At 61.3% G+C, this 56,926-nt stretch carries 53 protein-coding genes and 2 tRNA genes (2 of these 55 running past the window's edge); 22 read left to right on the top strand and 33 right to left on the bottom strand.

Annotation, left to right across the window (positions count from 1 at the left end; genetic code table 11):
• The 7 genes from RPE78_RS09115 to RPE78_RS09085 all read left to right on the top strand — a co-directional run.
• Positions 1 to 959 carry the 3' portion of an MFS transporter gene (locus RPE78_RS09115; protein ID WP_406720362.1) on the top strand. 694 nt of this gene lie to the left of the window's left edge, so only the last 959 of its 1,653 coding nucleotides appear in the window; the start codon falls outside the window, past its left edge; its stop codon occupies positions 957 to 959.
• Positions 960 to 966: 7 nt separating this feature from the next.
• Positions 967 to 1,998 carry an HlyD family secretion protein gene (locus tag RPE78_RS09110; protein WP_339109191.1) on the top strand — a complete coding sequence of 344 codons (1,032 nt, stop codon included), beginning with the start codon at positions 967 to 969 and terminating at the stop codon, positions 1,996 to 1,998.
• 159 nt (positions 1,999 to 2,157) lie between these two features.
• Positions 2,158 to 3,804, top strand: coding sequence for a BCCT family transporter (locus tag RPE78_RS09105; RefSeq protein ID WP_339109190.1), 1,647 nt, complete (start codon positions 2,158 to 2,160; stop codon positions 3,802 to 3,804).
• Positions 3,805 to 4,011: 207 nt separating this feature from the next.
• Positions 4,012 to 5,262 (top strand): amidase family protein, encoded by a 1,251-nt coding sequence (locus tag RPE78_RS09100; protein WP_406720361.1) that lies wholly within the window; start codon positions 4,012 to 4,014, stop codon positions 5,260 to 5,262.
• Between the two features lie 114 nt (positions 5,263 to 5,376).
• Complete coding sequence (gene ahpC / locus RPE78_RS09095) at positions 5,377 to 5,940, top strand: alkyl hydroperoxide reductase subunit C (protein WP_339109188.1); 564 nt, start codon at positions 5,377 to 5,379, stop codon at positions 5,938 to 5,940.
• Positions 5,941 to 6,074: 134 nt separating this feature from the next.
• On the top strand, positions 6,075 to 7,664 hold the full coding sequence (ahpF, locus tag RPE78_RS09090) for an alkyl hydroperoxide reductase subunit F (RefSeq protein WP_406720360.1): 1,590 nt from the start codon (positions 6,075 to 6,077) through the stop codon (positions 7,662 to 7,664).
• Positions 7,665 to 7,776: 112 nt separating this feature from the next.
• Positions 7,777 to 8,700 (top strand): LysR substrate-binding domain-containing protein, encoded by a 924-nt coding sequence (locus RPE78_RS09085; RefSeq protein WP_406720359.1) that lies wholly within the window; start codon positions 7,777 to 7,779, stop codon positions 8,698 to 8,700.
• Between the two features lie 323 nt (positions 8,701 to 9,023).
• Here the strand turns inward: RPE78_RS09085 and RPE78_RS09080 are convergent.
• From RPE78_RS09080 to RPE78_RS09000, 17 genes are all read right to left on the bottom strand, one after another.
• Positions 9,024 to 9,099, bottom strand: a tRNA-Phe gene (locus RPE78_RS09080).
• Between the two features lie 142 nt (positions 9,100 to 9,241).
• Positions 9,242 to 9,421, bottom strand: a complete 180-nt coding sequence (locus RPE78_RS09075) for a DNA gyrase inhibitor YacG (RefSeq protein WP_339109185.1) — start codon at positions 9,419 to 9,421, stop codon at positions 9,242 to 9,244.
• Positions 9,418 to 10,461, bottom strand: a complete 1,044-nt coding sequence (locus RPE78_RS09070) for a ribonuclease E/G (RefSeq protein ID WP_406720358.1) — start codon at positions 10,459 to 10,461, stop codon at positions 9,418 to 9,420. Before RPE78_RS09070 ends, RPE78_RS09075 begins: the two co-directional genes overlap by 4 nt.
• Positions 10,458 to 11,033 (bottom strand): Maf family protein, encoded by a 576-nt coding sequence (locus RPE78_RS09065; protein WP_406720357.1) that lies wholly within the window; start codon positions 11,031 to 11,033, stop codon positions 10,458 to 10,460. The genes RPE78_RS09070 and RPE78_RS09065 overlap by 4 nt, the downstream gene beginning before the upstream one ends.
• Positions 11,034 to 11,037: 4 nt before the next feature.
• Complete coding sequence (infA, locus tag RPE78_RS09060) at positions 11,038 to 11,256, bottom strand: translation initiation factor IF-1 (protein WP_036636451.1); 219 nt, start codon at positions 11,254 to 11,256, stop codon at positions 11,038 to 11,040.
• An 87-nt stretch (positions 11,257 to 11,343) separates the two neighbouring features.
• Positions 11,344 to 12,255 carry a carbon-nitrogen hydrolase family protein gene (locus RPE78_RS09055; protein WP_406720356.1) on the bottom strand — a complete coding sequence of 304 codons (912 nt, stop codon included), beginning with the start codon at positions 12,253 to 12,255 and terminating at the stop codon, positions 11,344 to 11,346.
• Positions 12,252 to 12,833 carry a GNAT family N-acetyltransferase gene (locus RPE78_RS09050; RefSeq protein WP_406720355.1) on the bottom strand — a complete coding sequence of 194 codons (582 nt, stop codon included), beginning with the start codon at positions 12,831 to 12,833 and terminating at the stop codon, positions 12,252 to 12,254. Before RPE78_RS09050 ends, RPE78_RS09055 begins: the two co-directional genes overlap by 4 nt.
• Complete coding sequence (locus tag RPE78_RS09045) at positions 12,833 to 13,240, bottom strand: ketosteroid isomerase-related protein (RefSeq protein ID WP_406720354.1); 408 nt, start codon at positions 13,238 to 13,240, stop codon at positions 12,833 to 12,835. The genes RPE78_RS09050 and RPE78_RS09045 overlap by 1 nt, the downstream gene beginning before the upstream one ends.
• 21 nt (positions 13,241 to 13,261) lie before the next feature.
• Entirely contained in the window at positions 13,262 to 13,720 is a 459-nt protein-coding gene (locus RPE78_RS09040) for a low molecular weight phosphatase family protein (protein ID WP_339109179.1), read from the bottom strand.
• The gene (locus RPE78_RS09035; protein ID WP_339109178.1) at positions 13,720 to 14,199 is read right to left on the bottom strand and encodes a UPF0262 family protein; all 480 of its coding nucleotides are present in this window, start codon (positions 14,197 to 14,199) and stop codon (positions 13,720 to 13,722) included. The genes RPE78_RS09040 and RPE78_RS09035 overlap by 1 nt, the downstream gene beginning before the upstream one ends.
• 111 nt (positions 14,200 to 14,310) lie before the next feature.
• A complete protein-coding gene (gene hisD / locus RPE78_RS09030; RefSeq protein WP_406720353.1) occupies positions 14,311 to 15,612 on the bottom strand; it encodes a histidinol dehydrogenase in 1,302 nt (433 codons plus the stop codon).
• 56 nt (positions 15,613 to 15,668) lie between these two features.
• Positions 15,669 to 16,919, bottom strand: coding sequence for an organoarsenical effux MFS transporter ArsJ (gene arsJ, locus RPE78_RS09025; RefSeq protein ID WP_406720352.1), 1,251 nt, complete (start codon positions 16,917 to 16,919; stop codon positions 15,669 to 15,671).
• Positions 16,916 to 17,914 carry an ArsJ-associated glyceraldehyde-3-phosphate dehydrogenase gene (locus tag RPE78_RS09020; protein WP_406720351.1) on the bottom strand — a complete coding sequence of 333 codons (999 nt, stop codon included), beginning with the start codon at positions 17,912 to 17,914 and terminating at the stop codon, positions 16,916 to 16,918. The genes arsJ and RPE78_RS09020 overlap by 4 nt, the downstream gene beginning before the upstream one ends.
• Position 17,915: 1 nt before the next feature.
• A complete protein-coding gene (locus RPE78_RS09015; RefSeq protein WP_406720350.1) occupies positions 17,916 to 18,734 on the bottom strand; it encodes an ArsR family transcriptional regulator in 819 nt (272 codons plus the stop codon).
• A gap of 253 nt (positions 18,735 to 18,987) precedes the next feature.
• Positions 18,988 to 19,473: a DUF2948 family protein gene (locus RPE78_RS09010; RefSeq protein ID WP_406720349.1), complete on the bottom strand. Its 486-nt coding sequence runs from the start codon at positions 19,471 to 19,473 to the stop codon at positions 18,988 to 18,990.
• 127 nt (positions 19,474 to 19,600) lie between these two features.
• Positions 19,601 to 20,869 carry a UDP-N-acetylglucosamine 1-carboxyvinyltransferase gene (gene murA, locus RPE78_RS09005; protein WP_406720348.1) on the bottom strand — a complete coding sequence of 423 codons (1,269 nt, stop codon included), beginning with the start codon at positions 20,867 to 20,869 and terminating at the stop codon, positions 19,601 to 19,603.
• The gene (locus RPE78_RS09000) at positions 20,869 to 21,075 is read right to left on the bottom strand and encodes a hypothetical protein (protein ID WP_339109171.1); all 207 of its coding nucleotides are present in this window, start codon (positions 21,073 to 21,075) and stop codon (positions 20,869 to 20,871) included. The genes murA and RPE78_RS09000 overlap by 1 nt, the downstream gene beginning before the upstream one ends.
• A 134-nt stretch (positions 21,076 to 21,209) precedes the next feature.
• Between RPE78_RS09000 and RPE78_RS08995 the strand changes: the two genes are divergently transcribed.
• Positions 21,210 to 21,284, top strand: a tRNA-Thr gene (locus RPE78_RS08995).
• Positions 21,285 to 21,478: 194 nt separating this feature from the next.
• Here the strand turns inward: RPE78_RS08995 and RPE78_RS08990 are convergent.
• Positions 21,479 to 21,736: a hypothetical protein gene (locus RPE78_RS08990; protein WP_406720347.1), complete on the bottom strand. Its 258-nt coding sequence runs from the start codon at positions 21,734 to 21,736 to the stop codon at positions 21,479 to 21,481.
• 400 nt (positions 21,737 to 22,136) lie between these two features.
• Between RPE78_RS08990 and RPE78_RS08985 the strand changes: the two genes are divergently transcribed.
• The 7 genes from RPE78_RS08985 (at position 22,137) to RPE78_RS08955 (ending at position 32,120) form a co-directional block, all read left to right on the top strand.
• The gene (locus RPE78_RS08985; protein ID WP_406720346.1) at positions 22,137 to 23,504 is read left to right on the top strand and encodes a CmpA/NrtA family ABC transporter substrate-binding protein; all 1,368 of its coding nucleotides are present in this window, start codon (positions 22,137 to 22,139) and stop codon (positions 23,502 to 23,504) included.
• An 82-nt stretch (positions 23,505 to 23,586) separates the two neighbouring features.
• The gene (locus RPE78_RS08980; RefSeq protein WP_339109161.1) at positions 23,587 to 24,678 is read left to right on the top strand and encodes an ABC transporter permease; all 1,092 of its coding nucleotides are present in this window, start codon (positions 23,587 to 23,589) and stop codon (positions 24,676 to 24,678) included.
• 5 nt (positions 24,679 to 24,683) lie between these two features.
• On the top strand, positions 24,684 to 26,357 hold the full coding sequence (locus RPE78_RS08975) for an ABC transporter ATP-binding protein (RefSeq protein ID WP_406720345.1): 1,674 nt from the start codon (positions 24,684 to 24,686) through the stop codon (positions 26,355 to 26,357).
• A 5-nt stretch (positions 26,358 to 26,362) separates the two neighbouring features.
• Positions 26,363 to 27,601, top strand: coding sequence for an NAD(P)/FAD-dependent oxidoreductase (locus RPE78_RS08970; protein WP_406720344.1), 1,239 nt, complete (start codon positions 26,363 to 26,365; stop codon positions 27,599 to 27,601).
• A 25-nt stretch (positions 27,602 to 27,626) separates the two neighbouring features.
• Positions 27,627 to 30,272, top strand: a complete 2,646-nt coding sequence (locus RPE78_RS08965) for a molybdopterin-dependent oxidoreductase (protein WP_406720343.1) — start codon at positions 27,627 to 27,629, stop codon at positions 30,270 to 30,272.
• Between the two features lie 100 nt (positions 30,273 to 30,372).
• A complete protein-coding gene (locus tag RPE78_RS08960; RefSeq protein WP_339109157.1) occupies positions 30,373 to 30,957 on the top strand; it encodes an ANTAR domain-containing protein in 585 nt (194 codons plus the stop codon).
• Positions 30,954 to 32,120: an ABC transporter substrate-binding protein gene (locus RPE78_RS08955; protein WP_406720342.1), complete on the top strand. Its 1,167-nt coding sequence runs from the start codon at positions 30,954 to 30,956 to the stop codon at positions 32,118 to 32,120. The genes RPE78_RS08960 and RPE78_RS08955 overlap by 4 nt, the downstream gene beginning before the upstream one ends.
• Before the next feature lie 52 nt (positions 32,121 to 32,172).
• Here the strand turns inward: RPE78_RS08955 and cynS are convergent, their stop codons facing one another.
• From cynS to nirB, 5 genes are all read right to left on the bottom strand, one after another.
• Positions 32,173 to 32,637: a cyanase gene (gene cynS, locus RPE78_RS08950; protein ID WP_406720341.1), complete on the bottom strand. Its 465-nt coding sequence runs from the start codon at positions 32,635 to 32,637 to the stop codon at positions 32,173 to 32,175.
• A 22-nt stretch (positions 32,638 to 32,659) separates the two neighbouring features.
• Positions 32,660 to 34,330: a protein kinase domain-containing protein gene (locus RPE78_RS08945; protein WP_406720340.1), complete on the bottom strand. Its 1,671-nt coding sequence runs from the start codon at positions 34,328 to 34,330 to the stop codon at positions 32,660 to 32,662.
• Between the two features lie 65 nt (positions 34,331 to 34,395).
• Positions 34,396 to 35,247 (bottom strand): formate/nitrite transporter family protein, encoded by an 852-nt coding sequence (locus RPE78_RS08940; protein ID WP_406720339.1) that lies wholly within the window; start codon positions 35,245 to 35,247, stop codon positions 34,396 to 34,398.
• Positions 35,248 to 35,292: 45 nt separating this feature from the next.
• Positions 35,293 to 35,619, bottom strand: a complete 327-nt coding sequence (gene nirD, locus RPE78_RS08935; RefSeq protein WP_406720338.1) for a nitrite reductase small subunit NirD — start codon at positions 35,617 to 35,619, stop codon at positions 35,293 to 35,295.
• Positions 35,616 to 38,060: a nitrite reductase large subunit NirB gene (gene nirB, locus RPE78_RS08930; RefSeq protein ID WP_406720336.1), complete on the bottom strand. Its 2,445-nt coding sequence runs from the start codon at positions 38,058 to 38,060 to the stop codon at positions 35,616 to 35,618. Before nirB ends, nirD begins: the two co-directional genes overlap by 4 nt.
• A gap of 52 nt (positions 38,061 to 38,112) precedes the next feature.
• Between nirB and RPE78_RS08925 the strand changes: the two genes are divergently transcribed.
• Entirely contained in the window at positions 38,113 to 38,508 is a 396-nt protein-coding gene (locus RPE78_RS08925) for a hypothetical protein (protein WP_406720335.1), read from the top strand.
• Here RPE78_RS08925 and cobA read toward each other — a convergent pair.
• The 6 genes from cobA to cyoA all read right to left on the bottom strand — a co-directional run bounded on the left by cobA (position 38,445) and on the right by cyoA (position 44,453).
• The gene (gene cobA, locus RPE78_RS08920) at positions 38,445 to 39,332 is read right to left on the bottom strand and encodes a uroporphyrinogen-III C-methyltransferase (protein ID WP_406720334.1); all 888 of its coding nucleotides are present in this window, start codon (positions 39,330 to 39,332) and stop codon (positions 38,445 to 38,447) included. The genes RPE78_RS08925 and cobA overlap by 64 nt on opposite strands.
• Before the next feature lie 209 nt (positions 39,333 to 39,541).
• The gene (locus tag RPE78_RS08915; RefSeq protein WP_406720333.1) at positions 39,542 to 40,264 is read right to left on the bottom strand and encodes an SURF1 family protein; all 723 of its coding nucleotides are present in this window, start codon (positions 40,262 to 40,264) and stop codon (positions 39,542 to 39,544) included.
• An 86-nt stretch (positions 40,265 to 40,350) separates the two neighbouring features.
• Positions 40,351 to 40,725, bottom strand: a complete 375-nt coding sequence (gene cyoD / locus RPE78_RS08910; RefSeq protein WP_339109148.1) for a cytochrome o ubiquinol oxidase subunit IV — start codon at positions 40,723 to 40,725, stop codon at positions 40,351 to 40,353.
• Positions 40,725 to 41,348, bottom strand: coding sequence for a cytochrome o ubiquinol oxidase subunit III (gene cyoC / locus RPE78_RS08905; RefSeq protein ID WP_339109478.1), 624 nt, complete (start codon positions 41,346 to 41,348; stop codon positions 40,725 to 40,727). Before cyoC ends, cyoD begins: the two co-directional genes overlap by 1 nt.
• A 2-nt stretch (positions 41,349 to 41,350) precedes the next feature.
• A complete protein-coding gene (cyoB, locus tag RPE78_RS08900) occupies positions 41,351 to 43,348 on the bottom strand; it encodes a cytochrome o ubiquinol oxidase subunit I (protein ID WP_339109147.1) in 1,998 nt (665 codons plus the stop codon).
• Positions 43,338 to 44,453: a ubiquinol oxidase subunit II gene (cyoA, locus tag RPE78_RS08895; protein WP_339109477.1), complete on the bottom strand. Its 1,116-nt coding sequence runs from the start codon at positions 44,451 to 44,453 to the stop codon at positions 43,338 to 43,340. Before cyoA ends, cyoB begins: the two co-directional genes overlap by 11 nt.
• A 726-nt stretch (positions 44,454 to 45,179) precedes the next feature.
• Between cyoA and RPE78_RS08890 the strand changes: the two genes are divergently transcribed.
• From RPE78_RS08890 to RPE78_RS08870, 5 genes are all read left to right on the top strand, one after another.
• The gene (locus RPE78_RS08890) at positions 45,180 to 45,926 is read left to right on the top strand and encodes a siderophore-interacting protein (RefSeq protein WP_339109146.1); all 747 of its coding nucleotides are present in this window, start codon (positions 45,180 to 45,182) and stop codon (positions 45,924 to 45,926) included.
• Between the two features lie 72 nt (positions 45,927 to 45,998).
• On the top strand, positions 45,999 to 46,499 hold the full coding sequence (locus RPE78_RS08885; RefSeq protein ID WP_339109145.1) for a DUF4405 domain-containing protein: 501 nt from the start codon (positions 45,999 to 46,001) through the stop codon (positions 46,497 to 46,499).
• Between the two features lie 67 nt (positions 46,500 to 46,566).
• Positions 46,567 to 47,226: a response regulator gene (locus tag RPE78_RS08880; RefSeq protein ID WP_339109144.1), complete on the top strand. Its 660-nt coding sequence runs from the start codon at positions 46,567 to 46,569 to the stop codon at positions 47,224 to 47,226.
• Positions 47,223 to 48,635: a sensor histidine kinase gene (locus tag RPE78_RS08875; protein ID WP_406720332.1), complete on the top strand. Its 1,413-nt coding sequence runs from the start codon at positions 47,223 to 47,225 to the stop codon at positions 48,633 to 48,635. Before RPE78_RS08880 ends, RPE78_RS08875 begins: the two co-directional genes overlap by 4 nt.
• Positions 48,636 to 48,992: 357 nt before the next feature.
• Positions 48,993 to 51,221 carry a methyl-accepting chemotaxis protein gene (locus RPE78_RS08870; protein WP_406720331.1) on the top strand — a complete coding sequence of 743 codons (2,229 nt, stop codon included), beginning with the start codon at positions 48,993 to 48,995 and terminating at the stop codon, positions 51,219 to 51,221.
• Positions 51,222 to 51,259: 38 nt separating this feature from the next.
• On the opposite strand, the gene RPE78_RS08865 is transcribed toward RPE78_RS08870, so the two are convergent.
• Positions 51,260 to 52,174: a formate/nitrite transporter family protein gene (locus RPE78_RS08865; protein WP_406720330.1), complete on the bottom strand. Its 915-nt coding sequence runs from the start codon at positions 52,172 to 52,174 to the stop codon at positions 51,260 to 51,262.
• Positions 52,175 to 52,353: 179 nt separating this feature from the next.
• On the opposite strand from RPE78_RS08865, the gene RPE78_RS08860 reads away from it, so the two are divergent.
• On the top strand, positions 52,354 to 54,675 hold the full coding sequence (locus tag RPE78_RS08860) for an FdhF/YdeP family oxidoreductase (protein WP_406720329.1): 2,322 nt from the start codon (positions 52,354 to 52,356) through the stop codon (positions 54,673 to 54,675).
• Between the two features lie 71 nt (positions 54,676 to 54,746).
• Here the strand turns inward: RPE78_RS08860 and RPE78_RS08855 are convergent, their stop codons facing one another.
• The 3 genes from RPE78_RS08855 to nadC form a co-directional block, all read right to left on the bottom strand.
• Entirely contained in the window at positions 54,747 to 55,442 is a 696-nt protein-coding gene (locus RPE78_RS08855; RefSeq protein WP_406720328.1) for an anti-sigma factor domain-containing protein, read from the bottom strand.
• Positions 55,439 to 56,038: a sigma-70 family RNA polymerase sigma factor gene (locus tag RPE78_RS08850; RefSeq protein ID WP_406720327.1), complete on the bottom strand. Its 600-nt coding sequence runs from the start codon at positions 56,036 to 56,038 to the stop codon at positions 55,439 to 55,441. The genes RPE78_RS08855 and RPE78_RS08850 overlap by 4 nt, the downstream gene beginning before the upstream one ends.
• 67 nt (positions 56,039 to 56,105) lie before the next feature.
• Positions 56,106 to 56,926, bottom strand: the 3' portion of a protein-coding gene (nadC, locus tag RPE78_RS08845) for a carboxylating nicotinate-nucleotide diphosphorylase (protein ID WP_406720326.1). It continues 16 nt past the right edge of the window; the window shows 821 of its 837 coding nt (coding positions 17-837); the start codon falls outside the window, past its right edge — the gene reads right to left on this strand; it ends in the stop codon at positions 56,106 to 56,108.

Here is a 56,926-nt window from a genome sequence, read left to right as displayed (position 1 = left end):
TGACCTTCGGGTTGCTGGCCATCGGCTTCGGGTCGATCGTGGTGCTGTTTTTCTGGGGCACCACCGTATGGTGGACCGATGCGACATGGCTGGGCGGCGTCGCCGCGCTGGCTGTCACCTGCCTCACCGCCTTCGTGGCGATAGAGCTCAAACGCGAGCGCCCGCTGATCGATCTGCGCTGGCTGGCCTCCTGGCCGATCCTGCGGCTTGCTGCGGCACTGTTTCTGATGCGGATGCTGCTGAGCGAACAGACCGTTGGCATTCCACGCCTTTTGAACACGCTGGGCTACAGCAATGACCAAGAGCAGCTTCTGTTCCTGATCGTGACCATCGCCACCATCTCGGGGGGGATCGTCTGCGCCCTGACCTTCAAGATGGAGCGCATGCCCGAAATGCACATGGCCGCGCTGGCGATGATGGCGGTCGGGCTGGCAATGGATACACGCGTGACAGCACAATATGGCCCGCAGCAGTTCTTCCTCAGTCAGGCCATGCTGGGCTTTGCCTCGACGATCTTCCTGCCGACGGCTATGGCCAACGGGGTGATGAGCGCCTTCAAGCGCAGCCCGAACTACCTGCTCAGTTTCATTGCCGTCTTTCTGGCCAGCCAGAGCCTTGGCGCGGTGATCGGATCGGGGGTCTTCCGCTCGATGGTCCAGCTGCGCACCAATCTGCATACGCAACTGCTGAACGAGCAACTGAGGGATGGTGCCCCCATCGTCACCAGCACGATGACCCAGCTCAAGGCCCTTTACGCCACCACCTCGGCGGACCCCACCATCATCAAGGCCGAGGCCCTGACGGCCCTGTCCAACAGTGTCAGCGTGCAAGCCAATGTGCTGGCCTATGCCGATGCATTCCGCGCCCTCAATTATCTGGCTCTGGCCACGCTGGCCTGCCTGATCCTCCACTATCTCTGGACCAAACGCCAAGAGCGTCTCCAGACGCAAACCGCATGAGTCCCCAATGTCCGTAAAACGTTACCTTCCCTCGCTTATCGCTCTTGCTTTCGGACTGATCGGCCTGTCGATCATCCTCTATGCATGGCAGATCCCCCCCTTCCGCAGTTCTGTCGCACAGACGAATGATGCCTATATCCGCGGTCGCCTGACCTCGATCGCCCCGCAGCTTTCGGGCTTCATCACCGACGTTCCGGTGCAGGATTTCCAGGTAGTGAAAAAAGGCGATGTGCTGGCCAAGATCGATGACCGGCAATATGTGCAGGCCCTCAATCAGGCGCAGGCCAATCTGGATTCCGCCAAAGCCGCGCTGGCCAACAACACCCAAGACATCCGTTCGGCCGAGGCCACGATTGAATCCCGCAAGGCCTCGCAGGATTCCGCGCAGGCCTCGGTGGCCACCACCGAGCGCGAATGGCAGCGCGCCTCGCGCCTGAAAGACAAGAGCTACCTCTCGCAATCGGATGCCGATGACGCGCAGCTTGCCCTGCAACAGGCCAAAGCCTCGCTGGAAGAGGCCATTGCCGCCCGCCATGTTGCGGAAGAGGATCTGAAATCGGTCAAGATGGACACCCAGACCCTGCAAGCCAGCGTCGAAAGCGCACAAGCCGCCTTGGAACTGGCGCGGATCAACCTTGAACACACCACCATCACCGCCCCGATAGACGGTCGGCTGGGCCAGATCGGGGTGCGCGGCGGGCAATATGTGGCGGCAGGCACCACGTTGATGAGCCTCGTAGGCACGGATGTCTGGGTCATTGCCAACTTCAAGGAAACCAAGCTGCAGGGCATGGCGCTGGGGCAGCCGGTGCGTTTCACGGTCGATGCGCTTGGCGGCAAAGCCTTTACTGGCCATCTGGAAGGGTTCTCGCCCGCCACCGGATCGGAATTCTCGGTCCTTTCAAGCTCGAACGCCACCGGCAATTTCACCAAGATCGCCCAACGCGTGCCCGTGCGGATCACGATTGATGCGGGACAGGACGGGGCCGAAAAGCTGGTGCCCGGTCTGTCGGTGGTGGTCGATATCTCCCGCGAGTAAGACCGCCCGCCACGCCGCGCCCTCACATGGCGGTGAGGGATTGTGAGGTTTTTGCGGAACCCAACCTGCCCCCGTTTGTTGCCCTGTCTGGAGCGCCGCGTCCCGAGCGGCGCGCAGACCCGCCAAAACAACAAGCGAAAACAAAGGGACAGGCCAGATATGGCAGATAATCTCCAGCAGGAACGCCTGCTGTTCTTTCCAAAGGTTCATAAACGCGTCTTTTCGGTCTCGGCGATTCTGATCGTCGGCTTCATCATCTATGGCGCGCTGTTTAACGATCAGGCAAATGCCCTTTTCGGCGGTTTGCAGACATGGTTCGCCACCAATCTCGGCTGGGCGATCATTATCGAGATGAATCTCTTCGTCATCGCCGCGATCTATCTGGCGTTTGGACGCTTCGGCGATATCCGGCTTGGACGGATGAATGAAAAACCTGCCTACGGGCTGTTCAGCTGGACCGCCATGCTGTTTTCGGCAGGCATCGGCATCGGGCTGATCTACTGGGGGGTTGCAGAGCCGCTTTACCACTATTTCGCACCGCCGGTCGGCACGCCCGAAACCGAAGAGGCCGCCAAACAGGCGATGGTCATCTCGTTCCTGCATTGGGGCATCCACGGCTGGGCGATTTATGCCGTGATCGGGCTTGCACTGGCCTATTTCCATTTCCGCAAGGGGCTGCCGCTGACCATCCGCTCGGCGCTCTATCCCATTCTGGGCGAGCGCATCTTCGGCAAATGGGGCGATGCGGTGGATATCCTTGCCGTTTTCGGCACCATGTTCGGCATCGTGACCTCGCTGGGCCTCGGGGCAATGCAGATCAATTCGGGTCTGGGCGATCTGTTCGGCTGGGAACAGTCGATCCTGACACAGGTCATCATCATCGCCCTGATCACGCTTGCGGCGACCATCTCGGTCGTAGCGGGGCTTGATGCGGGGATCAAACGGCTCTCGAACCTCAATATCGGCCTCTCGATGGTCTTCTTGCTGTTCATGCTGATCGTCGGCCCCACCATCTTCATCTTCGATCTCTATGTGCAGAGCTATGGCGATTACATCTCGCACTTCATCAGCTGGGCCACGTGGACCGAAGCCTATAATGAAAAAAGCACATGGCAGAACAGCTGGACGATCTTCTACTGGGCATGGTGGGTCAGCTGGTCGCCCTTCGTGGGGGTTTTCATCGCACGGATCTCACGCGGGCGCACCATCCGCGAATTCGTGCTGGGCGTGATGCTGCTGCCAAGCTCGATCATGTTTTTCTGGTTCTGCGCCTTTGGCGGCACCGCGCTGAATATCTCGCTGGGCGGGGATAACACGCTGGTCGAGGCCACCAGACAGGCTTACGGGCAGGCCATGTTCGCCCTTCTGGACTATTTCCCGATGTCGAACCTCACCTCCGGTTTCGCGATGATCCTGATCGTGATGTGGTTCGTCACCTCCTCGGATTCGGGCTCCTTCGTGATCGACATGCTGACCGCAGGCGGCGACCCGAACCCGCCCAAGATCCAGCGGATCTTCTGGGCCGTGACCGAAGGCTGCGTGGCGGCGGTGCTCCTGATCGCGGGCGGGCTGAACGCGCTACAGGCGGCGGCCGTGGTCGCGGGCTTCCCCTTCGCGGTGGTGTGCTTCCTGATCCTGATCGGGCTTCTGAAGGCGCTGCGTTGGGACACGCTGATGATCTACCGCCACAACCAGATCTATCGCAATGACGACGAGGCCGACCATGCCATGCCGCCCGAACTGCCCGGCGATCTTTACGGCGCGGACCCGACCCCACCGCCCGAGATGGCACCGGCAAAAGACTGACCGACGCAGGGGGCAGGTCCGCAGACCTGCCCTTTGACCTTTCTGCGCTCGGCCATGCTTTATTCGGGCCGCCTCTCACTCGGGCCTGTCTGTGCACAAGGCGGGAGGGCTGGACTTCACAGGAAAGCTGGCTCACAAATCGGGGCAGATTTCTCTGGCAGATCCGGTCCGCACCGATCAGCTCTGCCGACAGCCGAAAGTGCCGCTATGACCTCCGATCCGCTGACCCTCGCCCGCGCCCGTGCCAAAGCGCCCGATTTCACTCAGGTCTTCACAGGCCCCGTGCCCGGGCCATCGGATGGGCCGCTGGACGGTCTGACCGTGGCGGTCAAGGACCTCTTTGATGTGCAAGGCTACCAGACCCGCGCGGGTTCCAAAGCCCGTGACACCCGCCCGCTGGCGACAAAAGATGCCCTTGCCGTCGCGCGAATGCGTGCGGCAGGCGCGGGGCTTGTCGGCCACACCAATATGACGGAATTCGCCTATTCCGGCCTCGGGCAGAACCCGCATTACGGCACCCCTTTGACACCGTTGATCGCGGGTGCGATTGCCGGAGGGTCGACCTCGGGCGGGGCGTCCGCTGTGGCGCGTGGCGTGGCCGATATCGCGCTTGGCACGGATACAGGCGGCTCGCTGCGCATTCCTGCTGCGTTTTGCGGGATTATCGGCTTCAAACCCACCGCTGACGATGTGCCCCGCGACGGTGCCGTGGCGCTGTCACATACACTGGATAGCGTTGGGGTGATGGCACGCGATGCGCTGACCCTCCATGCCGCGATGGAAGTGCTGCGCGATGCCCCCTATGACGAGGCCGAACTGCCGCAAGAGCTGATCCTGCCGCGCAGCTTTGGCCGCGATGCGCTGGACCCGCAGGTGGCAGAGGCCTTCGAGGATGCGCGGGAGGTGCTGACAGAGGCGGGCTACCGCATCATCGAAATGGACCTACCGTTCCTCGACCTCTATCGCCAGCTCGAGATCTGGCATTTCTCGGCGGTCGAATCGCGGCTCCATCACGCAAGCGAATATGCCGAACTCCACGACCGTATTGATTCACGTGTCACAAAACGCATGGCGCGCGCCGATGAGGTCACCGCGCCCGATTACGCCCGTAGCCTGCTCTTGCGCGAAACGATCGCCCGCAGCGCCAAGCGCGAGCTTCTGGGCCGCGCGATCGTGCTGCCGACCACGCCGATCCTGCCGCCGCAGCTTTCGGCGCTGGAGGACGAAGAGGCGTTCAACCGCCTCAACCAGCTGGCGCTGCGCAACACGTCGCTGGCCAATGTGATCGACGGTTGTGCGATATCCCTGCCGCTGCCCCATGCCGGCGTCGGGCTGATGCTGGTGGCGGCGCGGCACGAGGATGCCAAGCTGATCCATGCCGCGCATGAGCTGGCTCCCTTGCTGGCCGCCTGCGCCGTGCCGGAGGAAGGCACGATAGATAAAAGCTATCAAAACTAGCAGAACAATCAATTTCATATAATCTGCGGAACGTGACAATGTGCGTCCAAGGGTTAAATCCCGAACCGGATCGTAAAGAACCGGCCTCCCAAACCGAAAGACGAGGACACGACAATGGCTCTCATCAATACCAAGATCAAACCGTTCGCCGCCAAAGCCTTCAAGCAAGGCAAATTCATCGACGTGACCGACGCCGATATCGCGGGCAAATGGGCAGTGTTCTTCTTCTACCCTGCCGATTTCACCTTCGTTTGCCCGACCGAACTGGGCGACGTGGCCGACCATTATGCCGAGCTGCAGAAAATGGGCGTGGAAGTGTTCTCGGTCTCGACCGACACCCACTTCACCCATAAAGCATGGCACGAATCCTCCGATACCATCGTGAAGATCCAATATGCGATGATCGGCGACCCGACCGGCGCGATCACCCGCAATTTCGAAGTGATGCGCGAAGATGAAGGTCTGGCAGATCGTGGCACCTTCATCGTGGACCCCGATGGTGTGATCCAGGCGATGGAAATCACCGCAGAAGGGATCGGCCGTGATGCCTCCGACCTCGTGCGCAAGATCAAGGCTGCACAATATGTGCGCGCGCATCCGGGCGAAGTCTGCCCCGCCAAATGGAAAGAAGGCGAGAAAACCCTCGCACCGTCGCTCGAACTCGTCGGCAAAATCTGATCCGTCAGGATCACGAACATCGCCTCTGCGCCCCTTGCGCAGAGGTTCCCCTGCCAAAGCTCGATGCCGATCACTGCGCCGCAAGGACGCAGAGCGCACGTTTTGGTCCTCCCCCAGACATTCGGAGTTCTCCCATGCTCGACAGCACGCTCAAGACCCAACTTTCCGCCTATCTCGAACGGCTGGTGCGTCCGGTCGTTCTGACCGCCTCGACCAATGACACGGCCCGCTCTGCCGAAATGGTCGAGCTGCTGACCGAGATCGCGGAACTCAATGACAAAGTGTCGGTCGCCGTTGATGGCACCGATATCCGCAAGCCCTCCTTCAGCCTGACCTCGCCGGGGGTCGATATTTCGCTGACTTTCGCAGGCCTGCCGATGGGCCATGAATTCACCTCGCTGGTGCTGGCGCTTTTGCAGGTGGGGGGCTATCCGCCGAAAGTCGAACAGGAGCTGATCGACCAGATCAAAGAGATCGACGGTCAGTTCACCTTCGAAACCTATTTCTCGCAAAGCTGCCAGAACTGCCCCGATGTGGTGCAGGCGCTGAACCTGATGGCCGTGCTGAACCCCAATGTAAAACATGTGGCCATTGACGGTTCGGACTTTCAGGACGAGGTCAACGCCCGCGAGGTGATGAGCGTGCCAACCGTCTACCTGAACGGCGAGGTCTTCGGACAGGGCCGGATGGAACTGGGCGAGATCGTCGCGAAAATCGATACCGGATCGGCAGACAAGGCCGCCGCCAGGATCAATGCCAAGGACGCGTTCGACGTGCTCGTGGTCGGTGGTGGCCCCGCCGGTGCCGCTGCCGCCGTCTATGCCGCCCGCAAAGGTATCCGCACCGGTGTGGCCGCCCAGCGTTTCGGCGGTCAGGTGCTGGATACCATGTCCATCGAGAACCTGATTTCGGTGCCGCACACCGAAGGCCCGAAACTGGCGATGGCACTGGAACAGCACGTCAAGGAATATGACGTGGACATCATGAACCTGCAAACCGCAACCGGTCTTGCCCGCAAGGGGGATCTGGTTGAGGTCACGCTGGAAAGCGGCGCCGTTCTGAAGTCCAAATCGGTGATCCTCTCGACCGGTGCCCGCTGGCGCCAGATGAATGTGCCCGGCGAGAACGAATACAAGAACAAGGGCGTGGCCTATTGCCCCCATTGTGACGGCCCGCTGTTCAAAGGCAAGCGCACGGCAGTGATCGGCGGCGGCAATTCGGGCGTCGAGGCGGCAATCGACCTTGCGGGCATCGTGGCGCATGTGACGCTGATCGAGTTCGACACCAAGCTGCGTGCCGATCAGGTGCTGCAGGACAAACTGCGCAGCCTGCCGAACGTCACGATCATCATGAACGCCCTGACCACCGAAGTCACCGGTGACGGCACCAAAGTGAACGGTCTGGCCTATCGCGACCGCACCACCGGCGAGGACCACCATGTCGCGCTCGAAGGCATCTTCGTGCAGATCGGCCTGCTGCCGAATACCGACTTCCTCAAAGGCACCGTCGATCTGAGCCCGCGTGGCGAGATTATCATCGATGCGCATGGCGCAACCTCGATGGATGGCGTCTTTGCTGCCGGTGACTGCACCACCACGCCCTATAAGCAGATCGTCATTGCGATGGGGCTCGGGGCAACGGCGGCCTTGGGCGCCTTCGACCACCTGATCCGCACGTCTGTTCCGGCAGAAACCGCCGCGAAAAAAGAAGAGGTCGCCGCGTAATCGTGCACCACTCACGGTAAAGGCCGCGGTTCTGCCCGTCAGGACCGCGGTTTTTTATGCGCCTTGTTCTGGCCTCTTTACTTGCGCCGGTAAATGTCACAGGTCTTTGCCCATGACATTGCGCGAACTCCAATATCTGGTCGAACTGGCCCGCCTGCGGAATTTCCGTCGTGCGGCAGAGATGTGCAATGTCAGCCAGCCCACTCTCTCGACCCAGCTGCGCAAGCTCGAAGAAAGCCTTGGCGTCCAGTTGATCGAGCGGAGCAAACGGCAGGTGTTGCTGACCCCGGTGGGCGAGGAAATCGTGGCCCGTGCGCAGAAGATGCTGGACGAGGCCCGCGATATCCGCGCCATCGCCGAACGCAACCGCGCCCCCGATACGGGCCGCCTGCGGCTTGGGGCATTCCCGACGCTTGGCCCCTATCTTCTTCCGGCCCTGCTGCCCGAAATCGCGCGCAAATTCCCCAAGCTGCAGTTGCAGCTCTTTGAAGAGAAAAGCGAAACGCTTCTGGGGCTATTGCGCAGTGGTGATCTGGATGCCGCCCTTCTGGCACTGCCGATCGAGGATCCGACCCTCCAGACCCAGCCACTTTTCGAGGAACCCTTCCTGCTGGCCGTGCCGCAAGGCCATCGGCTGGCGCATAGCGGGCCGCTATATCTCGCCGATCTGGGGGCCGAGGAAATGATGCTGCTGGAAGATGGCCACTGCCTGCGCGATCAGGCGGTCAGCCTGTGCAACCGCTGGGGCCTTGACGAGATCGAGGGCTTCCGCGCCACCAGCCTCGAGACCCTGCGCCAGATGGTGGCAGCGGGCATGGGAATTACACTGCTGCCCAAGCTCGCCACCGAAGGCCCGATGGCCGCCAGCGCCGTCATGAGCCTGATCCCCCTCGCCGACATCCCCGAACCGGGACGGCAGATCGGTATGATCTGGCGGCGCAGCTCCTATATGGTGCCGCTTCTCCGCCAGATCGCGAAGATCACCGCACAAGTCGCCAAGACACGGCTTGGCCAGCAAAGCAAAAGCACCACATAAACAGCGAGATCAAACGCCGTGCAAAGCTGATCTCTCAAGACCGTTTTGCCGGAACCTTCCGAAAGGCCGGCGCCGCGCACGATCGCCCTCTGCGCCCGACATCTCCAATTCTGGATCAACGTCCCCGCATTGACACCCAAGAGCGTCCGACAGACGGCCGCGATCAATGCCTCTGTGCAAACCGCCTTTGCGCTCGCCAAACGCAGCAGCGCAACGATTCAGGCCTATCAAGAAGCGATCGAGCGCAGGACCAGCACTGCCAGACCCCGATAAAGCATCAGGCCTTACAGAACAGAGTATCCAACAATTTCAGGGTGAAAAAGTGGTGCCCGGAGGCGGATTCGAACCACCGACACGCGGATTTTCAATCCGCTGCTCTACCAACTGAGCTATCCGGGCACTTTCGGCTTCGGGCGCTGCCCTCTGCTTCGGTAGGGCGGTATTTAGAGAAGCTCGGGGGTGGTGTCCAGAGGGAATTTGAAGTTTTTTCAAATTTCCTTCCAGCCCCCCTCAAAATTCCGAATTCTCCAGTATTTTCAGATCAGTGGGGTTTCTGATCGGGGGCCCATTCCTCCGGTGCGCGCTCTTCTTCCTCGGCAATATCGCCCGGAATCACATAGGACCCGTTAAGCCACTTCGCCAGATCCACATCGGCGCAGCGTCTGGAACAGAAGGGCCGGTATTTGGCATCGGCTTTCTTGCCGCAGACGGGGCAGCTCATGCTGCCCCCTTCCCGACCAGCGCCTCCAGCGAGACGCGATCGCGTTTGCGTTGCAGCTCATAATTGCCCAAGGGCGTCCAGCCCGCAAGCGACGCCTCGGCCTCGCCCTTGAAGGCAGTCTTCATCTGCTGCTCCAGTGGCTGGCGGTCACGTTTGGGCATCGGCGCGAAATCGACAACGATCTGCCCACCCAAGCCCCGCAGACGCAGCTGACGCGGCAGCTCGCGCGCGGCGGCGATATTGGCCTTCAGGCTGGCCGCAGGCGAGGTGTCATTGCCGGTATTCACATCCACGGCGATCAGCGCGCGCGTCGGCTCGATCATCATATGCGCGCCCCCCGGCAACTCGACCCGCGCGCGCAAAAGCGCGTCGAGCTGCTCGAGCACCCCGTGCTCCTCGAAGGAGCCCTCGATCACCTCTTCGGGTTCCGGCTCGGCCCAGTCGCGCCATGCCTCCTCATGCGGGTCCGGCACATCAACCAGCAGCTCCGGCTCGCCCGAGAGATCCGCCATCACCGCCTCGGCCAGCTCGCGCATGGCGTTGATATCCTCGGCCAGCTCGCCCTCCTCGGCCAACGGCGCGGCAGAGCGCAGGATCAACCCCATATCCGAGCCGTCCATCACCACATCCGCCAGCGACTTCAGACCATCGCGGGTGTCCTCGTTGCGGATACGGCGCGAGATATTGATGCCGGGCGCACCGGGCGTCACGATACAATAGCGCGATTTGAACAGCACCCGCAGCGAGACCGGAACGGCCTTGCCCGCCTCGGTGCCGCCAGTGACCATGCAGATCACAGTCTGACCGGGCGCAAGGCCCTTGACCTCGCGCAGGAAGCCGCGCTGGCCTTCGGGCAGGTCCACGAAAACCCCGCCCTGCCCCTTCATCTGGCGGCCCACCTTGCCGCGCAGGATCGCACCCGGCGCAAGCGGCTGCACTTCGGAGGCATCAATCAGGAAATCTTCCAGTTGACCATCCACCATCAAAGCGGCGGCCTCGCGTTCTTTGTAGCTGCCCAGAACGATAGTACGCCCCTTCATACGGCCTCCTTGGCGGTCACGCCCGCCGATGTCAGTAGGGTTGCGGTCTCGGCGAGGGGAAGCCCCACGACGCCGGTGTAAGACCCTTGGATCCACGGGATGAAGGCCCCGCCCAAGCCTTGGATGGCATAGCCACCCGCCTTGCCCTGCCATTCGCCCGAGGCAAGATAGGCGTTCACATCCTCATTCGACAGCGGGCGGAATTTCACCACCGTATCGACCAGACGTTCACGGATGCCAAAGGCCCCACGCACGGCCACAGCCGTCAGCACATGGTGACGGCGGCCCGACAGCATAAAAAGGAATTCGGCGGCCTCGGCGGCATCTTCGGGTTTGCCCAAGATGCGGCGGCCACAGGTGACGGTGGTATCGGCGCAAAGAATGACCTCATCGGCCGCAAGATCCAGCGCCATTGCCTTCTCGCGGGCCATCCGCGCGACATAATCGCGGGGGCGTTCATTCTTGCGGGGGGTCTCGTCGATATCTGGTGCCCGCACGGCGTCGGGCACCAGACCTAGCTGGTCCAGTAGCTCGCGTCGCCTCGGGCTCGCGGAGCCTAGGATCAGTTTCATGGGCTTACTTGAAGCGGTAGTTGATGCGACCTTTCGAAAGGTCGTAGGTGTTCATTTCGACTTGAACTTTGTCGCCGGCGAGAACGCGGATGCGGTTTTTGCGCATCTTCCCTGCCATATGTGCGATGATTTCATGGCCGTTCTCAAGCTCGACCCGAAACGTCGCATTTGGCAGGAGTTCCTTCACGACGCCGGGGAATTCGAGCATTTCTTCCTTGGCCATGGTCACTCCATAATTGCGTAAAGGCGCTTGAAACGCGCCATCGTGGCGCTTAAATGCGCCCGCCCGCTTTAAAATTCAAGCTTAATGTCAAGGCTGGGGGGCAGTTTCACGCACAATCGCGACCGTTTCGGCCTGATCGGCGCTTTCGGGCCAGTGCTGAAACAGCAAAACCCCGCCATCATGGCGCGATTGCCGCACCTGATCCAGATCGACCTGCGCATGGACCCAGCCCGGAGAATCAAGCCCGCCTTCGGCCAGCACCCCCGTTTCCGGCCAGCCGGTATCGGGCGGGCCGAAGACCCCCGCAGCCCCGCGGTTCGTATCGACCGCAGGACACCAATCGACATCTCCCACGGTGGGCGATTGCACTGTGACACATTGGTTTTCCAGCGCCCGCGCCTGCGCCCCGATCCGCACCCGCGAGTAGCCCGCCACCGTATCGGTGCAGGACGGCACAAGAAGGATCTCGGCGCCCTTCTCGCACAGCGCCCGCGCCAGCAGGGGAAATTCGCTATCGTAGCAGATGGTGATGCCGATGCGCCCGAGGGCGGTGTCAAAGACCTGCAGCCCCTCGCCCGCGCCGATCTGCCAGTCCTCGCGTTCAAAGCGCGTCATCACCGCCTTGTCCTGATGGCCGATCAGACCGGCAGGCCCCACAAGGGTCGCGCGGTTGGTGCGGATATCGGCCCCTGTATGGTTTTCGATTACCGGCCCCGAGGGCACAAGGATATGCACGCGATGCCGGAAGGCCAGATCGATAAACAGCGTCTCCATTTCAGGGCGATAACGCGCCACAACCTGCAGTGCGGCCTCCAAGTCGCGCGCAGCCTCGGCCCCGCCCAGTGACGCCAGCTCCATCGCGCCATATTCGGGAAAGACCAGAAGCTGGGCCCCCTCGGCCACGGCCGCTTCGACCCATTGCGTCACTTTGGCCTCATAGGCGTCCCAACTATCATGCCAGTCCAGCGGATAGGCAGCGGTAGCGATATGGAGTGTCATAGGGCACGCCCCCAGAATTGCAGATATTTCACCGTTTCAGCGGTCTCGCCCAGATCCGTCCAGCGGAAACCGGCGATCACCCCCTCCAGCGGCTGATAGCCCCGTTTATGCCAGAACTGATCCAGCGGGCGATAGGCCGCGGGCTTCAAAGGATGGTGACCCTCGCGGATTACCGCGCAGAAGACGCTGTGGCTGCGCCCGAGCGCCCGTGCATGTGTTTCACGGGCTTCAAAGAAGGCATGGCCCAAACCCTGCCCGCGATAGTCCGGCAGAAGAACCGATTCCGCGCAGTAGAACACATCCCCCAGCGCCAGACCGGTGCGGCCAAAGGGGGCCGCGAAATCTGCGGCATGGTCTTCCAGCGGCGTGCCGGTGGCCGCCCCCACAAGCCGCGCGCCGTCAAAAGCGCCAACCACGACCGCGTCCTCCGACGAACGGTAGCGTTCCAGATAGCGCCGCTCGTACTCCAGCGAGCCGTCATAGATATAGGGCCAGTCGCGGAACACGCGGATGCGCAGCTCTGCCACATCGTCCAAGGCGGCATCCAGCGCCGCCCCCGTAAGCACACGCACCTCCATCAGGAGACCTGCTTGATCCAGTCCGAGAGGTTGTAATAGGTGGTCACCCGCGCGATCTTGCCACCCTTGAGGTCAAAGAAGGTGCCCGCAGGCAGGCGGTAGTTTTGCCCCTTGGCGTCGGGCAGGCCTTCATCCGTCTTCAGATAGGTGCCGTTGACGATAAATTCCGCCGCAGCCCGCGTGCCCGCCTCATTCGCCATCACGCAGAGATCAGTCAGCGTCTCGCGGTAGCACTGCGTCATATGGGCATTGAATTCGCGGAAGGCCTCGGCCCCACGGCGGATATTGCCCTCATTCACATGATGTTCGAAATCATCCGCCAGAAGCGCCTCCATCGCAGCGGTATCTCCGGCGTTGAAAGCATCGTAATAGGTCTTCAGGGTCTCAAGAGCCTCAAGGCGTGACATGGTTCCATCCTGCTGGTTTTGTTATTCATTATGGGTGGGTGGCCCGAAGCGCGACACCATCCGGTCGCGGATCTGGTCACGGGTCTGGCGATAGGCGGCCAGCTTGGCCTCGCGCCCCTCGCCGATGCCCGTGGGGTCCATGATCGGCCAATATTCGATATCCAGATGATAGAAGCGGGTCAGCTCCAGCGCCTGACGCTGGCTGGCGGGCGACAAGGCGACGATCAGATCGAAGGTCGAGATATCATCGCCCCATTCCTGCATATCCTCGAAGCTGCGCACGCGGTGGCGTTCCAGATCCACGCCCACCTCATGCATGACGGCAATCGTGAACCCGTCGATATCCAGTTCCGATTTAACGCCTGCCGATTGCACATACACGCCAGGGCCATAGAAGCGCTTCATCATCCCCTCGGCCATCGGAGAGCGCGTGGCATTGTAGTCACAACAAAACAGCACCGATTGCGGCAAGCCTGACATTATTTCACCGGCGATAGGACACAAACAAGGGTGAACAGCCGCCGGGCGGTATCAAGATCCAGCTCGGCCTTGCCTTCCAGACGTTCCTCAAGGATCCGCGCACCCTCGTTATGGATGCCGCGCCGCGCCATATCGATCGCCTCGATCTGGCTGGGCGGCATGGTTTTCACAGCCTCGAAATAGCTTTCGCAGATCTGGAAGTAATCCTTGATCACCTGCCGGAAGGGGCCGAAAGACAGGTGGAACTCGGCCAGCGGATCATCGCTCTCGCTGCGGGTATCAAAGACCAGCCGCCCGTCGCGCACCGACAGCAGCAGGTTGAACGGCCCTTCCGGCGCGGCCAGATCGCCTTTCCCCGGCAGGGTGAAGCTATTGTCTTCCAGAAGGTCGAAAATGGCCACACGACGTTCCTGCTCGATCTCCGCGCTCGGCGCGGGCAGACCGGAATCATCGACTTCCAACTTGGCAATATGGGCCATTACTCTTCTCTCCCTGTGGCCGACGACGCGGCTTTAGGAAAGGCTAGACCGAGTAATGGCCACGCGCAACCGCGTCCCACGACAGAGGCGGGCGCGATTGCGACGATCAGGTTATTTATTCAGCGCATCCAGACGCGCGCGGACCGAAAGACCATGCGCTTCAAGGCTTTCGGATTTCGCCAGCACCTCGGCCCCCGGCCCGATCTGACGCAGCGCCTCGGGCGTCATCATCGACAGCGTGGTGCGTTTGACGAAATCGAACACCGACAGCCCCGAAGAGAAACGCGCCGAACGTGCCGTTGGCAGAACATGGTTCGGCCCGCCGATGTAATCGCCAATCGCCTCGGGCGTCCAGGCACCCATGAAGATCGCGCCCGCATGGGTGATCTCTTGCGCCAGAGCCTCGGGGTCGGCCACGCAAAGCTCAAGGTGCTCGGGCGCCACGCGGTTTGACAGCTCTGCCGCCTCGGCCAGATCGCGGGTGAGGATCACCGCGCCAAAGTCACGCCAGCTTGCCCCCGCGATTTCGCGGCGTTCCAGCGTCTCAAGGCGTTTTTCCACGGCCTCGACGACCTTATTGGCAAAGCCCTCGTCGGGGGTGATCAGGATCGATTGCGCCGAAGCGTCATGTTCGGCCTGCGACAGCAGGTCCAAAGCGATCCAGTCGGGGTCATTCTGCCCATCGGCAATCACGAGGATCTCCGAGGGACCGGCGATCATATCGATGCCCACCTTGCCAAAGACCCGACGTTTTGCCGCCGCCACAAAGGCATTACCGGGGCCGGTGATCTTATCCACGGGGCGGATGGTGTCCGTGCCATAGGCCAGTGCCGCCACGGCCTGCGCGCCGCCGATACGGTAGATCTCGTCCACACCCGCAATCCGGGCTGCCAGCAGAACAAGCGGGTTCACCTTTCCATCGGGCGTAGGGCAGACCACGACCAGACGCTCGACGCCTGCGACCTTGGCGGGGATCGCATTCATCAACACCGAGGACGGGTAGCTCGCCAGACCGCCCGGCACATAAAGCCCCGCCGCAGAAACAGGCGTGAAGCGCCAGCCCAGTTTCGCGCCGCTTTCCTCTTCCCACATCGCATTGGGCGGCATCTGGCGGGCGTGATAGATGCGGATACGCTCGGCGGCCAGTTCCAGCGCCTCGCGTTCTGCCTGTGGCACGCGGGCGATCTCGGCCTCGATCTCGGCGTCCGAGAAGCGCATGGTCTCGGGCGTCAGCTCCAGCCGGTCGAATTTCGCGGTCAGTTCCAGCACGGCGACATCGCCCCGTGCCCGCACATCCGCGATGATCTGGCCGACGGCCGCATCCACATCGGGGCTATCCTCGCGCTTCATGCCCAATAGCGCGGTGAAACGGGTCTCGAAATCGGCAGCAAGCGTGGTCAGGAAATGCGGCATGGGAGTCTCCTTGAGGTCGCCACGGAAATAGTCCAGCAGGCAGGCATGGGCAAGCACTACTGCGCGGATAGGCGCCCCGCCATAAGCGCCGACAGCGCCACCATCACCGTGGCCACCCCCAGCATCAGGGGCAGCCCTCCCAGCTGATAGCTCAGCCCCGAGGCCAGCGTCCCCAGAAGGCGCCCGCCCGCATTGGCCATATAGTAAAACCCCACATCCATGGTGACGCGCTCGGATTTGGTGAAGGCGAGGATCAGATAGGAATGCAGCGAGGAATTCACCGCAAAGACCGCGCCAAAGACCAACAGCCCGATCACCAGCGCCACGGTCAGCCCCTGCCCGCCCAAGCCCAGCGCGGCAATGGTCAACCCCGCAGGTATCACACAAAGCCCCCATGCCCAAAGTTTCGCATCCGCCACAAGCGCCTCTGGTGCGCGGGTCTTGGCCCGCAGGATCTTTGGCGCAAAGCCCTGCACCAGCCCGTAAAGGATGATCCACCCCGCCATGAAGCTGCCGATCAGGAAGAAGGCCGCGCGGTCACCCGCCTCGCTGCCATCCGACAGGATTGCGGTGAAATAGATCGGGATACCCACCACAAACCACACATCCCGCGCACCGAACAGAAACACCCGCGCCGCCGAGAGCCGGTTCACATTGGCCGACTTCGAGAAGACCTCGGAGAATTTCGCCCCCTTGCGCCCCTGCGGCAGCCCCTTCGGCATGGCGATCACGATGGCCATCAGGATCACCGCCAGCACCAGCGCCATGGCAAGGATCGACCCCGTAAAGCCCACCAGCGCCAGAAGCCCCGCGCCCAGCAGAAAGCCAAAGCCCTTCACCGCGTTCTTGGACCCCGTCAGCACCGCAACCCAAGCAAACAGCCCGCCCTGCGCGGAAGGGGCCAAGAGCTTCACCGCCGATTTCGACGACATCTTCGCCAGATCCTTGGCCACGCCAGAGGCGCCCTGCACCGCCATCACATAGAAGACCGAGGCCGTCACCCCCCATGCAGGGTCCAGCCCCGCCAGCGCCAGAAGCGCCACCACCTGCAGCCCCAGCCCCGCATAAAGCGTAGAGGCCAGCCCGAAGCGCGCCGCAATCCAGCCCGCGCAAAGATTGGTGACCATGCCCGCCACCTCATAGAGGAGGAACAGATAGGCCAGCTGCACAGGCGAGAACCCGAGGCTGTGGAAATGCAACAGCACCAGCATCCTCAGCGCGCCATCGCTGAGCATAAATGCCCAATAGGCCGCCGTGACAGCGATATAGGCCGAAAGCCCCTCGGGCTTCTGCCCGCCGGAGGTCACAGCGACTGCCCGACCATCAGAGCCACATCCACCAGACGATGGGCATAGCCATATTCGTTATCATACCACGCATAGATCTTTACCTGCGTGCCATTGATGACCATCGTCGAGGGCGCATCAATGATCGACGAACGCACATCATTGACGTAATCGGCCGACACCAGAGGCCGCGTTTCATAGCCCAGAATGCCCTTCAACACCCCTTCCGAGGCCGCCTTGAACAAGGCGTTGACCTCTTCGGCAGAGGTCGCGCGTTCGACCTCGAAGACGCAATCTGTCAGTGACCCGTTCAGCAGGGGCACCCGCACCGCATGACCGTTCAGACGGCCCTTCAGCTCGGGGTAGATCAGCGTGATCGCCGTGGCCGAGCCGGTTGTCGTGGGGATCAGCGAATTCAGCGCCGAGCGCGCGCGCCGCAGGTCCTTGGCGGGGCGGTCCACGAGGGTCTGGGTATTGGTGACATTATGCAGCGTGGTGATCGAGCCATGTTTGATGCCCAGCCCCTCATGGATCACCTTCACCACCGGCGCCAGACAGTTGGTCGTGCAGCTGGCTGCCGTCACGATGTGATGGCGCGCGGGGTCATAGCTGTCGTTATTCACGCCATAGACGATATTCGCCGTCGGCCCGTCCTTCACCGGCGCCGAAACCACCACCTTCTTCACTCCCGCTGCGAAATAGGGCGCCAGATCGGCCTCGGTCTTGAATTTGCCGGTGCAGTCGATCACCACATCCACACCCTCCAGCGGCAGATCGGCCAGCGCAGGGGTGCCCACGAAAGGCAGGCGCACCCCGTCGATGCTGACCGATGTCGCATCATGCGCAAACAGCGAATCCCAGCGCCCGTGCACGCTATCGAATTCCAGCAGGTGGGCGTGAAGCTCGGGCGTACCGATCGCGTCATTGATCCATGCAATCTCGGCCCCCGCATCCAGAAGCGGGCGCAGCGCCAGCTTTCCCATCCGGCCCAGACCATTCAGCGCATAGCGTACCATTCTAATGTCCCTCCCTTCGGGCAATATCGTCCACGGCGCGCTGCACGGCGAGGCGATCCAGACTTTCGAGAGGCAGCGCGATAAACGCCTCGATCCGGCGGCGCAAAGCTCCGTAAGCCTCGCGGAAGGCCAAGGCCGCCTCAGCGGGGCTGCGTGCCTGCGCGGCCCGCGCCACCGGATCAGGCACGCCCCAATGGCCGCTGACAGGCCGTCCGGGCAAGGCCGGGCAATCCTCGTTGGCGGCCAGATCACAGACCGTAAACACAAAATCGAAAGGCGGCTCATCGGCCAAGGAGCCGAGATCCTTGGAAAACAGCCCGCCCACATCATGGCATTGCTGCTGCAACAGCGTCACCGTCTGCGGGTTGATCGTACTTCCGGGATGGGTGCCCGCAGAATGCACCTCGAAACGGTCTGCCCCCAGCTCGCGCAACAGGGCTTCGGCAAAGATCGAGCGCGCGGAATTGCCGGTGCAGACAAACAGCACCCGATACCGGCGCGCAGGCTTGCGGGGGGCCAAAGACAGACAGTCCGACACCCGCCCGCGACAGCAGTCATCCAGCAGAAATCCGAAAGTGGTCTGCACGACCTCCATCTCGATGCGGTAAAGAAGCGACGTCCCCACCCGCTCTTTCGCCAAAAGCCCCGTCTGCATCAGCGCGGCAAGATAGGCCGAAAGCGTGCTGGGCCGCAGCCCGAGGATCTGCCCGATCTCGCCTGCGGGCAACTGATCGGGATAGCGGCGCGTCAGAAGCCGGAACACCGCAAGCCGCTGCGGGTGGCCCAAAACGGCGAGAATTTCTGCAATCTCTTTTTCCATATTTCGTGGATATGCGAAATATGAGCCCGCAACCAGTGAAACTTTTGTAACGACGCAGGAAGACGGCCCGGACGCTCCTACTGTGGCGGGAAAGGATCTTTGATCGTCCTCCCGAAGAGCCGCGCAATGGTCAAGGCCAGCGCGAGCGCGATATAATGCCGTTCACGCAGTCAGATGCCGCCCGTCAGATGCACAGCCAACGTGACATCCCCCGAAGCTCCCCGCCCGCAGATCCCCGACTGCCGAACAGCCCTTACATGCCATCGTCACGGTGCTGCGGCACCTTGCCCGAGACAGCCTTGTAAGGCTTGGTCACATCGCGCAAATCCACGGCCAATGCCTCGACAGAAACCGCAATCGCGCCATCCCCTGCCAAGGTCAGCACCAGCTCGCCCGCGCCATCCTCCGCAGGGGTCCAGACCAGATCGAGGATCGAGAGCACCAGATCTTTCTCGGCCCGGTCCACCCCTTGCGAACGCACGGCCAGCACTTCGGACACCACCAGAAGCGATTGCACCCGCTCATAGGCGCGCCCTTCGGCTTCGGCGGCGGCACGATCTTCCCAGCGGAAACGATTGACCAGCAGCGCCAGTTGGCGACGGGCGCGATCATAGCGGATCTCGGTCACCGGCAAGACACAATCCTGCACCAGCGCGGAAATCACCGGCAGGTCTTCGGCCGTCTCCGCCCGCAAAGCCAAGGCGCGTTCCGCCCCGTCCTCGAATCTTGCATCCGCCATAGTCGCCTCCGTCCATTGATCTGCTGCCGCAAAGATAGACGGGCAGGCCTGCCCGTCCAGAAAGTCTGTCCAGAAAGTCCGGCCAGAAAGTCCGGCCAGAAGGTCTATCCCCCTTCCGGATCGGTGCCTATTCGGACACGCGCTCGATATCGGCACCGACGGCCTTCAGCTTGCGCACCAGACGTTCATAGCCACGGTCAAGGTGATAGACGCGGTTGACGATGGTCTCGCCCTCGGCGGCAAGACCCGCCAAAATCAGCGACACCGAGGCCCGCAGGTCGGTCGCCATCACCGGCGCCCCCTTCAGCTTCTTGACGCCATGCACGGTGGCATGCCCGCCATGCACCTCGATATTGGCGCCCATCCGCACCAGTTCGGGCGCATGCATGAAGCGGTTCTCAAAGATCTTCTCTTCCAGAACCGAAGTCCCTTCGGCGGTACACAAAAGTGCCATCATCTGCGCCTGCAGGTCGGTCGGGAAGCCCGGATAGGGTTCGGTGACCACATCCACCGCATTCACCACATCCCCGCGACGCTTGACCTTGATCCCGTCTCTGGTCTCTTCGACATGAATGCCCGCCGCATCGAGCTTCTCGCAGAAGGATTCGACCAGCGCGATCTTGCCGCCCAGACATTCAACCTCGCCGCCACAGATCGCAGGGGCCAGCATATAGGTGCCCAGCTCGATCCGGTCGGCCACAACGGGATGGGTCGCGCCATGCAGACGGTCCACACCCTGAATTTCGATGGTCGACGTGCCATCGCCCGAAATCTGCGCGCCCATCGCCCGCAGGCAATCCGCCAGATCGACGATCTCGGGTTCGCGCGCGGCATTCTTCAGCACCGAGGTGCCCTTGGCCAGAGCCGCCGCCATCAGGAAATTCTCGGTGGCCCCCACAGAGGCAAAGCGCATCTCGTGCACAGCGCCTTTCAGGCGGCCACCGGCAACCTTGGCATGCAGATAGCCTTCCTTCAGCTCGATCTCGGCGCCCAAAGCGGTGAGCGCATCAATATGGATATCCATCGGGCGCGCGCCGATCGCACAGCCACCGGGCAGCGAGACGACCGCATGGCCCAGACGCGCCAGCAGCGGCCCCAGCACGAGGTTCGAGGCCCGCATCTTGCGCACGATGTCATAATCGGCCACCGGATTGATCTCGCCATGACAGGCCGAGGCCAGCACCTTGCCCTCCTGCAACTGGGTGACCTCGGCCCCGAGGCTGGCCAGAAGATCGGTCATGGTGCGGATGTCAGACAGACGCGGCGCATTGGTCAGCGTCAGCGGTTCCTCCGACAGAAGCGTGGCCGGCATCAGCGCCAGACAGGCGTTTTTCGCGCCCGCGATTGGGATCTGCCCCGAAAGCGGCCCGTTGCCGCGCACGATAATGCGGTCCATCAGCTGTCCTTTTCGTTCTGCTCGTGTGGCGGCGTGCCGTGAGAGGCTGCACCATCCCTATCTGTTTCTATCTGCTCGGCCTTACGACCGCGTGCCTGCGCCTTACGGCGGGAAAGATTCGCACGCAAGGCCGCGCGCAAACGATCTTCTCGCGCCGATTTGGGGTCTTTCGACCCGTTCTTGGGGTTCTTCGGATCCTGTGCCATGCGCCTTCTGTAGCGTCAGGAGAAAAATCTGTCGAGAGATGTCATTTTTTCTCTTGCACCCGTCGGCGACCTCCTCTAAATCCCCGCTCACGGTCGAAGGGCGGCACTGAAAAGCACCGCCACCGACACAGGATGCTGCCGTAGCTCAGGGGTAGAGCACTCCCTTGGTAAGGGAGAGGTCGAGAGTTCAAATCTCTCCGGCAGCACCACTTAAATCACCGAAAATATATAGCAACCTCTCGCTCAAGCTAGGTTCCTTATGTTTAAGCTGGATCTTGAGGCCAGACGTTAGCACGCGACGCTTTCAGCAAAGCACCTGCCTGTCCGGCAATAAAAAGGGCGCGCGGGAATTCAGCGGCTGCGTTTATCCGCCGCCATACCGGCCGGGGTACCCGCAGCCGCGTTAGCCATCGCAGGCGCAACCTACGCCTTTATGACACTGCTTGCTGCGGCTGATGCAGCTATTTCCGCAGGCTTTCCCCTTATGGCAGGTCTTGCAGCAGCCCGCATAGACTGCCGCCCTCGGGCCGTCGAGCGCGTGCAGGCGCTCCAGAAAGCTTTGCGCCGGAGAGGAAAGCGCGGGAACCGCCGCCTCCTGCGCCCGACCCGCACCGGACAGGGTTGCCATCACCCCGACCGCCATTACAAAAATCTTCAACAAAACCACAAACCCATCAGCCAGACGCTCAATAGCGGCCCCTTACTGATCTCTCTTGCCGCGAAAGAGAAGCTTGCCCTACGCATTTTATCCACTTTCTCCGGTGGATCGCTTCGCATTTCGCCGCTTTTTTGCACATGGGCCCGCCCCGCCCGCTCAAAATGCTCTCGCAAGACGGGTAACGCAGCATTTTGCAGCGCGAAACTGAAAGAAATCCCACGAATCGCCGGTTTTCTGGCAAGAAGGTCTTGTCGCTTGGCAACGGTGCCGCGACACGGAATTTCTCCCCGATGATCGGGGAATGAGCAAAGCCGCTCGATGTATTGGACCTAACGGGGCCCGATCATCGGCGGCTTTTTTTGTTTTTCGACTTTGCTGCATGGCAGCCCGCAAAGGACGTGACATGAAGAAACTTCTCCTTGGCCTCGCAGCCAGCACGCTTCTGGCCAGCCCGACCTTCGCCGAGATGCTGGATCTCGAGAAGGACCAGCTGACCTTCGGCTTCATCAAGCTGACCGATATGGCGCCCTTGGCCGTGGCCTATGAAAAAGGGTATTTCGACGATGAGGGCCTGTTTGTGACCCTTGAGGCGCAGGCCAACTGGAAAGTGCTGCTGGATGGCGTGATTTCGGGCACGCTGGATGGCGCGCATATGCTGGCAGGCCAGCCGCTGGCGGCGACCATCGGCTATGGCACAAAGGCGCATATCGTCACGCCCTTCTCGATGGACCTCAATGGCAACGGCATCACCGTTTCGAACGAGGTCTGGGAAGAGATGAAGGCCAATCTGGAAACCGATGCGGATGGCAAGATCAAGCACCCGATCTCGGCCGAAGCGCTGAAGCCGGTGGTCGACCGCTTTAAATCCGAAGGTAAGCCCTTCAATATGGGTATGGTTTTCCCCGTCTCGACCCATAACTACGAGCTGCGCTACTGGCTGGCGGCGGGTGGTCTGAACCCCGGTTACTATTCGCCCGAAGATGTGAAGGGCCAGATTGATGCGGATGTCTTCCTGTCGGTGACCCCTCCGCCGCAAATGCCCGCAACCCTCGAGGCAGGCACCATCATGGGCTATTGCGTGGGCGAGCCGTGGAACCAGCAGGCCGTGTTCAAAGGCATCGGCGTGCCGGTGGTGACCGATTACGAGATCTGGAAGAACAACCCCGAGAAAGTCTTCGGCCTGACCGCAGACTTCATCGACCAGAACCCCAATACCACGCTGGCCATCACCAAAGCGCTGATCCGCGCCGCCATCTGGCTGGATGAGAACGACAACGCCAACCGTCCCGAGGCGGTGGAGATCCTGTCGCGCCCCGAATATGTCGGCGCCGATGCGGAAGTGATCGCCAATTCGATGACCGGCACCTTCGAGTATGAAAAAGGCGACAAGCGCGACGTGCCGGATTTCAACACCTTCTTCCGTCACAACGCGACCTACCCCTTCTATTCGGATGCGGTGTGGTATCTGACGCAGATGCGCCGCTGGGGCCAGATCCCCGAAGCCAAGCCCGACAGCTGGTATGACGAAGTGGCGAAATCAGTCTATAAGCCCGAGATCTACCTCAAAGCCGCGCGGATGCTGGTCGAGGAAGGCAAGGCGAACGAGGCCGACTTCCCGTGGGATAGCGATGGCTACAAAGCCCCGACCCCCGCAGCCGATGTGATCGACGGGATCGGCTATGACGGCAAACACCCCAACGCCTATATCGACAGCCTGCCCATCGGCCTGAAAGACGCGCAGACCGTCGAAGGCGCGGAAGTCAAAGGCTAAGCGCACCGTCCGGCGGCCCGCCCGCCGGCCCCCCCCCATTCCTCCGGCATCCAGACGCCATATCGCCCCAAAGGATCCGATCATGACCGCCATCGACCCGCAATCGCTTGAGACAAATGATAGCAAGGCCCGCGAAGAACGGCGCGCCCGCGCGTTCACCCGCATCAACCGCGCCGATGGCTGGTTCAAGGTGCTGGGTCTGGCATGGATCACCCCGATCCTGAAGATCATGGCGGGCGACAATCCCCGCACCCAAGGGCGCGAAATCTGGAAGCTTCTGGGTGTGCCGGTTCTGGCCATCGTGGCCTTCCTTGTGGCTTGGGGCACGCTTGCGCCCAAGGTGCAGACCTCGCTTGGCGCAATCCCCGGCCCCGTCGCCGTCTGGGATGAGGCCGTATCGCTGAATAACGATGCCCTCGCCAAGGCGGCCAAAGAGCACCAGCACAACGAGCGTGTTGCCGCCCGCAACGAGAAGCTGATCGCCGCCGGCAAGGCCGATCAGGTCAAGGATATCCCCTATACCGGCGCGCCCTCCTATTACGACCAGATCTGGACCTCGATCAAAACCGTCTTCTTCGGCTTCCTGATCGGGTCGGTCATCGCCATTCCGCTGGGGATCTTTGCAGGCCTCTCGCCCTATGCCAATGCCGCGATCAACCCGCTGGTGCAGATCTTCAAACCCGTCTCGCCGCTCGCATGGCTGCCGATTGTGACCATGGTTGTCTCGGCGCTTTATGCCACCAATGACGGGCTGTTTGCCAAATCCTTCCTTGTCTCGGCCATCACCGTGACGCTGTGCTCTCTTTGGCCCACGCTGATCAATACCGCTCTTGGTGTGGCCTCGATCGACAAAGACCTGATCTCGGTTTCCAAGGTGCTGAAAATGAACACCTATACCAAGATCACCAAACTGGTTCTGCCTTCCGCCCTGCCGCTGATCTTCACCGGCCTGCGTCTGTCGCTTGGTGTGGGCTGGATGGTGCTGATCGCCGCCGAGATGCTGGCCCAGAACCCCGGTCTTGGCAAATTCGTCTGGGACGAGTTCCAGAACGGCTCCTCGCAATCGCTGGCGCGCATCATCGTAGCCGTGCTGACCATCGGCATCATCGGCTTCCTGCTTGACCGTGTGATGTTCGCCCTGCAGTCGCTCTTCACCTTCTCGAACAACCGGTGATCTCTATGGGTATCATTGACTTCAAGAACGTCTCGAAAAGCCACGGCGATGGCACCAATGCCACCCATGTCCTGCGCAACATCAACCTCGAGGTAGAAGAGGGCGAGTTCCTCGTGCTCCTCGGCTTCTCCGGCACCGGCAAGACGACGCTGATCAACCTGATGGCGGGGCTCGATACGCCCTCGCGCGGCGAGGTCACCTTCCGCGGCCAGAAAATCACCGGCCCCGGCCCCGAGCGTGGCGTGATCTTCCAGAACTACTCGCTGATGCCGTGGCTGACGGTGGATGGCAATGTGATGCTGGCGGTGGATGCGGTTTTCCCGCAGCTGTCGAAGGCCGAGAAACAGGCCAAGGTGGATCACTTCATCAAGATGGTGGGGCTTGCCCATGCCAAGACCCGCCGCCCTGCGGAGCTGTCGGGCGGGATGCGCCAGCGGGTGAATGTGGCCCGTGCGCTGGCGATGAACCCCGAGGTGCTGCTGCTGGACGAGCCGCTTTCGGCGCTGGATGCGCTGACCCGCGCCAATCTGGCCGATGAGATCGAAGCGATCTGGGAGGCCGACAAGAAGACCTGCGTGCTGATCACCAATGACGTGGATGAGGCGATCCTTCTGGCCGACCGTATCATCGCGCTCAACCCCGATGGCACTTTGGGTCAGGAATTCCGCGTGGCGATCCCCCGCCCGCGTGACCGCTCGGCCATGAACCATGACGCGGGCTTCCATGCCCTGCGCGCCGAGGTGACGAAATACCTGATGGATGCGGGCATCGAGGCCGCTGCCGAAGGGTCGCGTTCGCTGCCCAATGTCACCCCGATCCATGCGCTGCCCAAAGCCTATGAGGAAGCGGGCCGCAGCCTGAATGACGAGAAATACCTGCAGTTCTCGCAGCTTCACAAAATCTACCCCACGCCGAAAGGCCCGTTGACCGTTGTGGAAGACTTCAACCTTGATGTGCAGAAGGGCGAATTCATCAGCCTGATCGGCCATTCGGGTTGCGGCAAATCCACCGTGCTGACGATGTGCGCGGGGCTGAACGGCATCTCCAAGGGTGCGATCAAGCTGGATGGTCTCCACGTCGAGGGCGCCGACCCCGAGCGTGCCGTGGTGTTCCAATCGCCCAACCTCTTCCCGTGGCTGACCGCCAAGGAAAACGTGGCGATTGGTGTGGATAAGGTCTACCCCAATGCCAGCCGCGCCGAGCGTCAGGATGTGGTGGAATATTACCTTGAACGCGTGGGCCTTGCCGATGCGATGGATAAATCCGCCTCCGACATGTCGAACGGCATGAAGCAGCGTGTGGGGATTGCCCGCGCCTTCGCTCTGTCGCCGAAACTTCTGCTGCTGGATGAACCCTTTGGCATGCTTGACAGCCTCACCCGCTGGGAGCTGCAGGAGGTTCTGATGGAGGTCTGGTCGCGCACCAAGGTCACGGCGATCTGCGTCACCCATGATGTCGATGAGGCGATCCTTCTGGCCGACCGCGTGGTGATGATGACCAATGGCCCGCAGGCGACCATCGGCAAGATCACCGATGTGAAACTGCCCCGGCCGCGCACCCGCAAGGCGCTGCTCGACCACCCCGATTACTACACCTACCGTCAGGAAGTGCTCGATTTCCTAGAGGAATACGAGCATGGCGCAAAACCCAAGCGCCCCGCAAAGATCGCGGCGGAGTAAGGGCCATGAAGACGCGTCTGGTCGTCATCGGTGCGGGAATGGCTTCGGGGCGGATGCTGGAGCATCTGGTGAAAACCGCCCCCAATGCCTTCGAGATCACCCTGTTCAACGCGGAAAACCGCGGGAACTACAACCGGCTGATGCTGTCGCCCGTTCTGGCGGGCGAGAAAACCTACGAAGAGATCGTGACCCATGATGCCGAATGGTACGCCCGTCACGGCATCACAACCCGCTTTGGCGAGCGTGTCACCATGATTGACCGCGCGTCGAAGACTGTCATAGGCGAGCATGGCCCAGTGCCCTATGACAGGCTGGTGATCGCGACGGGGTCCAACCCCTTCGTGATCCCCATGCCCGGCCATGATCTGCCCGGCGTCATTTCGTGGCGCGACTGGGATGATACGCAAGTCATGATCGGCCAGCAAAAAGGCACCCGCGCTGTGGTGCTGGGCGGCGGCGTCTTGGGTCTTGAGGCCGCGGCTGGCATGGCCGCACGCGGTATGGATGTGACCGTGGTCCATCTGGAGAGCCACCTGATGAACCGCCAGCTTGACGCAGAGGCCGGCGCGATGCTGGCGCGTACCTTGGAAGCACGCGGGCTGAAGATCCGTTGCAGCACGGCGTCAGAAGCGATTGTCGCGGGCCCCGATGGCCATGTGGCGGAGCTGCGTTTGAAAGATGGCTCCACCCTGCCCTGCGACCTGCTGGTGATGGCGGTGGGCATCCGCCCCTCGACCACGCTGGCGCAAGCGGCGGGGCTTGCGGTCGGGCGCGGCATCACGGTGGACGACCACCTGCGCACCTCCGATCCGTCAATCTTCGCGCTTGGCGAATGTGTCGAGCTGAACGGCGCTCTTTTCGGGCTGGTCGCGCCCCTTTACGATCAGGCCGAGGTGCTGGCCGCCAATCTGACCGGAGCGGACCAGAGCTATATCCCGAAAGAGACCTCGACCAAGCTGAAGGTCACCGGCTGCGATCTCTTCTCGGCGGGCTGTTTCGCCGAAGGGCCGGACCGCGAAGAAATCCTGCTGAGCGCACCGGAAGATGGTATCTACAAGCGCCTTGTCATCGCAGACCAGAAGCTGGTGGGCGCGGTGATCTATGGCGACACCGAACATGGCGGTTTCTATTACGGGCTGATCCGTGATGGCGCCGATATTTCCGATCTGCGCGAGGCGCTGATCTTCGGGCCTGCCTCGGCCAATGCCGCAGCCCAGCCAAGCCGGTGCTCTCTCGCCGGTTAAGCCCTAAGGACAAAGGATCAAGGTCATGAAAGACACCCATCTGGCCCTGAATGACGCCCCTTGGACCCGCTCGACCTGCGCTTATTGTGGCGTGGGCTGCGGGGTGCTTTTGCGCAATACCGCCCATGGGCTAGAGGTGAAGGGCGACCCTGATCACCCCGCCAATAAGGGGCGTCTGTGTTCCAAGGGCTCCGCCTTGGGTGAAACCGTGGGGCTTGAGGGCCGCCTGCTTGCGCCCGAGATCCATGGCCGCCCAGCCGATTGGGATCAGGCACTAGATCTGGTGGCAAGCCGTTTCAAAGAGACCATTGCCGAACATGGGCCGGATTCAGTGGCCTTCTATGTCTCGGGGCAGCTTTTGACCGAGGATTATTATCTGGTCAACAAACTGGCGAAAGGCTTCATCGGCACCGCCAATATCGACACGAATTCAAGGCTTTGCATGGCGTCCACCGTCGCAGGGCATAAACGCGCCTTCGGCACCGATACCGTGCCCGGCACCTATGAGGACTTGGAAGAGGCCGATCTGATCGTGCTGACGGGGTCCAACCTCGCTTGGTGCCATCCGGTGCTCTATCAGCGCATCATGGCTGCCAAAGCCGCACGCCCCGAGATGAAGATTATCGTGATCGACCCGCGCCGGACGGCCAGCTGCGATCAGGCCGAGCTGCATCTCGCGCTGAAACCCGGCACGGATGTGGCGCTGTTCAACTCGCTTCTGGCCGAGATCGCGCGGCGCAATGCGGTGGACCCCGCCTTTGCGCCCAATGTGGCGGGGCTGGAAGAGGCCTTCGGCAATGCCGAGATGGATGATCCTGCGGTCACCGGCCTTTCGCCCGAAGACATCGCCCGTTTCCATGATCTTTGGATCGGCACGCAGAAGGTCGTCACCATTTTCAGCCAAGGCGTGAACCAGTCGTCTTCGGGTGCCGATAAGGTGAATGCGATCCTCAACTGCCATCTGGCGACGGGGCGCATCGGCCTGCCCGGATGTGGGCCGTTTTCCGTCACCGGTCAGCCCAATGCCATGGGCGGGCGCGAGGTAGGGGGGCTTGCCAATATGCTTGCCTGCCATCTGGATCTGGAGAATGCCGACCACCGCTCTGCCGTGCGCAGCTTCTGGGATGCGCCCGAGATGCCCGTGGCGCCGGGGCTGAAGGCTGTGGATATGTTCCGCGCCATCGGCGAGGGCAAGATCAAGGCGGTCTGGATCATCCACACCAATCCGGTGGTCTCGATGCCCGATGCCGACCGCGTGGCCGAGGCGCTGAAGGGCTGTGACTTTGTGGTGGTGTCGGATGTGACCCGCGCCACCGATACCGCGCGTCTGGCGCATGTGCTGCTGCCCGCCGCTGGCTGGGGCGAGAAAAACGGTACTGTCACCAATTCTGACCGCACGATCTCGCGGCAGCGCCCTGCCCTGCCGATCCCCGGTGAGGCCCGCGAGGATTGGCGCCAGATTGCCGAGGTAGGCCGCCGCATGGGCTGGCCCCGCGCCTTTGATTACGAGCACCCCGCCGAGATCTTCCGCGAATATGCCGCTCTCTCGCATGTGGCCGCCCGCTTTGGCCGCGATTTCGATATTTCCGGCTTCGAGAGCCTGTCGCTGAGCGATTATGACGCGCTTTCCCCCACCCGCTGGCCGGTCAATGAAACCCGTCAGGGCGGTCGTTTCTTTGCCGATGGCAAGTTCTTCACCCCCGATGGCCGTGCGCGTGCTCTGGCGGTAACTTACCGTCCGCCTGCCGCCAAGACCGAGAAACGCTATCCCCTGCGGCTGAACACGGGCCGTATCCGCGACCAGTGGCATACGATGACGCGCACCGGCAAAACCGCGCGGCTTTCGGCGCATCTGGGCGAGCCCTTCGTCGAGATCCACCCCGAGGATGCGGCAGCCAAGGGCATCAAATCCGCCGATCTGGTGCGGCTGACCTCGCCCACGGGCCAAGGCATCTTCCGTGCGCTGATCACCGAGGCCACCCGCAAGGGCGATGTCTTTGCGCCGATCCATTGGACGGGCGAGACCGCGCCCTCGGCCCGCGTGGATGCGCTGGTGGCATCGGTCGTTGACCCCGTCTCGGGCCAGCCCGAAAGCAAGGCCGCCGTTGTGCGGGCGGATCGTTTCGAGGCTGACTGGTACGGGTTTGCCATTTCGGCCAAGCCGATGCAGGCCGATTGCGACTATCAGGCCTATGCGCCGACGCAGGCGGGCTTCCGCGCCGAGCTGGCCGGATCGCGCCGCCCTGCGGATTGGGAGGCATGGGCCCGTGCACTCTTTGACCTGCCCGACGGCCCCGTGCAGATCCTGCGCGACGAGGCGCGCGGCATGATCCGTATGGCCTTTCATCAGAATGGCAAGCTGCAGGCGGCGCTGTTTGTGTCGCGCGAGCCGGTGGCCGTGATGCGCGACTATCTGACCACCCTGCCCGGCCAATCCGCCCCTCAGGCGCTTTCGGGCCGCGCCCCCGAAGACCGCCCCGATCCGGGTCCGATCATCTGCGCCTGTTTCAACGTTGGTATGAACACCATCCTCAGTGCCATCACCTCGCAGAACCTGATGAGCGTCGATGCGATAGGGGCGGCGCTGCAGGCAGGCACCAACTGCGGGTCCTGCCGGTCCGAGTTGGCGGGGCTGCTGGCACGAACTGAGGTGCCAAAGCTGAAGGCCTGAACGACCAGATTTTCACCTCTTGGGCGGCCCGCCGAAAGTCGCATCACGCCCAAGACAGCCAGCGCTTGCGTGGCCCGCGAAACTGGCCCAGATTGCGGTTATGAAAGACGAACTCTCCATCCTGCTGGTCGAATCCGACCGTGATCGCGCGATGCAAATCGTGGATCTTCTGTCGCAAGACCAAAGCGTAAAAATTGCCGTTATCTCCGAGTCTGCGGGGCTGGCGCGTCATATTGCCGAGCGCAATCCCGATGTGGTGCTGATCAATCTGGCCAGCCCCTCGCGCGATATTCTCGAAGACCTTGCGGCGACCTCCGGCCCGCTGGAGCGTCCGGTGGCGATTTTCGTCGATAAATCCGATGACAGCCTGACACGGGCGGCGATCGAGGCGGGCGTTTCCGCCTATGTCGTGGACGGGCTGCAGGCCCATCGGGTGCGCCCCGTTCTGGATGCGGCGATCACGCGGTTCAATATGTTCAACCGTATGCGGCGCGAATTGGAAACCACCAAGCGCGCGCTGGAAGAGCGCAAGCTGATCGACCGCGCCAAGGGGATCTTGATGAAGGCGCGCGGCCTGTCCGAAGACGAGGCCTATGCCCTTCTGCGCAAGACGGCGATGGACCGGGGCCGCAAGGTCTCCGAGGTCGCCGAGGCTCTGGTGACGACGGCAGGGCTTTTGGCATGACTTTGACACTCAAGGCAGGTTTTCTACCGCTAACCGATGCCGCCCCGCTGATTGTTGCCCGCGAGATGGGCTTTGCCGCCGAGGAAGATCTGGAACTCGATCTGGTCAAACTGCCCTCTTGGTCGGTGATGCGCGATTACCTGATGCTGGGGATGATCGATGCGGCCCATCTTCTGTCGCCGGTGCCGGTCGCCAAGGCGCTGGGGCTCTCGGGCCCCGAGGGCCGGATCGATGCGATTGCGGCGATGAATACGGGCGGCAATGTGATCGGCGTCAGTGCCGCGATTGCCGAAGAGATGCGCGCCGCTGGGCACCGTTTCGATTTTGCCGATGCGCGAGCGGCGGGCGAGGCGCTGCTGGCGCTGGGGCGGCCTTTGCGGGTGGGCGTGCCCTTCCCCTTCTCGATGCATGCCGAGCTGCTGTATTACTGGCTTGAACGCTGCGGGCTAAGCGATCCGGCGATGCTGGCGGTCAATACGGTGCCGCCGCCGCTGATGGCCGATGCGTTGGCCGCGGGCGAGATCGACGCCTTCTGCGTGGGCGAGCCCTGGGGGTCGCTTTCGGTCGAAAATGGCGTAGGAACGCTTTTACTGCCCACAAGCGCGATTAGGCGTTCGGCAATCGAAAAGGTGCTGGCGGTGCGCGGCGGCTGGGCCGATGACAATAGCGATCTGGCGGAGCGGCTGTTGCGGGCCCTTTGGCGGGCGGGCACTTGGCTGGACCGTCCACTCAAACGCGCCACAGCCGCCGAGATCATGTCCCGCCCCGAATATCTGGACCTGCCCGTCAATCTGATCGAGCGCGGTCTGAATGGCAGTTTCGTAATTTCTGAAATGGGTGAAGTCCGGCAGGATCCGCATTTCCTGACCTTTCAGGAAGGCGCTGTGGGCTTTCCGTGGCGGTCTCAGGCAAGCTGGATCGCCATGCGCATTGCCAAACGTCTGGGTCTGGAAGAGGCGAGCGCCATCAAGACCGGCAAAAGCTGCTTCCGCACCGATATCTACCGCAAGCATCTGCGCGAGCTTGGTGCTGATCTTCCCGGAGCTTCAGAAAAGCTTGAAGGTGCCATTTCGCAGCCCACGGCGGTGCCTTCGGAACGCGGCCGCGTGATCCTGTCGCCCGATCATTTCTTTGACGGGCAGGTCTTTGATCCCGAAAGTTAAAAAAGGGTCCAGAGGATGCTCTGGACCCAGTCTGGGGTAATATCGGCGGAGCTTACCAGCAGTTATATTGCAGGTATTTGCCCGACATCTCGACCTTCACGCGGTCGCCTTTCTCATGCGGCACCTTCTCGACCTTCATGTCGAAATCGATGGCCGACATGATGCCATCACCGAATTTCTCGTGGATCAGCGCCTTGAGCGTCGGACCATAGACGCCAACGATCTCGTAAAAGCGGTAGATGCAGGGGTCGGTCGGTACGGTCTGATCCCAGATCTTGGTCGGGCTTTCGGTCAGCGCCTCCAGCGCCTCTTCGGGCAGATCCAAGAGGTCGATGATCGCGCGGGCCTTGGCTTCGGGGAAAGCATTCATTCCCATCGCTGCCGAATGGGTCCAGACGGGCGACATAGCGATCCCTTCGGCAATGCCTTCCCACGTCAGGGACTTGCGCTTTTTCGCCTGCAGGATCAGGGCGGTGGCGTCTTCTTTGGTCAGGCTTTCGGTCAGAAGGTCTTTCATGGTCGTTCTCCCGGATTGGCCGTCACGTGACAGCAAGATAAAGGCAAAGCACTGCCAGAACGGCACAGAGGCTTTGCCAGAGTAAAACCGGATTACGCTCGACCAGCGGGCGGTGGTGGCCTGATTGCCACTCCGGGCTGGGGCGTGTCATATCGGCCAGAAACTCCGACAGCGCATCATAGCGGCGGCTGGGATCGGGATGGCAGGCCCGTTTCAGTGCCTGATCCATCCAGTCGGGCACGCCGCTTAGGTCATCGCGGGCCGAGGCATAGCGAAGGGCTGCCTGATCCTTGCGCGAGCGGATGCGCGCCACCTTGGCGCCATAGGGCAGACGGCCCGTCAGCATCTCATAGGTGATCACCGCCAGCGCATATTGATCCGACCGCCAGCTGACCTGATCGCCCGACAGATATTCCGGCGCGGTATATTGGTAGGTCCCCGCCTGAGCGCCCAATCCACCCGCGGTCGTGCGTTCAACGCCCGTCACCGCAACCGAGCCAAGGTCGATAATCTTCACCGTGCCTTGGCGGTCGATCATGATATTTTCGGGGCGCAGGTCCTGATGGATCATATTGCGCCTATGCAGCGCACGCAGACCCTGAATGATCTGGCCCAATATGGCACGCAGCTGCGGCAATTCGGGCTGCGGGTGATCGGTCATCCACTGACGCAGGCTCTGGCCCTCGATCCATTCCGACACCGCAAAAAGATAGCTGCGCGGCCCCGCCTCGGGCACCCGCAGCACATGATCAGACCGGACCCTGCGCGCGGCCCATTCCTCGGCCAGAAAGCCCGCGCGGAAGGTCGGATCCTCGGCCATCTCGGCAGAGGGGATCTTCAGCGCGACGCGCAGACCATCGAGGGATTCGGCCATATAGATATGGCTGCGGGCGGTCGACTGGATCTGGCGGATGATGCGGAACCCGTCCAGCATCTCGCCCGCGCGCGGCAGCGCAGGCAGGGTAAGATCCTGCGGCAAGGGCGCATCGGACGCGGGCAGCTGATCCAGCCGCAAGATCTGTACGCTAAGGTTATCGGCACTGCCCGCCAGAAGCGCCTGATCCACCAGCTTCTGCGCGGCCTCCTGCGGGTCGGACAGAAGAAAGGCCATGCGCAGCGCCTCGGGCGACAGATGCTCATGCAGACCATCGGTCGAAAGCATCAGGATATCGCCCTCTTCGAGGGGCAGGCTGCGATAGGTTACCTCGGGCTGGGGGCCGATCCCCAAAGCGGCCTCCAGCGTGGTGCCCGTGCGGTGATCTTCGGTCAGCGCCTGCAAATGCCCCCCGCGCCACAGGCTGATCCGGCTATCCCCGAGATGCAGGCAATGGGCGATCTGATCCTTGACCACAAGCGCCGCCAAGGTCGCCACATGGCCCTTCTCGATATCGGTCAGCGCCTCATTCGCGGCCCAAAGCGCTGCATTGATCGCAGAGACCACCCCCATGGCAGAGGTCTTCACCGGCCATGAGGCAGGCGTGGCGTAGTAATCGTTGAGAAAGGAGGTCACCGCGAATTCCGCCGCCTCCGCTCCGAATTCCGAGGTGGAAATCCCGTCGGCCAGCACAAGGCTGATCCCATGGCCCGCGCTATCGGTCAGCATCGCCCCCGAGCGGTCCTGATTTTCGGGTTTCACCCCCGCAACCGACAGCTGACCAAGAGAGACCCGAAGGCTATTGCGCATTGGCTTCATGGAAATATCCCTCAGGCTTCAATAAGAAGGCCCCGCCAATGGCAGGGCCTTCCTCCGAGAGTGGATTACTCTGCGGCCACGCCGCTTGCGTCGTTATTGCGCGAGATCTGCGCATTACGCTTGGGGGATTCCTTGAAGTGGGTCATGTAGATCATGCCGCCCACGAAGGTCAGACCGCCAACGAGGTTGCCCAGAACCACGGGAATTTCGTTGAACAGCAGGTAGTCGGACCAAGTGAACTGGCCACCCAGCATGATGCCCGAGGGGAACAGGAACATGTTCACGATCGAATGCTCGAAACCGAGGTAGAAGAAGACGAGGATCGGCATCCACATCGCCATGATCTTACCCGAGACCGAGTTCGACATCATCGCGGCCACCACACCGGTCGAGACCATCCAGTTGCACATCACGGCGCGGATGAAGACGGTCAGCATGCCCGAAGCACCGGCTGCGGCATAGCCCAGCGTGCGGGCCTCACCGATCTTACCGATCTTCTGGCCCACGGCATTCGGCTCGGTCGAGAAGCCCATGGTGAAGATAATCGCCATAAAGATCGCCACGGTCATCGCGCCACCAAAATTGCCCAGAGCCACCAGCCCCCAGTTGCGGAACACGCCGCCCCAGGTACAGCCCGGACGTTTGGCAACAACGGCCAGCGGCGCAAGGGTGAACACGCCGGTCAAGAGGTCAAAGCCCAGCAGGTAGAGCATGCAGAAGCCCACGGGGAACAGCAGCGAGGCAACGAGGAAGTTGCCCGTCTGCACCGCGATGGTGACCGCAAAAGCCGCCGCCAGCGCGAGGATGGCCCCCGCCATATAGGCACGGATCAGCGTGTCTTTGGTGGACATGAAGATCTTGCCTTCACCGGCATCGACCATCTTGGCCGCGAATTCCTTGGGTTGGATATACGACATGAGTTTAGGTCCCTGTTGGTTGATTTTTATAGGTCTTATCTTCTGTCAGACGCCTAGATAGACGGTGTCGCCGTCCAGCTTGACGGGGAATGTCTGGGTCTGGCCCTCATCGGCACCCTGAGCGGCGCCGGTTTCAAGCGAGATCACCCAGTTGCAGATCGGGCATGTCACAAGGCCGTCATGCACGATCCCTTGGCTCAGCGGCCCGTTATCATTCGGGCAGCGGTCTTCCAGCGCGAAGAGCCGGTCGTCGCTGGTACGAAAGACGGCAATGCTGGTATCGCCCTTGATAACGCAGCGCGCGCCAAGGCGGGGGATTGCGGTCAGGGGGCCGATGGCCACCCAATGCAGGCTGGTTGCGGTGGCGTTCATTCTGCGGCCTCCAGTTTGATTTCTGCCATCGGTTCGATTTCGGCCGCACCGTTACCTGCGACGAATTCGGCCCAAGGATCGATCTGCGCGAATTTCTGGGAATAGACGAAGCGGTCGTAATAGGCGCGGCGTGCATCCGCGTCGTTCACCAGCACGTCCTGAATATGGTCATAGCCAAGACGGTTGGCCCATTTGTAGATGCGTTCAAGGTAGAAGCCCGTCTCGCGATACCATTGCGTCAGCGCTCCGGTATATTCGATGACCTCTTCCTCGGTCGCGACATTCACCAGCTTCGTGGTGCCTTGAATATGCAGGCCCGCCGCGCCGCCATAGACGATCTCGTAGCCGCTATCGACGCAGATGACGCCGATATCCTTACAGGTGGCCTCGGCGCAGTTGCGCGGACAGCCGGTGACCGCCAGTTTCAGCTTGGCCGGAGACCATGCCCCCCAGAGGAACTTTTCAAGCTTGATCCCCAGCCCCGTGCTGTCTTGCGTGCCAAAGCGGCACCAGTCCTTGCCGACACAGGTCTTCACCGTGCGCAGACCCTTCGCATAGGCCGCACCCGAGACCATGCCCGCCTTGTTCAGATCGGCCCAGACGGGGATCAGGTCTTCTTTCTTCACGCCTAAGAGGTCGATCCGCTGGCCGCCGGTCACCTTCACGGTGGGGATGTTGTATTTATCGGCCACATCGGCAATCGCGCGCAGCTCGTCGGGCGTGGTCATGCCGCCAAACATCCGCGGGACCACCGAATAGGTGCCATCTTTCTGGATATTGGCATGCAGACGCTCGTTGACGAAGCGCGAGCGCTGGTCGTCCTCATATTCGCCCGGCCATTCCGACAGCAGGTAGTAGTTGATCGCCGGACGGCATTTGGCGCAGCCCTCCGAGGTCTTCCACTCCAGCGTCTGATAGACGGCCTGGATGGATTTCAGACCGGCCTTCTTGATGGTGGCGCGGACGATCTCATGGCCATGTTCAGTACAGCCGCAGACGGGTTCCACCGCCTTCTGCACGAAGCCTTCGCCCAGAACGGATTTCATCACACAGGCCACAAGGTTCGAGCAGCTCCCGCAGGACGCCGAGGCTTTGGTATGGGCGCGCACATCCGCCAGCGTCGTCAGCCCCTGTTCATTGATCGCCTTAACGATGGTGCCCTTGGAGATCCCGTTACAGCCGCAGATCTCGGCATCATCGGACATCGCCGCCGCCGCCTCGACCGGATCGAAATTGCCGCCACCCTGATGGGCCTGACCGAAGATGATGGTCTGGCGCATGTCTTCGATGCAAGTGCCCGCCTTGAGCATCTCATTATACCAGCCGCCATCGACCACATCGCCGTAAAGCACCGCACCGACGATCTTATTGTCTTGCACGATCAGACGCTTATACGACCCGCGCGAGGCGTCGCGCAGCACGATCTCCTCATAGCCTTCACCGAACTGGCCAACCGAATACAGATCACAGCCCGTCACCTTCAGCTTGGTGGGCGTATCGACATGTTTGAAGCCCGCAATCGGCGCGCCAGCCAGATCAGCGGCAGCGATTTTCGCCATATCGTACAGCGGCGCGACAAGCCCGTAGACCATACCGCCCACTTCGACACATTCGCCCACCGAATAGATCGAGGCATCCGAGGTGCGCATCTGACCGTCGGTGACGATGCCGCGGTTGACCTCAAGCCCCGCCTCTTTCGCCAAACCGGTATTGGGGCGGATCCCCACCGCCATGACCACCAGATCGGCGTCCAGAATGGTGCCATCTTCCAGCTCGACCCCTTCCACGCGGTCGGTGCCAAGGATCTGCTTGGTGTTCGATTTGCAACGCACCTCGATCCCGCGCGCCTCAAGCGCCTGCTGCAGCAGATGACCGGCTGCGGGGTCCAGCTGACGCTCCATCAGCGAGGGCATCAGGTGCAGAACGGTCACCTCCATGCCACGGTTCTTCAGACCGGCGGCTGCCTCAAGCCCCAGAAGACCACCGCCAATCACCACCGCACGGCCACCACGGGCCGCAGCCGCGATCATGTTCTGCGTGTCATCAAGGTCGCGATAGGCCAGCACGCCTTCCAGCTCATGCCCCGGAACGGGGATGATGAAAGGGTTCGAACCGGTGGCAATGACCAGCTTGTCGTAATGCACGACGCGGTCCTTGGCCGAAGTCACGGTCTTGGCGTCACGGTCGATGCCGATGATGCGCTCGCCCATATGCAGCGTCACGCCGTGGCTGGCATACCACTCCTCGGAATGGATGATGATGTCTTCATAGGTCTTGTCGCCTGCCAGAACCGGCGACAGCATGATGCGGTCATAATTGACGCGCGGCTCGGCGTTGAAGATGGTCACGTCGTAAAGATCCGGCGCGGTCTCGAACAGATGCTCCAGCATCCGGCCCGGAGCCATACCATTTCCAACAATGACGAGTTTCTGCTTGGTCATAACGAACCCCTAATGGCATGCGACACGATGGTCGCGGCGAGTGAGTTCGGGAGTGAAGCTGCATGAACGGGCAGGCATCATCCCGCATTCTGAAGAAGATCAGTGCGAAATGCAGCGCCATTGCCGCAGGCCCCTAGGGGCATTTTCGGAAGATACCGCGCCTTTGCGGCAGCTGGCCTTTCAGCAGGCCTTGAACAGATATTTACGAAATCATCCCGATTCCGCCAAAAGATTTCTCGTTGCTCGCTGGATGAAAGCCGAAAAACAAGGAGATGCCCGCTTTGAATGCATAAATTTGATGTATTATCGGCGGATAAGATTACTTTCTTGGCAGAATAAAAAAGCCGGACCATTGGTCCGGCGTATTTTCAGATGGAACAGGGTTTATCCGGCGATGGCTTTGCGGGCGGCTTTTCTGGAAAGCGCGGCTTTGGCCTGTTTCGGATAGCGGATCAAGATCACCGCCGGACTTTGCAGGCCCTGCGCTGCGATGTCTTCCGACAACCGCCCCAGCGTCATATGGCCTTGGCGCTCATGGGCGGTGCTCACCGACCCAACGACATCCACCGCGCAATCGGGCGGTACGCCCGCTTTCAGCAGATCCCGCTGGATTTCGGCAGCGCGTTCGACCGCCATATAAAAGGCCATCGACGTGCCGGGCCGTGCGAAACGGGTCCTGTCCGAAGGCGCATCCCCCGGACGGCAGGTGCCGGTGGTCAGCACGAATGTATCCGTCTCGCCGCGTTCCGTAAGCGGGCGGGTCAGGCTGGCGGCAGCCGCCGAAGCGGCTGTAATACCGGGTATGATCTCGACGGGAATATCTGCGGCGCGGGCCGCATCGATCTCTTCGCTGGCCCGGCCGAAAATCGACGGATCACCGGATTTCAGTCGCACGACACGCCGCCCCTTGCGGGCTTCTTCAACGATCAGCTGGTCGATCTTGTCCTGCGGCCACGTGCAGGCCCCCACGGCTTTGCCGACATAAACGGTTTCGACGCCCTGCGGAATGATATCAAGCACCTCGTCAGAGATCAGCCGGTCATAAAGCACGATATCCGCCTGACGGATACGGTCGATGGCGCGCATGGTCAGCAGATCCACCGCCCCCGGCCCGGCCCCGACCAAAGCGATATGCCCCGTCTTGCCACGGGCCTTGCGGCGCTGCGCCAGAAGCCGCTGCGGGCTTTTGGCCCCTGCATCGATATTGACCAACCCAAGCCCGATACCGAACCACCGAACGCGATCACGCAGGGCTAACGGAATGCTCATCATAGTCACGGTCCCTCAAAAAGAAAAAAGCCGACCGATCGCGATGCCTTGGCACCCGATCAGGCAGCTTTGCCCGGATTTTACTGGAGATCAGCGCGACGCCATTGCCGCTTTCCTTCCCTTACGAAAGACACAGCCCTGCCGCAACGATCTTGCGGCAGGGCGCGTGGCAAACAGGTTTGCGGTGCTCGTTTTGCCTGCAAAATAAGCGATCAGTCCCGATTTTTCAGCTCTTGCCGAAGCACGACCCCCCAGCCCACCAGACTGAGAAGCGCCATCGCGAACCATGTAATAGCATAGCTGAGATGGGAATTGCGGAATTTCACCACCGTCTGCCCGCCGCGCGGGAAACCTTCGGGATCGGTCAGATCCTGATCGATGAAATAGGGGGCGGCATTTTCCAGCCCCTTGGTCTGGGTGATCGATGCAATATCGCGACGATACCAGACACCATCCTGCGGGCGATCCTTCTGGCTGAAGAGCCAGCCGTGATCCTCGCTCAGCCGCAAAAGGCCGGTGATATGCTGCACGCCCGCGGGGGCCACACGGCTTGCGGGGGATTTCTTTTCCTCGGGCACGACGCCGCGGTTGATCATGACGATCGTGCCGTCATCGCGCTTGAGTGGCGTCAGCACCCAATATCCCGGTCCGAACATGGAGGGGGTATAGATCTGCACTTCCTGATCATTCAGGAAGGTGCCGGTGACCGCGACATGGCGATATTCATCCCCTTCGCGGGTCAATCCGGCCCAAGCGTTCGGGCCGGGGGCGGGCACGGGCGCGGCGGCCACGCGGCTATCCACCCGCGCGATCAGATCAAGCTTCCAATGCAGACGATGCACCTGCCAGATCCCCAATGACATGAAAACTGCCACAAACCCTGCGGCGAGGATGGTCGCAATACTCAAACGGACCCAGCGAATATTCCTGCTCATGGTGGTCATCCTCAAATGGAAGCGAGCTGCAGATAGCAAAACGGGGCCAGTTTCCCGGCCCCGTCTTTTGGGAGATGCGCCTCGGATCAGCCTTGCTGGTTCTGGAGGTTCATCATTTCCAGCATCTGTTCCTGGCTGGGCATCGGCATCATGTTTTCGTTCATGTTGTGCATGACCCAGAGCGAGCCTGCCAGAACGATACACAAGATGATGATCGCCAGAACGCTGGCTGCCAGCGTCCAGCCCTCTTCAACCGAGCGGTTGACATGGAGGAAGTAGACGAGGTGCACGATGATCTGCACCGCGCCCAGACCCATGATGATCCCGATGATCGTGGTCCGCGACATCTCGACGTCAGCCATCACCAGATAGAAGGGGATGATCGACAGGATGACCGCCAGAACGAAGCCGATCATCAGCTGCCCCATGGTGCCATGCGAATGCGAGCTATGTTCAGCCATTAGACGAGCCTCACGAGATAGACAAAGGAGAAGACGCCGATCCAGATCAGGTCGAGGAAGTGCCAGAACATCGACAGGGTCGACAGGCGGCGCATATTCGCCTCGATCAGGCCGTGCTTACGAAGCTGGAAGACCAGAGTGATCAGCCAGATCGACCCGAAGGTCACGTGCAGACCGTGGGTCCCGACCAGCAGGAAGAACGCCGACAGGAAAGCGGAACGGTCCGGCCCTGCACCGATATGGATCAGGTGGTGGAATTCGTAAAGTTCGATGGCAAGGAAGCCTGCACCGAACAGAACGGTGATGATCAGCCACATGATCGTGCTGCCCAGCTTATGGGCAGTCGCGTTCAGCATGGCCACGCCGAAGGTGATCGACGAGATCAGCAGCAGCGCGGTTTCCCACGCCACCAGACCCGGCTCGAACAGATCTTTCGGGCCCGGACCACCGGCATAGTTGCCACCAAGAACGGCATAGGTCGCGAACAGCGTGCCGAAAATGATGCAGTCCGACATCAGGTAGATCCAGAAGCCGATCGGCGTCGGGCTCACATGATGATGGTCCTGATGATGGTCCGGACCTTCCGGCCCCTCGATGGGGCCGGTGATGGGGGTATCAAGCATCGTCATGCGATATTTCCCTTTGCTTCGGTTTCCGCGATTTCTTCTACGGGGATGTAGTAATCACGGTTGTAGTTGAAGGTGTGGTAGATCGTGTAGCCAACGAGGCCGACGAAGCTGAGAACAGCCAGCCACCACATGTACCAGATCATTGCGAAGCCGAAGATGAAGGCCAGCACCGAGATCACAAACCCTGCGGGCGTGTAATGCGGCATGTGGATCGGCTGGTAGTCGGTCGACCACTTGAAGCCTTCCTGCTTCATGCGCCAGAACTCGTCGATGCCGTGGACATGGATGTCCTGCGGGAAGTTGTACTTCGCGGGCGGGGACGAGGTTGCCCAGTCAAGGGTGCGGGCATTCCACGGGTCCGAACCGCATGCCAGTTCTTTGCGCTTGTAGATCGAGTAGGCGAAGTTCGCGAAGGTGAACAGGATGCCTGCCAGAATGAACAGCGCGCCGATGGCTGCGATCACGAAATAGGGCTGCCACGAGGGATCCGAATATTCGTTGATCCGGCGGGTCACACCAATGAGGCCAAGCGCGTAAAGCGGCATGAACGCAAGGTAGAAGCCCACGAACCAGCACCAGAAGGAGGCTTTGCCCAGACCGTCATGCAGCTTGAAGCCGAAGGCTTTCGGCCACCAGTAGTAGACGGCTGCATAGATCGCCCAGACAACGCCACCGATGATCACGTTATGGAAGTGCGCGATCAGGAACAGCGAGTTATGGAGCTGGAAGTCAACCGGCGGGATTGCCAGCATAACGCCGGTCATACCACCGATGGTGAAGGTCACGATGCCGCCGATCACCCAGTACATCGGGGTCTCGAACCGCACGCGGCCTTTGTACATGGTGAAGATCCAGTTGAAGATCTTCACACCGGTCGGCACGGCGATAACCATCGTCGTGATCCCGAAGAAGGTGTTCACGGCTGCGCCCGAACCCATCGTGAAGAAGTGGTGCAGCCACACGATGAAGGACAGAACCATGATGCAGCAGGTTGCCCAGACCATGGTCTTGTAACCGAAGAGCGGCTTGCCGGAGAAGGTCGAAACCACTTCCGAGAAGATACCGAAGCAGGGCAGGATCAGGATGTAGACTTCCGGGTGACCCCAGATCCAGATCAGGTTGATATACATCATCGCGTTCCCACCAAGGTCGTTGGTGAAGAAATGCGTGCCAAGATAGCGGTCAAGCGTCAGCATAACGAGGGTCGCGGTCAGGACCGGGAAGGCCGCCACGATCAGAACGTTGGTGCACAGCGCGGTCCAGGTGAAGACCGGCATACGGAACAGCGACATGCCCGGCGCACGCATCTTGAAGATGGTGGCGCACATGTTCACACCCGAAAGCGTTGTCCCGATACCCGCGATGTTCAGCGCCCAGAGATAGTAATCCATCCCCGGTCCGGTCGAATAGGCAGCGCCCGACAGCGGCGGGAAAGCCAGCCAGCCGACGCGTGCGAATTCACCGATGAACAGCGAGATATTGACCAGAAGCGCACCGGCCACCGTCATCCAGAACGAGAAGTTGTTCAGGAAGGGGAAGGCCACGTCGCGGGCACCGATCTGCACGGGCATGACGAAGTTCATCACACCGGTGATGAAGGCCATAGCCACGAAGAAGATCATGATCACGCCGTGTGCGGTGAAGACCTGATCGTAGTGGTGCGGCGGAAGGTAGCCCTCTGCCCCGCCCGCAGCCATTGCCTGCTGCGCACGCATCATCAGCGCATCGGCAAAGCCGCGCACGAACATGATGAACCCGAGCACCATATACATGATGCCGATCTTTTTGTGGTCGATGGTGGTGACCCAGTCGGTCCACAGCGGCTTCCATGCCTTGAAATAGGTCATGAGCGCCAAGAAGATAATCCCGGCCACGGCCACACCCGCGAAGGTCGCGATGAGGATCGGCTCGTGATAGGGAATCGACGAAAGACTTAGCCGCCCGAAAATCGGCGAAATCGTCTCATGCGTCGTTTGAGCGACTTCAGTTGACATTAGTTTTGTACTCCTGGTTCGGGAGGCAGAGGCCATCGGCGCTAAGTGCGACCTGAGCCATCAGCTTGCGCGCGTCCAAAGCAGACATATGCTCTTCGGACGTGTCGGCCGGAAGGCTGATCAGGTTGCCATGACCGTCGATCGAACGCTCCATGTCATATTCGAACAGCTGCTTCGGCAGACCGATCTGACCATGCTCGCCTTCGGAAGATTTATCGTCCTCTTCGGCTTTCGGCATCATGTCGCGATGCATGTCGAGCATCATCATCTCGTTCATGCAAACTTTGTTCTCTTCGACACAAAGCCCGACAATGCGATTGAAGAGATTGTCTTCGACCGAATTGTAATAGCTGATCGGGGCGGCGATCGAGGGCTGCTCAAGCTGCAAGTAAGATGCGCGGGTCAGAGGCTGACCTTGTGCTTTTGCTTTTTCGACCCAAGCATCGAAATCGGCGTCGGTCACGGAATGCGTGGTGAACGTCATTTTCGAGAAACCGGGGCCCGAATAATGGGCAGAACGCGACTGGAAGTCACCGGTGGTATCGGCGATGAAGTGCAGTTGCGTCTCCATACCGGCCATCGAGTAAACCATCCCCGTCAGCGCCGGAACCCAGAACGTGTTCATCACGGTCGAGCCGGACAGCTTCATGTTGATCGGGCGCCCTTCCGGGATCACCAGTTCATTGACAGAAGCCACACCTTGTTCGGGATAGATAAAGAGCCATTTCCAGTCGAGCGATACCGCTTCGACTTCCACCGGCGCACCCATGTTTTCGGTGTGGTCCAGCGGACGATAGGGGTCCAGACGATAGGTATAGATCGCCAGGAAGACGCCAAGGATAGCGACGATAATGATGGGCGCACCCCATACGATCACCTCGAGCTTGGTCGAGTGTGCCCATTCGGGTTCGTAATCGGAGGTGTCATCACGGTCATGACGGTATTTCCACGGGAAATAGACGGTCATGACGATCACGGGAACGATGATCAGCAGCATCAAAACTGTCGAGATGAGCAGCAGATTTCGTTCTTGCACAGCGACCCAGCCGCTCGGTGCGAGAACTTCGTACTGACATCCCGCCAGAGACGCTGCCGCCAACAGCATCAGGGGGAGTTTGAAGTGTTTCAACAATGCGTGCCTCTTGCAGCTTTGCAGCTTCGGGCATGCAATGCAGCACCCTCGCCGCAATTGGTAGTAAAAGTCGTGACCACATGCCATGAGCATGTCGCCAAGACAAGACTATTGCCCGCATTATGCATCACGGCGCCATTTCGCGATGCGACATTCCGACGCGCTGCATTAGGGCATGCTTTGGACTAGCCGATTCTCTTTTTCGAAAACCGGCGGCGCGAATCATGTATCACAAAAGTGTAACGAAGCGTGAATTCTGCTAAGCAAGCGAATGTAAAATATAACAATTTTGAAAAATCACCCTGTTTTTGTTCATAAAATTTTTCTTGATCGCAACGACATCTCCACCTCTCCTAGATGTGGGTTGACAGAATTGATCTAGCGCAAATCAAGCCGATTATCTGCCCCTGCCCCGCGCCGGAGATACGGTTTTCAACTCACAGTTTTTTGATAAAATTGCATATCCGATATGCGCTAAGCTCATGGCAATTCCCGCTCTACGTCCGAGATTTGCGCAAATCGGCCCGTGACGGCTTCCCGTCTCACTCAACAGTGAAAATTTGCACAGACCATTCTGCATCGGGACGGCTTGACGAAACCTCAATCTCGATCTTTTTTATCAAGAAATAACAGGCCGCGCTCCGCTGACCCCATATGCACATCATACGCACCGGCCTTCCGTCTTTAGTAAGGATTATAATGACCGACCTCGATAGCTTGCCCCGCATTGAACGCCAGCGCCACGAACTTGTCCGCCGGACCCTCACCGTCTCGGAAGCCCGCGCCCTGACCCCGCATATGATCCGCATCGTGCTGACCGGCCCCGAGCTGGAGGGGTTCACCTCGACCGCGCCGGATGACCATTTCAAACTGATGATCCCCGATGCGAATGGCGAGAAAGCGATGCGCGATTATACCCCGCGCCATTTCGACCCCGAAACCCTGTCGCTGACCGTCGATTTCGCCCTGCATGAAGCGGGACCGGCCACGCTTTGGGCGAAATCCGCCAAAGTTGGTGATACCGTGATGATGGGCGGGCCGCGCGGCTCGCAAAACATCACCGGCCCGATCCAGCGCTGGGTTCTTATCGGGGACGAAACCGCCCTGCCCGCCATCGCGCGGCGCCTCTTCGAGATGGAGGCCGGAACGCCGGTGACCACGCTGGTCGGCGTGCCGGAAGCCGCAGACGAACAGGACATGCCGACCAAGGCAAACCACCTGCCGCTCTGGGTCCATCGCACCGATGCCACCGACCCCGCGCCCCTTCTGGAACAGCTCAAGCAGATTCCGCTGGGCGAAGGCACATTTGTCTGGATCGCCGCCGAGGCGTCCGTGGCCCGCGCGCTGCGCGACCACCTGCAACAAAACGGCCATCCCCTGCCCTGGATGAAGGCCGCAGGCTATTGGGTGGCCGGACAGGCCGATGCCAGCGACAAATCGCTTTAAAGCTTCAGCTTTACATCAGGTTCATATTGAAGGATTCCAGAGAACGCGTTTACCGCTTTTCTGGAGTCCATCATGCGCAGCTTTTTCTTTCGTTACGCCACGCCCCTGATCACCGGGCTATTTCTGGTATCCCTCGTTTCCGGCGTTGCCCTGTTTTTCCATTGGCAGATGGGCTGGTTCCACAGCATGCACGAATGGCTGTCGATGGTGCTGATCGTGCCCTTCGTCCTGCATCTGTGGCGCAACTGGCGCCCATTGATGAATTACATGAAGAAGGCCCCTATGGCGCTGGCGCTGGCCGCATCTTTGGTGGCCGCTTTGGCCTTTGCCATTCCGGCCACTTCGGGGACCGGCACCGCCAAAGGTGGCCGTCCGCCGCAATTCGCGCTGGCACAGAAGCTTCTGGAGGCGCCGCTATCGGAAGTGGCACCGGTGCTTGACACCACCCCTGAAGACATTCTGGCCCGTCTGACGTCGGCAGGCTACCAAGGCACCGCAGACCAGTCCGCCACCCAGATCGCCGAGGCGTCGGGCACCAGCGCCGACACTGTCGCGCGCCTGCTGATGCCATAAGCCCCTTGATGCCCCCGCCCTGTGCTTTGGGCAGGGGCCGCCCCCCTCGCCGCGAAGGACATGCCCCATGCGTATTCTGCTGATCGAAGACGACAAGAGCCTTGGCAGCGCCGTAAGCGACCAGATCCGCGCCGACGGCCATTCCCTCGACTGGGCGCAAACGCTTGAAGAAGCGCGTGATCTTACGAGGATTTCGCGCTTCGACCTGCTCTTGCTGGACCTGATGCTGCCGGACGGGCGGGGCATCACCTTCCTCAAGGACCAACGCAATGCCGGCAATAGCGTGCCGGTGATCATTCTGACCGCGCTCGATCAGGTCAGCGACAGGATTGCCGGACTGAATGCCGGTGCCGATGACTATCTGGTCAAGCCGTTCGATCTGGACGAACTGTCCGCGCGTATCGGCTCTGTGGCGCGACGTTATAGCGGCAATCCGAATCCGATGATCGAGCTTGCCGATCTGAGCATTGATCTGCCCGCGAAATCGGTGAGCCGTGACGGGCAGCCTGTCACGCTGACCGGTCGCGAATGGGCGCTGTTCGAAGCTTTTCTTGGCCGCCCCGGCCAGCTTCTGTCCAAGGCCCAGCTTGAAGAGGCGCTTTACAGCTTTGATGACGAGATCGGCTCGAACACGATCGAGGTCCATGTCAGCCATCTGCGCAAAAAGCTGGGGCGTGACCGTATCCAGACAGAACGCGGTCTGGGCTACCGGCTGGTAACGCAATGACCCTGCCGCATTCTCTGGGGCTGCGCATTGCCCTGCTGATCGGTGCGGGCATCACCGTGCTCTGGCTGGTCGCGGCCATCGTCACGGCGGGGCTGATGAGCCACGAGATGAACAGCGTCTTTGACCGCGAACTCAGCGCGACGGCGCAGCGTATCCTGCCTTTCGCGCTGCGCGAACAGCGCCTGCGCGCCCGCAATGACGGCACCGAGACCGACGAGCCCTCCCGTCAGAAAGGCACCCGAGACGAGGCCCTGACACCCCCCAATGGCCGTCTCTGGCCACCGCCGCCGCCCGAGAGCCGTGCCATTGCGCGGCTGGATGAACGCCCCGATACGGTCGAATTTGTCGTGCGCAATCAGGCGGGCGAGGTGCTTTTGCAAACTGATGGCAGCAAGGCGATCACGCTGCCCGCCCGCATTGGTGCGGGATATGTCACGGTGCCCGGCTACCGGCTTTACACCGATATCTCGCGGCGGGCGGGGCTGTCGATCACCGTGGCCGAGCCACTGGACCATCGGCAGTCGGTGCGGCGCAATATGATCGTTCTGCTGTCCCTGCCGCTGCTGATCGCCCTGCCCTTCGGCCTCTCCGGCATTTTTCTGGCGGTGCGGCGCGCGCTTAATCCGGTGCGCAGTCTGGAGCGCGCTCTGGCCAGACGCGGCCCGCAAAATCTGGACCCACTGGCCAGCGATGGCATGGTCACCGAATTGCGCCCGATTGCGGCGGGCATCAACGGATTGATCAACCGGCTCAGATCGGCCTTCGAGTCAGAGCGCAGCTTTGCCTCGAACGCGGCGCATGAAATGCGCACCCCTGTGGCCGGAGCGATCGCGCAGGCCCAGAGATTACGTGCCGAAAGCAAGGATCCTGTGGCGATCGCCCGCGCCCTCGAGATCGAGAGCGGGCTGAAGCGGCTCTCGCGCCTATCCGAGAAGCTGATGCAGATGGCACGGGCCGAAGGCGCAAGGCTGCGGGTGGAGGAGAAAACCGATCTGCGCATGATTCTGGATATTCTTCTGGACGACATGCGTCGCGCCGATCCGCAATTTGCCGCAGCGATTACGGTAGAGCGTCCCGCCACGCCGGTGATGAGCGACCTTGACCCCGATGCCTTTGCCATTCTGGCCCGCAATCTTATTGAAAATGCACGCAAACATGGTCAGGGCGAGATCGGTATCGCACTGCAGCCGGATGGCCGTTTCTCGGTGCAGAATGATTGTGCGCCCCTGCCCGCCGACCAGCTTGCCCGCATGTCGGACCGTTTCGCACGCGGCGACGGAGCAGGCGACGGCACAGGGCTGGGCCTTGCGATCGCCCATGTCATCGCCGAGCGCGCAGGGGCCGATTTGTCACTTTACAGCCCCATACCTGATCAAAAACGCGGTTTTATGGCCGTTTTTTCCGGTTAGATCACCCGTTATGAGCATTTTAGCCAATTAGCTAAACATTTTTTAGGGTCCGCCCCTTACCCAAGGAAATCAAGCCGACGGGAATCATCCCCTTGGTCTGTTTTGCTTGAAAGGTGTGTCATGACGTTCGGTGCAATGCTTTTCTCCGGCGCAGATTCTGCGCCCTGCCCATATATGCCCCGCCCATATACGTCCCGTCCGTGCACGGCCCGCCCCCGCTCGGGCACAGCGGCGCGCGGCCTGCCACCCGACGCAGATCAACGGCAAAACACGCGCAGAGCGACGACAGGCAATGCGCGCCCCGATGGTGTCCCCTTCGCACAGACCGCCGTCCAGAACTAAGAGGCCAAGGACCATATGAAACCCTTCTCCAATATCCGACGCTTTCTGGGGGGCATTGGCCCCCGTCTGGCCTTTAGCCAACTGGCTCTTGTAGGCATTCTGGGAAGTGCCATCGGTATGGCCTGGATGAACTTCCAGCACTTCTCGCTCAGCATGGACAGGCTCAGCGAAAATCGCGTACCGGATCTGCGCAATACAAACGATATCATGGTGGCCACCAACCGGTTGCCCGAAATCATCACCGCCTTGCTTCTGGCCGACACACCCGCTGACATAGAGCAGGTGCTGAGCACGTCGGACCAGCAATTCAAGGCCTTCATTGCCCTGACCCAACAGCTGTCGCAAGAGGATGCCGCCCTGCTGGACCGGCAGGTGGCCGCCTTCCAAGGCAATATCGACACCCTGTCGACCGCCCGCGAGAATGCAGCGCAGGCACATGCCACCATGCGCGACAAACTTGCCAAGCTGGAACTGCTGGTATCGCAACTCGAACTGATGGGCACCCCGCAAGCCCGTGCCGATGCCCAGGCGCTCCTACGCCAGATTGTGAGCATTTCCTTCGAAGGCGAACTGATCGGACTGGACCGTCATAAAGCGGCGATTGAAGGGCAGACGAAGCTGCTGATCTTCAGTCTCGGGCGCGGGTATGAGGATGATGTCGCCACCCTGAACACGATAATCGATCCTAACACCGGGGTGATCGCCCAACGCGGTCTGGAACTCTCGGCGCTGCAAGAGGCCTCGGATGCGGCGACTGCGGCACTCAAGACGGTTTCCCAACTCAGCGAAACGGCCGAAACCGTCAGCGATAGGGCTTTGGACGAGGTGAGCGAAAGCGCGAACACTCTCAATAGCGCGACGGATCGTGCCACGCGGATGATGGAAATGGCCACCCTTGCCGCGATCGTCGTGCTGGTGCTGACCATCGGCTTCTTGCAGTTTGTGCTGGTTCGCCCGCTGCGGGATCTGACTTCGCGGACCCGCAAACTGGCTGAAGGTGACACCGATGCGCTAGAGGGGGCGAAGCGTCGCGCAGGCGAATTGGGCGCGATGCGCGAGGCGCTTGAAACCTTCCGTCAGAACATCGTGGCCAACCGCGCCCTGGAAGAGCAGCAACGCGAAGCTCGGGCACGCGAAGCTGCCGAACGTGAGGCCGAAGCCCAGCGCAAACTGGATGCCGAACGCGCCGAGATGGAGCGTCAGACCCGCGAGACGCAGGAACGGATGGAGCGCGAACAAAGCGCCGCTGCCGAAAAACAGCGCCTTGCCGCACAGGCCGAGGCCGAGACTGCGGCCCGTAATGCGGAACAGGCGCATGTGGTCCGGACATTGGCAGAGGCTTTGGGCCGCCTGTCGCATGGCGACCTCACACGCCGCATCGACACCGCCTTCCCCGACAGCTATGAGGCGCTGCGCACCGATTACAATCGCACCATCGACTCTCTGAGCCATCTGGTCGGGTCGATCCAGACCAGCGTGAGCCACATCCTGAACAACTCGGCCGAGGTCAGTCAGGCATCCTCGGATCTGTCCCACCGCACCGAAAGCGCGGCGGCCACTCTGGAGGAAACCGCCGCCGCAGTCGAAGAACTGGCCGCCAACACCGCTTCAGCCGCCGAAAACAGCCGCCGCACGGAAAAGATCGTGGACAGTTCGAAATCCGAGACCCTTGCCTCGCGGGAGATCATGGCACAGGCCGTTGCCGCCATGAACTCGATTGCGGAAAGCTCGAACCGGATCACACGGATCATCGGGGTCATCGACGACATCGCCTTCCAGACCAACCTTCTTGCGCTGAATGCGGGGGTCGAGGCCGCAAGGGCGGGAGATGCCGGACGTGGCTTTGCCGTTGTCGCCTCGGAAGTACGGGCTCTGGCGCAGCGGTCCTCGGAAGCGGCCAGCGAAATTGGCGGGCTGATTTCGGAAAGCTCGCAAAGTGTCACGGTCGGGGTGGATCTGGTGGGCCAGACAGACACGGCCCTGCAACGCATCGCCGATTCCATTGCCGCGATCGCAACCAATGTCTCCAGCGTCGCGAATTCGGTGGAAGAGCAGTCGCATGCCGTGCGCGAGATCAATTCGGCCACCGCCCAGCTTGACCAGATGACGCAGCAGAATGCCGCCATGTTCGAGGAAACATCCGCCGCGAGTCTGGCTTTGTCCCAAGAAGCACAGACGCTGAACGAGGCCATCACCCAGTTCCGTGTGAGCACGGCGCAGGACACGCGGTCTCACGCGGCCTGAATGGCGATGAACTGGTGGGGCACGCCCCACCAGTCCCGTCAGGCGCGGCGGCGGGGTGCGTTCTGATCCTGCCGCCACGGGCAGTCTTTCGGCTCTTCCAGCTCGGTCTTGATCTGCGCCCATGTCAGCACGGTAAAAAACACCGAACCGCCCAGAACATTGCCGATAAGTGTGGGCAGGGTAAAACCCGACAACGCCTCCACGATGCCCATCTTGCCCGCCAGAATGACAATCGTCGCCTCGGTCGATCCCGCCACCACATGGGTAAACTCGGCAGTGGCGATGATCCAGGTCACCAACACGATCATCAGAAGCTTCGACTGACGCGCATTCGGCAGCATCCAGACCAAAGCGGCAATCAACCAGCCCGCACCGATGCCGCGCAACATGGTTTCCATCCACGGGAAATGGGTGGCCTCTTCGGAGAGGTCCAGCACCGCCTGCCAGAGTGCGGGGTCGTAGCCGCGCGTCAGATACATCACCGACCCGAACAGCATCGCCCCTATCAGGTTGAACAGAAACACAATCCCCCAAAGGCGCGCCAAGCGTTTGAACACATCGGCACAGGGTTCGTCCAGGGCCGGACAGACCGCCGTGATCGTATTCTCGGTAAACAGCTGCATCTGCCCCATGATCACGATCACAAAGCCGACCGTATAGCCGAAATTCTCGATCAGGGGACGCCAGTCCGTTTCCGGCAGATGCGCGCGCAGCAGGCCTTCGGTGAAGACCGAAAACCCGATTGCAATCCCGGCAATCAGTGCCGACATCACCAGGGCCGAGGCCGGACGCATCAGCTCCTCGATACCCGACCGCCGGATCGATTCAAATATCGCGGGCGGGCTCATCGCCCCTGTCTGCTCGATCGCGCGTAATTCGTGCTCGTCGAAAGAGCCTTCATGTTTCTTCTCCGCCTGCGCCTGATCTGCCGCCGCCTGTCCATCTTCCGCCACGTCTTGTTCCCCTTGAACCCGCTGCACTCACGCAGAATTTCACTCGGGTGAGGAACGTTAGCCGGTGCAAAATCGTTCCGGCTGTCGCGATGCGTGCTATAGATTGTCGCATACAGGCTTGTGCCATATCGCCCGTCGCGGCACAAAATCCAAAGCCTTGCGCGCAGGGAGATTGCATTATGAAGCCAGAAGATTACAGCCATTCGCCCATTTCTGCCGATTCCGGCACGCCCGCCTACAAGCGGCCCGCAGGCGGCTGGGGGTCTTTGGAAGGGGTCGCGCGGATCATGAAAAAAGAGCCGCCAACCCCTTTGGCGCTACAGATCCTTGCCAAGCTGAACAAGCAAGGCGGGGCCATGTGCTCGTCTTGCGCATGGGCAAAACCCGCCAATCCCGGCACATTCGAATTTTGTGAAAACGGGGCGAAAGCCACGCTATGGGAACTGACCACCAAGAAAGTCGGTCCGGCATTCTTCGACCAGCATAAGGTGGCCGATCTGCGCAAATGGTCGGACCACGATCTGGAATATGCCGGACGCCTGACCCATCCGATGCGCTATGATGCCGCAAGCGACACCTATAAACCCGTCGCCTGGGATCAGGCCTTTGCCGAGATCGGGCAGGAACTCAAGGCCATCGCCCCCGACGAGGCGGTATTCTATTCCTCGGGGCATGCGGCGCTGGAGCCGTCCTATCTTTATGCGTTGATGGCGCGGATCTATGGCACCAACAACCTGCCGCAATCCTCGAACATGTGCCACGAGACGACCTCGGTCAATCTCAACACCTATCTCGGCGTGCCGGTGGGCACCTGCACCTTGGAAGATTTCGACCATTGCGATGCGCTGTTCTTCTTTGGCCAGAATACCGGCACCAATAGCCCACGGCTTCTGCATACGCTCAAGCTGGCGGTCGAGCGCGGCTGCAAAGTGGTCACGTTCAATCCGATCCGCGAGAAAGGGCTGCTGGAATTCACCGACCCGCAAAGCCCGAAACAGATGGTCATGGGCAAAGCGACCAAAATCTCGGACCACTATTATCAGGTGCGCCCGGGCGGTGATATCGCCGTATTGGCGGGCATGATCAAATATGTTCTGGCCTGCGAGGACGCCGCCCCCGGCACCGTGCTGGACCATGCCTTCCTTACAGACCATACACAGGGCGTGGACGAGGCACTGGCCGAGATCCGCATGATGGACTGGGCCGAAATCGAGCGCCACTCGGGCCTGAGCCGCGCGATGATCGAGGAAGCGGCCCAGATCTATGTCAGCGCCAAACGGGTGATCGGTGTCTATGGCATGGGGCTGACCCAGCATGTGAATGGCTGGCTGAACCTTGGGATGCTAGTCAACCTGCTGCTTTTGCGTGGGAATATGGGGCGCTTGGGAGCGGGGATCTCGCCTGTGCGGGGGCATTCGAATGTGCAGGGCCAGCGCACCGTAGGCATTGGTGAAAACCCCGCCCTCTTCCCGCTTGACCGACAGGAGGAGATGTTCGGCGTCACCCTGCCCCGCGAACGCGGCATGAATATCGTCAAGGCAGGCAAGGCGGTGATCGAGGGCCGTGTAAAGGCCACCATCGCGCTTGGCGGCAACCTCTTGCGCGCCATGCCCGATATCGAACGGCTGGAAGAGGCATGGGGCAGCCAGAACCTCACGGTCTCGATCGCGATCAAGCTCAACCGGTCGCATCTCAATCCGGGCAAGGTGTCCTATATCCTGCCCTGTCTGGGCCGCACCGACGAGGACCTGCAAAATGGCGTGCCGCAGGTGCAGACGGTCGAGGACACCATGAGCCATATCTTCGCCTCTCTGGGCCGCGCCAAACCGCCAAGCGACCAGCTGAAGTCAGAACTGGCGATCATCACCGGCATCGCCAAGGCCATCCTGCCTGAAAACCCCACCCTGAAATGGGATGACTGGACCGCAAATTACGACCATGTGCGCGATCTCATCGCCGCCACATGGCCCGCGCAATTCCACGATATGAATGCGCGGATGAGCCAGGCGGGCGGCTTCTATCGGGGGAATGCGGCACGGGAACGGCGCTGGAACAACGCCGCCGGAAAGGCGCTGTTCACCACGCCGACCACCTTGTCGGCATTGGGGCAGCAACCCGGAGAAACCGCGCGCGGTCAAAGCTATACGCTCAATACGATGCGCTCGAACGATCAGTTCAACACCACGATTTACGGCCATTCCGACCGGCTGCGGGGCCTGTCCGGCTCGCGTATGGTAGTGTTGATCAATCGCGGCGAGATGGCGCGCGCCAGCCTGACAGAGGGCCAGAAGGTCACGCTGGTCTGTGATATTGACGACGGGCGCGACCGCCGCGTGTCGGGGCTCAGCGTCACCGCATTCGATCTGCCTGATGGGTGCATCGCGGGCTATTACCCCGAGCTGAACCCGTTGATTCCGTTGGAACATCACGAGATCCGCTCCGGCACGCCCGCCTATAAGGGGACCCCTGTGCGCATCATCCCCGAAGCGCCAGCCTCCTAAATATCGGGCGCTGGTCCAAGCGGATCAGGACGCGGTCGCGCGGCTTCAGCCCCCGCGCGACCCCGGACAGCCTAGACCGCCGTCATCATCCCTTGCGCAATCACCGGCCCTGTCGCCACGCCTGCAGGTGCGCCCCCCAAAGGCTCGTCGGTAATCGCGAAAGTGGCCCCTGCCAGCATCGGGCGCAGGTTTTCGGGCATCGGCATCTGCGCCTCGCGATTTTCAGGCATCAGCCCCAACGAGATCGGCGCCTGCCCGCGCGGGATCAGCCAAAGCTCCATCGAACGATCTGCCGCATGTCTGACGCCGTCCATCTGCACCAGACGGACATCTCCGGTGCCGGTATCATATTGCACCTGCACCAGAAGGCGGTCATCCGCCCCCATCAGCTCGGCCTGCATTCCGGCGGTAAAGCCATGCAGCGCCGGTGCCGTCAGAATGCGCAGGATATTGGGCACGAAGAAAGTCGCCGTAATCCCCAGCGCCACCACGCCACTGGCCAGCCAGCCCCAGAGCAGAACGGATTTCCGGCTGGTCTTGCCGCCGATCTGTCCCATCAGCCTGCGCTTGAGCGCGGCAGGGGGAGCCGCTTCGGGAAAGCTGTCGGACAGCGCGGAAAGCCGCGTCTCCCATGCGCGCAAAGCGGTGCGCAGCGCGGGATCATCTTGCGCGCGCTTGGCAAAGGCGGCCTGTTCCTCGGGGGAAAGCAGGCGCAGCGCCTGTTCGGCGGCCAGCAGATCGTCATCGGAATCGGGCGCGGCACTCATTGGCTCATGCAGTCCTTCAGCTTCATCAGGCTCCGGCGCAGCCATGTTCGCATCGTGTTCAGCGGCACGCCATGCCGCTCGGCCAGATCGGCATAGCTATCGCCGCGCAGATAGGCCCCGCGCACCGCATCGGCACGACCATCTTCCAGCCGCTCAAGGCAGGAGCCGATCCGTCGGGCCTCCGAATGTGCAATCAGCACCGCTTCGGGATCGGGGCGGCCATCGGAAAGATCGGGCATCTCGTCAACGTCGGTGCGCCCCTTCTGGCGCTTGCGCAACCGGTCAATGGCCAGATTACGTGCCAGCGTGATCAGCCATGTCATCGGGCTATGCCCTGTGGCGCTATAACGGTCGGCCTTGCGCCAGATCCGCAGGAACACGTCCTGCAAAGCGTCTTCGGCCTCGGCACGGTTGTCGAGGATGTTTAGGCAGACGCCGAACAGCTTGGCGCTTGTGGCATCATAAAGCGCCGAAAACGCCGCGCGGTCGCGCAGGACAATACGGGCAATCAGCCCCTCGATCTCTTCGGGCGTCGAGACCCTGCCGCCGACCGCTCCTGTGGTCTTGCGCGGGGCAGTCCCGCTGATCGTCTGCATGGACCTCATCCTCCCTGAGCGGTCGGGCCATTATCTAAGGCCCTGCGCCCTTATGTCCATGAAAACCTTACAGGTCATCCAGCCCGATATCGACGCAGGGCGCGCTTTGGGTAATACGTCCGACCGAGATGAAATCGACGCCGGTTTCCGCCTTGGCGCGGATCGTGTCCAGCCGCACCCCGCCCGAACATTCCAGCGGCACGCGCCCGCCCACCAGCCTGACCGCCGCGCGCATCTCGTCATTGCTCATATTATCCAGCATGATGACATCGGCCCCCGCCGCCAGCGCCTCGTCAACCTGCTCCAGACGGTCGCATTCGACCTCGATCTTGGTCAGAACGGGTGCTGCCGCCTTGGCGCGTGCCACCGCCAAAGTGATCGATCCGGCCACCGCGATATGGTTGTCTTTCAACATGATGCCGCCATCAAGGCTGAGGCGGTGGTTGCGCCCGCCGCCACAGGTGACCGCATATTTCTCAAGCCCGCGCAGCCCCGGCGTGGTCTTGCGCGTATCCACCAGAAAGGCCCCCGTTCCCTTGATCTCGGCCACATAGGCGGCGGTCAGCGTGGCAATGCCGCACATCCGCTGCATCAGGTTCAGCGCGACACGCTCGCCCGTCAGGATCGCCTGCGCATTGCCCTGAATAATGGCGAAAGTGGTGCCCGCCTCGATCCTCTCGCCTTCCTCGGCCAAAGCCTCCAGCTTCAGTTTCGGGTCCAGATGGCGGAACACCCGCGCGGCCATCGGCAGCCCTGCCAGCACCATATCCTCGCGCGCGTTAAAGGCGAACCGCCCCTGCGCGTCCTCCTCCACCATGATCTTCGCGGTCAGATCGAACTGGCCACAATCCTCATCGAGCCAGAGCGCGATCTGGGCGTCAAGCTTGC

It is taken from the genome of Thioclava litoralis (genome assembly GCF_045278885.1).
Taxonomy (GTDB): domain Bacteria; phylum Pseudomonadota; class Alphaproteobacteria; order Rhodobacterales; family Rhodobacteraceae; genus Thioclava; species Thioclava litoralis.
Note: the sequence above shows the minus strand (reverse complement) of the source record. Positions and strands in the feature narration are given on the sequence as shown.

Bases quoted from the DNA above. Each gene is read 5' to 3' on its own strand.
- RPE78_RS09110 (WP_339109191.1), top strand. From the start codon at position 967: ATGTCCGTAAAACGTTACCTTCCCTCGCTTATCGCTCTTGCTTTCGGA.
- RPE78_RS09105 (WP_339109190.1), top strand. From the start codon at position 2,158: ATGGCAGATAATCTCCAGCAGGAACGCCTGCTGTTCTTTCCAAAGGTT.
- RPE78_RS09100 (WP_406720361.1), top strand. From the start codon at position 4,012: ATGACCTCCGATCCGCTGACCCTCGCCCGCGCCCGTGCCAAAGCGCCC.
- ahpC (WP_339109188.1), top strand. From the start codon at position 5,377: ATGGCTCTCATCAATACCAAGATCAAACCGTTCGCCGCCAAAGCCTTC.
- ahpF (WP_406720360.1), top strand. From the start codon at position 6,075: ATGCTCGACAGCACGCTCAAGACCCAACTTTCCGCCTATCTCGAACGG.
- RPE78_RS09085 (WP_406720359.1), top strand. From the start codon at position 7,777: ATGACATTGCGCGAACTCCAATATCTGGTCGAACTGGCCCGCCTGCGG.
- RPE78_RS09075 (WP_339109185.1), bottom strand. From the start codon at position 9,421: ATGAGCTGCCCCGTCTGCGGCAAGAAAGCCGATGCCAAATACCGGCCC.
- RPE78_RS09070 (WP_406720358.1), bottom strand. From the start codon at position 10,461: ATGAAGGGGCGTACTATCGTTCTGGGCAGCTACAAAGAACGCGAGGCC.
- RPE78_RS09065 (WP_406720357.1), bottom strand. From the start codon at position 11,033: ATGAAACTGATCCTAGGCTCCGCGAGCCCGAGGCGACGCGAGCTACTG.
- infA (WP_036636451.1), bottom strand. From the start codon at position 11,256: ATGGCCAAGGAAGAAATGCTCGAATTCCCCGGCGTCGTGAAGGAACTC.
- RPE78_RS09055 (WP_406720356.1), bottom strand. From the start codon at position 12,255: ATGACACTCCATATCGCTACCGCTGCCTATCCGCTGGACTGGCATGAT.
- RPE78_RS09050 (WP_406720355.1), bottom strand. From the start codon at position 12,833: ATGGAGGTGCGTGTGCTTACGGGGGCGGCGCTGGATGCCGCCTTGGAC.
- RPE78_RS09045 (WP_406720354.1), bottom strand. From the start codon at position 13,240: ATGTCACGCCTTGAGGCTCTTGAGACCCTGAAGACCTATTACGATGCT.
- RPE78_RS09040 (WP_339109179.1), bottom strand. From the start codon at position 13,720: ATGTCAGGCTTGCCGCAATCGGTGCTGTTTTGTTGTGACTACAATGCC.
- RPE78_RS09035 (WP_339109178.1), bottom strand. From the start codon at position 14,199: ATGGCCCATATTGCCAAGTTGGAAGTCGATGATTCCGGTCTGCCCGCG.
- hisD (WP_406720353.1), bottom strand. From the start codon at position 15,612: ATGCCGCATTTCCTGACCACGCTTGCTGCCGATTTCGAGACCCGTTTC.
- RPE78_RS09020 (WP_406720351.1), bottom strand. From the start codon at position 17,914: ATGGTACGCTATGCGCTGAATGGTCTGGGCCGGATGGGAAAGCTGGCG.
- RPE78_RS09015 (WP_406720350.1), bottom strand. From the start codon at position 18,734: ATGGAAAAAGAGATTGCAGAAATTCTCGCCGTTTTGGGCCACCCGCAG.
- RPE78_RS09010 (WP_406720349.1), bottom strand. From the start codon at position 19,473: ATGGCGGATGCAAGATTCGAGGACGGGGCGGAACGCGCCTTGGCTTTG.
- murA (WP_406720348.1), bottom strand. From the start codon at position 20,869: ATGGACCGCATTATCGTGCGCGGCAACGGGCCGCTTTCGGGGCAGATC.
- RPE78_RS09000 (WP_339109171.1), bottom strand. From the start codon at position 21,075: ATGGCACAGGATCCGAAGAACCCCAAGAACGGGTCGAAAGACCCCAAA.
- RPE78_RS08985 (WP_406720346.1), top strand. From the start codon at position 22,137: ATGAAGAAACTTCTCCTTGGCCTCGCAGCCAGCACGCTTCTGGCCAGC.
- RPE78_RS08980 (WP_339109161.1), top strand. From the start codon at position 23,587: ATGACCGCCATCGACCCGCAATCGCTTGAGACAAATGATAGCAAGGCC.
- RPE78_RS08975 (WP_406720345.1), top strand. From the start codon at position 24,684: ATGGGTATCATTGACTTCAAGAACGTCTCGAAAAGCCACGGCGATGGC.
- RPE78_RS08970 (WP_406720344.1), top strand. From the start codon at position 26,363: ATGAAGACGCGTCTGGTCGTCATCGGTGCGGGAATGGCTTCGGGGCGG.
- RPE78_RS08965 (WP_406720343.1), top strand. From the start codon at position 27,627: ATGAAAGACACCCATCTGGCCCTGAATGACGCCCCTTGGACCCGCTCG.
- RPE78_RS08960 (WP_339109157.1), top strand. From the start codon at position 30,373: ATGAAAGACGAACTCTCCATCCTGCTGGTCGAATCCGACCGTGATCGC.
- RPE78_RS08955 (WP_406720342.1), top strand. From the start codon at position 30,954: ATGACTTTGACACTCAAGGCAGGTTTTCTACCGCTAACCGATGCCGCC.
- cynS (WP_406720341.1), bottom strand. From the start codon at position 32,637: ATGAAAGACCTTCTGACCGAAAGCCTGACCAAAGAAGACGCCACCGCC.
- RPE78_RS08945 (WP_406720340.1), bottom strand. From the start codon at position 34,330: ATGAAGCCAATGCGCAATAGCCTTCGGGTCTCTCTTGGTCAGCTGTCG.
- RPE78_RS08940 (WP_406720339.1), bottom strand. From the start codon at position 35,247: ATGTCGTATATCCAACCCAAGGAATTCGCGGCCAAGATGGTCGATGCC.
- nirD (WP_406720338.1), bottom strand. From the start codon at position 35,619: ATGAACGCCACCGCAACCAGCCTGCATTGGGTGGCCATCGGCCCCCTG.
- nirB (WP_406720336.1), bottom strand. From the start codon at position 38,060: ATGACCAAGCAGAAACTCGTCATTGTTGGAAATGGTATGGCTCCGGGC.
- cobA (WP_406720334.1), bottom strand. From the start codon at position 39,332: ATGATGAGCATTCCGTTAGCCCTGCGTGATCGCGTTCGGTGGTTCGGT.
- RPE78_RS08915 (WP_406720333.1), bottom strand. From the start codon at position 40,264: ATGAGCAGGAATATTCGCTGGGTCCGTTTGAGTATTGCGACCATCCTC.
- cyoD (WP_339109148.1), bottom strand. From the start codon at position 40,725: ATGGCTGAACATAGCTCGCATTCGCATGGCACCATGGGGCAGCTGATG.
- cyoC (WP_339109478.1), bottom strand. From the start codon at position 41,348: ATGCTTGATACCCCCATCACCGGCCCCATCGAGGGGCCGGAAGGTCCG.
- cyoB (WP_339109147.1), bottom strand. From the start codon at position 43,348: ATGTCAACTGAAGTCGCTCAAACGACGCATGAGACGATTTCGCCGATT.
- cyoA (WP_339109477.1), bottom strand. From the start codon at position 44,453: ATGCTGTTGGCGGCAGCGTCTCTGGCGGGATGTCAGTACGAAGTTCTC.
- RPE78_RS08890 (WP_339109146.1), top strand. From the start codon at position 45,180: ATGACCGACCTCGATAGCTTGCCCCGCATTGAACGCCAGCGCCACGAA.
- RPE78_RS08885 (WP_339109145.1), top strand. From the start codon at position 45,999: ATGCGCAGCTTTTTCTTTCGTTACGCCACGCCCCTGATCACCGGGCTA.
- RPE78_RS08880 (WP_339109144.1), top strand. From the start codon at position 46,567: ATGCGTATTCTGCTGATCGAAGACGACAAGAGCCTTGGCAGCGCCGTA.
- RPE78_RS08875 (WP_406720332.1), top strand. From the start codon at position 47,223: ATGACCCTGCCGCATTCTCTGGGGCTGCGCATTGCCCTGCTGATCGGT.
- RPE78_RS08870 (WP_406720331.1), top strand. From the start codon at position 48,993: ATGAAACCCTTCTCCAATATCCGACGCTTTCTGGGGGGCATTGGCCCC.
- RPE78_RS08860 (WP_406720329.1), top strand. From the start codon at position 52,354: ATGAAGCCAGAAGATTACAGCCATTCGCCCATTTCTGCCGATTCCGGC.
- RPE78_RS08855 (WP_406720328.1), bottom strand. From the start codon at position 55,442: ATGAGTGCCGCGCCCGATTCCGATGACGATCTGCTGGCCGCCGAACAG.
- RPE78_RS08850 (WP_406720327.1), bottom strand. From the start codon at position 56,038: ATGCAGACGATCAGCGGGACTGCCCCGCGCAAGACCACAGGAGCGGTC.